The 57,671-nt window shown below is 46.7% G+C and carries 50 protein-coding genes (2 of these 50 cut by a window edge); 29 read left to right on the plus strand and 21 right to left on the minus strand.

Going from position 1 to position 57,671, the window contains the following annotated elements; genetic code table 11:
• Positions 1-813: the 5' portion of a TolC family protein gene (locus C1S73_RS21275; RefSeq protein WP_038865224.1), read on the minus strand. Its footprint begins 576 nt before the window's first position; 813 of the gene's 1,389 nt are visible here — the first part of the coding sequence; the start codon lies at positions 811-813; its stop codon lies beyond the left edge, outside the window.
• A 135-nt stretch (positions 814-948) separates the two neighbouring features.
• Complete coding sequence (locus tag C1S73_RS21280) at positions 949-1,371, minus strand: hypothetical protein (protein WP_038865225.1); 423 nt, start codon at positions 1,369-1,371, stop codon at positions 949-951.
• 315 nt (positions 1,372-1,686) lie between these two features.
• On the opposite strand from C1S73_RS21280, the gene fdhF reads away from it, so the two are divergent.
• From fdhF to C1S73_RS21300, 4 genes are all read left to right on the plus strand, one after another.
• On the plus strand, positions 1,687-5,925 hold the full coding sequence (fdhF, locus tag C1S73_RS21285; protein ID WP_038865226.1) for a formate dehydrogenase subunit alpha: 4,239 nt from the start codon (positions 1,687-1,689) through the stop codon (positions 5,923-5,925).
• 93 nt (positions 5,926-6,018) lie between these two features.
• Positions 6,019-6,954, plus strand: coding sequence for an endonuclease/exonuclease/phosphatase family protein (locus C1S73_RS21290; protein ID WP_038865227.1), 936 nt, complete (start codon positions 6,019-6,021; stop codon positions 6,952-6,954).
• Between the two features lie 147 nt (positions 6,955-7,101).
• Complete coding sequence (locus tag C1S73_RS21295) at positions 7,102-8,916, plus strand: amidohydrolase (protein ID WP_038865229.1); 1,815 nt, start codon at positions 7,102-7,104, stop codon at positions 8,914-8,916.
• Positions 8,917-9,116: 200 nt separating this feature from the next.
• A complete protein-coding gene (locus tag C1S73_RS21300) occupies positions 9,117-9,488 on the plus strand; it encodes a hypothetical protein (RefSeq protein ID WP_171374330.1) in 372 nt (123 codons plus the stop codon).
• Positions 9,489-9,556: 68 nt separating this feature from the next.
• On the opposite strand, the gene C1S73_RS21305 is transcribed toward C1S73_RS21300, so the two are convergent.
• From C1S73_RS21305 to C1S73_RS21330, 6 genes are all read right to left on the minus strand, one after another.
• Positions 9,557-10,654 carry an ABC transporter permease gene (locus tag C1S73_RS21305; protein WP_009706212.1) on the minus strand — a complete coding sequence of 366 codons (1,098 nt, stop codon included), beginning with the start codon at positions 10,652-10,654 and terminating at the stop codon, positions 9,557-9,559.
• Positions 10,654-11,580, minus strand: a complete 927-nt coding sequence (locus C1S73_RS21310) for an ABC transporter ATP-binding protein (protein WP_033906808.1) — start codon at positions 11,578-11,580, stop codon at positions 10,654-10,656. Before C1S73_RS21310 ends, C1S73_RS21305 begins: the two co-directional genes overlap by 1 nt.
• 4 nt (positions 11,581-11,584) lie before the next feature.
• Positions 11,585-12,535 carry an HlyD family secretion protein gene (locus C1S73_RS21315; protein ID WP_005385136.1) on the minus strand — a complete coding sequence of 317 codons (951 nt, stop codon included), beginning with the start codon at positions 12,533-12,535 and terminating at the stop codon, positions 11,585-11,587.
• Between the two features lie 365 nt (positions 12,536-12,900).
• The gene (locus tag C1S73_RS21320; RefSeq protein WP_038865232.1) at positions 12,901-14,532 is read right to left on the minus strand and encodes a methyl-accepting chemotaxis protein; all 1,632 of its coding nucleotides are present in this window, start codon (positions 14,530-14,532) and stop codon (positions 12,901-12,903) included.
• Between the two features lie 421 nt (positions 14,533-14,953).
• The gene (locus C1S73_RS21325; protein WP_005425077.1) at positions 14,954-15,817 is read right to left on the minus strand and encodes a MurR/RpiR family transcriptional regulator; all 864 of its coding nucleotides are present in this window, start codon (positions 15,815-15,817) and stop codon (positions 14,954-14,956) included.
• Positions 15,818-15,906: 89 nt separating this feature from the next.
• Positions 15,907-17,178, minus strand: coding sequence for an amino acid deaminase (locus C1S73_RS21330; RefSeq protein WP_038865233.1), 1,272 nt, complete (start codon positions 17,176-17,178; stop codon positions 15,907-15,909).
• Between the two features lie 179 nt (positions 17,179-17,357).
• On the opposite strand from C1S73_RS21330, the gene C1S73_RS21335 reads away from it, so the two are divergent.
• The 8 genes from C1S73_RS21335 (at position 17,358) to C1S73_RS21375 (ending at position 27,038) form a co-directional block, all read left to right on the plus strand.
• A complete protein-coding gene (locus C1S73_RS21335; protein WP_038865234.1) occupies positions 17,358-18,803 on the plus strand; it encodes an N-acyl-D-amino-acid deacylase family protein in 1,446 nt (481 codons plus the stop codon).
• 51 nt (positions 18,804-18,854) lie between these two features.
• Positions 18,855-19,247 carry a RidA family protein gene (locus tag C1S73_RS21340; protein ID WP_038865235.1) on the plus strand — a complete coding sequence of 131 codons (393 nt, stop codon included), beginning with the start codon at positions 18,855-18,857 and terminating at the stop codon, positions 19,245-19,247.
• Between the two features lie 234 nt (positions 19,248-19,481).
• Positions 19,482-21,005: a sodium:solute symporter family protein gene (locus tag C1S73_RS21345; RefSeq protein ID WP_038865236.1), complete on the plus strand. Its 1,524-nt coding sequence runs from the start codon at positions 19,482-19,484 to the stop codon at positions 21,003-21,005.
• A 102-nt stretch (positions 21,006-21,107) separates the two neighbouring features.
• Positions 21,108-22,052 (plus strand): sugar kinase, encoded by a 945-nt coding sequence (locus C1S73_RS21350; protein WP_038865237.1) that lies wholly within the window; start codon positions 21,108-21,110, stop codon positions 22,050-22,052.
• 16 nt (positions 22,053-22,068) lie between these two features.
• Entirely contained in the window at positions 22,069-22,698 is a 630-nt protein-coding gene (locus C1S73_RS21355; RefSeq protein WP_038865239.1) for a bifunctional 4-hydroxy-2-oxoglutarate aldolase/2-dehydro-3-deoxy-phosphogluconate aldolase, read from the plus strand.
• A gap of 383 nt (positions 22,699-23,081) precedes the next feature.
• Entirely contained in the window at positions 23,082-25,535 is a 2,454-nt protein-coding gene (locus tag C1S73_RS21365; RefSeq protein WP_038865241.1) for a family 20 glycosylhydrolase, read from the plus strand.
• A 79-nt stretch (positions 25,536-25,614) separates the two neighbouring features.
• A complete protein-coding gene (locus C1S73_RS21370; RefSeq protein ID WP_038865243.1) occupies positions 25,615-26,661 on the plus strand; it encodes a lactonase family protein in 1,047 nt (348 codons plus the stop codon).
• 14 nt (positions 26,662-26,675) lie between these two features.
• On the plus strand, positions 26,676-27,038 hold the full coding sequence (locus C1S73_RS21375; RefSeq protein WP_038865245.1) for a RidA family protein: 363 nt from the start codon (positions 26,676-26,678) through the stop codon (positions 27,036-27,038).
• Positions 27,039-27,155: 117 nt separating this feature from the next.
• Here C1S73_RS21375 and C1S73_RS21380 read toward each other — a convergent pair whose 3' ends face one another.
• Positions 27,156-27,947: a PhzF family phenazine biosynthesis protein gene (locus C1S73_RS21380; protein WP_038865247.1), complete on the minus strand. Its 792-nt coding sequence runs from the start codon at positions 27,945-27,947 to the stop codon at positions 27,156-27,158.
• A 468-nt stretch (positions 27,948-28,415) separates the two neighbouring features.
• Between C1S73_RS21380 and C1S73_RS21385 the strand changes: the two genes are divergently transcribed.
• Positions 28,416-28,949: a YbhB/YbcL family Raf kinase inhibitor-like protein gene (locus C1S73_RS21385; RefSeq protein WP_038865251.1), complete on the plus strand. Its 534-nt coding sequence runs from the start codon at positions 28,416-28,418 to the stop codon at positions 28,947-28,949.
• A 37-nt stretch (positions 28,950-28,986) separates the two neighbouring features.
• On the plus strand, positions 28,987-29,769 hold the full coding sequence (locus tag C1S73_RS21390; protein WP_038865252.1) for a helix-turn-helix transcriptional regulator: 783 nt from the start codon (positions 28,987-28,989) through the stop codon (positions 29,767-29,769).
• 16 nt (positions 29,770-29,785) lie between these two features.
• Here C1S73_RS21390 and C1S73_RS21395 read toward each other — a convergent pair whose 3' ends face one another.
• The 3 genes from C1S73_RS21395 to C1S73_RS21405 all read right to left on the minus strand — a co-directional run bounded on the left by C1S73_RS21395 (position 29,786) and on the right by C1S73_RS21405 (position 31,656).
• A complete protein-coding gene (locus tag C1S73_RS21395) occupies positions 29,786-30,004 on the minus strand; it encodes a hypothetical protein (RefSeq protein ID WP_038865254.1) in 219 nt (72 codons plus the stop codon).
• A 168-nt stretch (positions 30,005-30,172) separates the two neighbouring features.
• Positions 30,173-31,228, minus strand: coding sequence for an ACR3 family arsenite efflux transporter (gene arsB, locus C1S73_RS21400; protein WP_038865256.1), 1,056 nt, complete (start codon positions 31,226-31,228; stop codon positions 30,173-30,175).
• A gap of 86 nt (positions 31,229-31,314) precedes the next feature.
• A complete protein-coding gene (locus C1S73_RS21405; RefSeq protein ID WP_038865258.1) occupies positions 31,315-31,656 on the minus strand; it encodes an ArsR/SmtB family transcription factor in 342 nt (113 codons plus the stop codon).
• Between the two features lie 270 nt (positions 31,657-31,926).
• On the opposite strand from C1S73_RS21405, the gene C1S73_RS21410 reads away from it, so the two are divergent.
• Both C1S73_RS21410 and C1S73_RS21415 read left to right on the plus strand, forming a co-directional pair.
• Entirely contained in the window at positions 31,927-32,511 is a 585-nt protein-coding gene (locus C1S73_RS21410; protein WP_038865260.1) for an NAD(P)H-dependent oxidoreductase, read from the plus strand.
• Between the two features lie 154 nt (positions 32,512-32,665).
• A complete protein-coding gene (locus tag C1S73_RS21415) occupies positions 32,666-33,034 on the plus strand; it encodes a winged helix-turn-helix transcriptional regulator (protein ID WP_005435493.1) in 369 nt (122 codons plus the stop codon).
• Positions 33,035-33,148: 114 nt separating this feature from the next.
• Here C1S73_RS21415 and C1S73_RS21420 read toward each other — a convergent pair whose 3' ends face one another.
• Positions 33,149-33,688, minus strand: coding sequence for a redoxin domain-containing protein (locus tag C1S73_RS21420; protein WP_038865262.1), 540 nt, complete (start codon positions 33,686-33,688; stop codon positions 33,149-33,151).
• A 234-nt stretch (positions 33,689-33,922) separates the two neighbouring features.
• Positions 33,923-34,054, minus strand: a complete 132-nt coding sequence (locus C1S73_RS28230; RefSeq protein WP_009706196.1) for a hypothetical protein — start codon at positions 34,052-34,054, stop codon at positions 33,923-33,925.
• 227 nt (positions 34,055-34,281) lie between these two features.
• Between C1S73_RS28230 and C1S73_RS21425 the strand changes: the two genes are divergently transcribed.
• A complete protein-coding gene (locus C1S73_RS21425) occupies positions 34,282-36,054 on the plus strand; it encodes an SgrR family transcriptional regulator (RefSeq protein ID WP_038865265.1) in 1,773 nt (590 codons plus the stop codon).
• A gap of 9 nt (positions 36,055-36,063) precedes the next feature.
• On the opposite strand, the gene C1S73_RS21430 is transcribed toward C1S73_RS21425, so the two are convergent.
• Positions 36,064-36,939, minus strand: a complete 876-nt coding sequence (locus C1S73_RS21430; RefSeq protein ID WP_038865268.1) for a LysR family transcriptional regulator — start codon at positions 36,937-36,939, stop codon at positions 36,064-36,066.
• A 206-nt stretch (positions 36,940-37,145) separates the two neighbouring features.
• On the opposite strand from C1S73_RS21430, the gene C1S73_RS21435 reads away from it, so the two are divergent.
• A complete protein-coding gene (locus C1S73_RS21435; RefSeq protein ID WP_009706193.1) occupies positions 37,146-38,114 on the plus strand; it encodes an aldo/keto reductase in 969 nt (322 codons plus the stop codon).
• A 9-nt stretch (positions 38,115-38,123) separates the two neighbouring features.
• A complete protein-coding gene (locus C1S73_RS21440; protein WP_038865270.1) occupies positions 38,124-38,510 on the plus strand; it encodes a GlcG/HbpS family heme-binding protein in 387 nt (128 codons plus the stop codon).
• Positions 38,511-38,747: 237 nt separating this feature from the next.
• Here the strand turns inward: C1S73_RS21440 and manA are convergent, their stop codons facing one another.
• From manA to mngA, 3 genes are all read right to left on the minus strand, one after another.
• Positions 38,748-39,941 carry a mannose-6-phosphate isomerase, class I gene (gene manA / locus C1S73_RS21445; RefSeq protein ID WP_038865271.1) on the minus strand — a complete coding sequence of 398 codons (1,194 nt, stop codon included), beginning with the start codon at positions 39,939-39,941 and terminating at the stop codon, positions 38,748-38,750.
• Positions 39,942-40,056: 115 nt separating this feature from the next.
• Complete coding sequence (gene mngB, locus C1S73_RS21450; RefSeq protein WP_038865273.1) at positions 40,057-42,696, minus strand: mannosylglycerate hydrolase; 2,640 nt, start codon at positions 42,694-42,696, stop codon at positions 40,057-40,059.
• Between the two features lie 156 nt (positions 42,697-42,852).
• Positions 42,853-44,787 (minus strand): PTS 2-O-a-mannosyl-D-glycerate transporter subunit IIABC, encoded by a 1,935-nt coding sequence (mngA, locus tag C1S73_RS21455; RefSeq protein ID WP_038865367.1) that lies wholly within the window; start codon positions 44,785-44,787, stop codon positions 42,853-42,855.
• A gap of 313 nt (positions 44,788-45,100) precedes the next feature.
• Here mngA and C1S73_RS21460 point away from each other — a divergent pair, with 313 nt between their 5' ends.
• The 7 genes from C1S73_RS21460 (at position 45,101) to C1S73_RS21490 (ending at position 51,587) form a co-directional block, all read left to right on the plus strand.
• Complete coding sequence (locus C1S73_RS21460) at positions 45,101-45,820, plus strand: GntR family transcriptional regulator (RefSeq protein WP_020194774.1); 720 nt, start codon at positions 45,101-45,103, stop codon at positions 45,818-45,820.
• A gap of 475 nt (positions 45,821-46,295) precedes the next feature.
• Complete coding sequence (locus C1S73_RS21465; RefSeq protein WP_005425097.1) at positions 46,296-46,739, plus strand: PTS sugar transporter subunit IIA; 444 nt, start codon at positions 46,296-46,298, stop codon at positions 46,737-46,739.
• A gap of 12 nt (positions 46,740-46,751) precedes the next feature.
• Entirely contained in the window at positions 46,752-48,173 is a 1,422-nt protein-coding gene (locus C1S73_RS21470; protein ID WP_086027683.1) for a PTS mannitol transporter subunit IIBC, read from the plus strand.
• Between the two features lie 47 nt (positions 48,174-48,220).
• Positions 48,221-49,492, plus strand: coding sequence for a zinc-binding dehydrogenase (locus tag C1S73_RS21475; RefSeq protein ID WP_038865275.1), 1,272 nt, complete (start codon positions 48,221-48,223; stop codon positions 49,490-49,492).
• Between the two features lie 59 nt (positions 49,493-49,551).
• The gene (locus tag C1S73_RS21480) at positions 49,552-50,070 is read left to right on the plus strand and encodes an MltR family transcriptional regulator (RefSeq protein WP_005435522.1); all 519 of its coding nucleotides are present in this window, start codon (positions 49,552-49,554) and stop codon (positions 50,068-50,070) included.
• A 9-nt stretch (positions 50,071-50,079) separates the two neighbouring features.
• The gene (locus C1S73_RS21485; protein WP_038865276.1) at positions 50,080-50,814 is read left to right on the plus strand and encodes a nucleoside/nucleotide kinase family protein; all 735 of its coding nucleotides are present in this window, start codon (positions 50,080-50,082) and stop codon (positions 50,812-50,814) included.
• A gap of 26 nt (positions 50,815-50,840) precedes the next feature.
• Complete coding sequence (locus C1S73_RS21490) at positions 50,841-51,587, plus strand: phosphatase (protein ID WP_038865278.1); 747 nt, start codon at positions 50,841-50,843, stop codon at positions 51,585-51,587.
• Between the two features lie 86 nt (positions 51,588-51,673).
• Here C1S73_RS21490 and C1S73_RS21495 read toward each other — a convergent pair whose 3' ends face one another.
• Complete coding sequence (locus C1S73_RS21495) at positions 51,674-52,426, minus strand: hypothetical protein (protein WP_081634738.1); 753 nt, start codon at positions 52,424-52,426, stop codon at positions 51,674-51,676.
• 92 nt (positions 52,427-52,518) lie between these two features.
• On the minus strand, positions 52,519-52,866 hold the full coding sequence (locus C1S73_RS21500) for a helix-turn-helix domain-containing protein (protein WP_009706181.1): 348 nt from the start codon (positions 52,864-52,866) through the stop codon (positions 52,519-52,521).
• Between the two features lie 140 nt (positions 52,867-53,006).
• Here C1S73_RS21500 and C1S73_RS21505 point away from each other — a divergent pair, with 140 nt between their 5' ends.
• The 3 genes from C1S73_RS21505 to C1S73_RS21515 all read left to right on the plus strand — a co-directional run bounded on the left by C1S73_RS21505 (position 53,007) and on the right by C1S73_RS21515 (position 55,754).
• Positions 53,007-53,318: a hypothetical protein gene (locus C1S73_RS21505; RefSeq protein WP_038865280.1), complete on the plus strand. Its 312-nt coding sequence runs from the start codon at positions 53,007-53,009 to the stop codon at positions 53,316-53,318.
• Positions 53,319-54,036: 718 nt separating this feature from the next.
• Positions 54,037-55,194, plus strand: coding sequence for an amino acid permease (locus C1S73_RS21510; protein WP_038865281.1), 1,158 nt, complete (start codon positions 54,037-54,039; stop codon positions 55,192-55,194).
• A gap of 236 nt (positions 55,195-55,430) precedes the next feature.
• Positions 55,431-55,754 (plus strand): VPA0510 family protein, encoded by a 324-nt coding sequence (locus C1S73_RS21515; RefSeq protein ID WP_038865283.1) that lies wholly within the window; start codon positions 55,431-55,433, stop codon positions 55,752-55,754.
• A gap of 80 nt (positions 55,755-55,834) precedes the next feature.
• On the opposite strand, the gene C1S73_RS21520 is transcribed toward C1S73_RS21515, so the two are convergent.
• Positions 55,835-57,671: the 3' portion of a methyl-accepting chemotaxis protein gene (locus C1S73_RS21520; protein WP_038865284.1), read on the minus strand. Its footprint extends 35 nt past the window's final position; only the last 1,837 of its 1,872 coding nucleotides appear in the window; its start codon lies beyond the right edge, outside the window — the gene reads right to left on this strand; it ends in the stop codon at positions 55,835-55,837.

Raw genomic sequence — 57,671 nt, forward strand, 5'->3', positions numbered from 1 at the left:
GTGTTGGCTGAGTTGCTGATAATGCTTGGTGGAACCCTGACTGGCAGCAAGTTTGCTGTTCAGTGTCTCCCAGTTCAATTGATTGCTCGCGTGCAGAGCCTGTTCGTTTGCCAACCAATCTGATCCCAACCATTCGGAGAGTTGAGAGATAAGACGACGTTGCATTTGTGCGTTGGCTTGCAGTTTCTCATCCAACTTGCTGACTTGTAATTGAGCGTTGAGTAGGTCTTGCGCTTCACTCTTACCAATCGAATAGTTGGTTTGAATAAAGCTTTCCATTTCCTTCATCAACTTGCGGTTCTCAAGCATGATTTGCTCCGCGCGTTGCTGGTAACCAAGCTCTAACCAAAGTTGAGTCATGCTGTTGGCTACCTCAAGCTCACGAGCATGAACTTGAAGCCCAAGGCCGTCGGCTTGTTGATTGGCTTTCTTCTGCTGTAAATCAAGCGTCGAGCCACGCTCAAACTGTTGCATTAAACCAACGGAGATGTTGGTCATTGGGTCTTCATCGAATTTGAAGCTGTCGACAGGCAAGCCACCAAAACCCACTTTCAGTTTTGGGTCCATCAAGGTCGCACTCGCGACGCCCGTTTCACGCATGGCAGCAGATTGCGCAGAGTATTGCTTACGATTGCCATCGTTACTCAAAGCGACGTTGATCAGTTGGGCAAGCTTGGTCGTTGAATCTCGCTCACTTGATGCGGAATTTTGCGCTGCGTGCGTCTCTTTACCAGCGGCGTTAACCAAGGTTGGCGCAGCGACCAGAGCCACCATAAAAATAGGTGCAGCTAAGCGGTATGGTTTGATATCCATAATCTAAATCCAGTGTTCGCCGGAACGATGGAGGTGCGGATTTTATTGCGGGAACAGTAAAGCCTTGTTACCTCATCGTTCAGGCGCATTAAAACAACCTGCGATACACGCGCAGGGTCGAATGCTAGGATGGATTTAGGCTATAGGAGGTCGGTATAGGTCGCGGCTGACGTGTACGACTGGGGAAGCAACTTCAGGAGTAATAGTTGCGCGATAGACGACGGGCATTGGGCTATTGGCAGGATTCGGTAGGGGGACGAAAACTATCGTACACGCGGCAGTACAGCAGGTATGAACCATGCCGGAGCCTCCACCACAGTTCATGCTGGTTTCTCTTGCATCGCCATCTTCGGACATAGAGGCGTCAGTCATGGAGACGTCCATCATGCCAGGCATACCGCAGTGTTCGCTGTCACTCATCATAGAAGGATGGTGAGCCATGCCAGTAGACATCATTTGAATATTCATCAACGGCTCACTGTTCGCCACACTAGATACCAATAGCACTAGCGTCGTGAAGAGAGTTAACCAGATTGTATGCAGCGATTTTAAGTGCATACCCTTTCCCATGTGTTTGATGAAAATGATGAAAACCCTTCGATTCTAAAGGTTAACCTAAGGGTAAGGTCAATCATTTATTACTCTTATTATCAAAATAGGCCAACCCTTCAGTTTTCGCACTTTCGAGGGAGTAAAACGTTTGTTAAACACCGAGTGTTGAAAGTTAGCGAAAGAAGCCCTCGCTTTTTATGACACGTGAAAAATGTGGTTTATAAGTTTTACATCACACTAACTTGTCTTACAAATGATTATCCTTATAGAATGCATGGTTTTACTTGTGCAGATTTGGATTTGCTTTGCTGCGGGGGTTGCATGATAGAAATTGTCATCGATGGAAAATATAGAATTGTAGAAGAGGGTCTAACCCTTTTAGAAGCAGCAAAAGTGTGTGGGGTCGAGATCCCATCGCTGTGCGGAATGAACAAAAGTAATGAAAAAGTACCGTGTGACTTGTGTGTAGTTGAAGTCGAAAATGGCGGTACTAAGCGTGCGTGTGAACTCGAAGTTTACCGCGGCCTTAATGTGGTCACGCAATCAGAACAATTAAGCGAGCACCGCAGAAAAGCACTTAACCGCATCATGACGGACCATTACGCCGATTGTGAAGCGCCATGTAAAACCGCGTGTCCTGCGGGCGTGGATATCCAATCGTACCTTTATCACATCGCACAGAACGATCATCAAAAAGCGATTGAAGTGATTAAGCGTACGCTTCCTATGCCGTTATCGATTGGCCGCGTATGCCCTGCATTTTGTGAGAGCGAATGTCGCCGTTCGTTAGTCGATGAGCCTATTGCAATTCGTCAGCTAAAACGTCATGCCGCGGATGCGGATTTGTCTGCGCATGAAACCTACGTGCCAGAAAAGAAACCAAGTAAAGGTTTGAACATTGCCGTCGTCGGCAGTGGTCCTGGTGGTCTAACGGCTGGCTACTACTTATCGAATGAAGGCTACGACGTTACGGTCTTTGAATCCATGCCAAAAGCGGGCGGTTGGTTGCGTTACGGTATTCCTGAATACCGTTTACCAAAAGACATTCTCGATAAAGAAATCGAATTGATGTGCCGCAACGGTATGCAAGTTCACACCAATCAAAAGCTGGGTGTGGATTTCACGCTTTCTCAATTGAGCGAAGAATACGACGCGGTGTGTTTGGCGGTCGGCGCGTCTCAAGCGGTCGAAATGCATTACACAGGCAGTGACCTTGAAGGTTGCTACTTAGGTGTTGATTACCTCAAAGATTACGTGACTGAGCAAAACTATGTAACGGGTCAGAAAGTCGCGGTGATCGGTGGTGGTAACACGGCAATTGACTGTGCTCGTACTGCGCGTCGTGCTGGTGCAGACACCACGTTGATTTACCGTCGTACCCGTGACGAAATGCCGGCAGAAGACTACGAGATTGTTGAAGCGGAACACGAAGGGGTGAAATTCCACTTCTTGACCAATCCTGCAGAAAACCTTGCCGATGAAACCGGACGCGTGAATGCGATTCGTCTAGAGCGCATGGCGTTGGGTGAGCCGGATGCATCTGGTCGTCGCAGCCCTAAACCAACCGGCGAGTTCTTCACCGAAGAGTTCGACACCGTGATTGCAGCAGTATCGCAAAAGCCAGATCTGAGCTTCCTCGAGGGCGAAGATTTGTCGATTCCACTTACGCGCTGGAATACCTCTGATGCAGATGAAAAGACCATGCACACCGGCACGGGCAACATCTTCAGTATTGGTGATTTCCGCCGCGGTCCTGCAACGGCAGTTGAAGCGGTGGGTGATGGTCGCGTTGCGGCAAAAGCCATTGACCTGTTTTTGAATGGCGATATGGCGGATATGCCAAAGGCGGCGTTCAACTCGCGCAAAGAGAAGAAACTCTCTCAAGTCGATCCGCTTCACTTCGAGACCATCCAGAAAGTCGCTCGCTCTATCATGCCAGAGCTGACTCCAGCACAACGCGAGCAAAGCTTCGCTGAAGTGGAGTTGGGTTTTGATAACGAAGAAGCGATGAAGGAAGCCGCGCGCTGTCTTGAATGTGGCTGTCAGGCAAATACCGATTGTGCGCTGCGTGATTACTCCACCGAATATGAAGCTGAGCAAAGCTTTGACTTCTCCTTGCAGATTAAGTCACACCAAGATTGGTTAGATCTTCGTGCGAAAGATTTGCGTCATAAGTACGAAGTTGACCGCAGTTCTGAGTTTATTGAGTTTGATGCCAACCGCTGTATTAGCTGTGGTCAGTGTATCCAAGCGTGTCGCGACAAAGCTGTACACGGCGTACTGAACTTTGTGTGCGATAAACAAGGTCGTCCGGCATTACGTCCTGACGATCGTCCACACTTTGGAAGTAACAAGAATGGTTTAACTCTGATGGGCGATTCGAACTGCGTGCAATGTGGCGCGTGCGTTCAAGTGTGTCCAACGGGCGCAATGGTCGATAGTCGTGACCGTTCGCAAGGCCGTACTGAAGATCTGAAAGCGGTCGACACCATTTGTACATACTGTGGTGTGGGTTGTAAGTTGACTATGTTCGTGGATGAAGCAACCAATACGATTCGTTACGTGAAGGGCGGTGACTCGCCAGTGAACCAAGGCATGCTGTGTGTGAAAGGGCGCTTTGGTTTTGATTTCATTGGCAGTGAAGAGCGTCTTACCACGCCATTGATCCGCAAAGACGGTTGGTTGCAGCCTGCAAGTTGGGAAGAGGCGATTCAACTGATTGCGAGCAAGTTCTCTGGCATCAAGCAAGATTTTGGCAGCAACGCATTGGCGGGTTTCTCTTCAGCGAAAACCACCAACGAAGACAACTATGCGTTCCAAAAATTTGTCCGTCGTGAACTAGGCACTAACAACGTCGACCACTGTGCGCGCTTGTGTCACGCATCGAGTGTAACCGGTCTTGAGGCGTCACTGGGTAGTGGTGCAATGACCAATGACATTCCAAGCATTAAGCACTCGGATGTGATCTTTATTATCGGTTCGGATACTACATCGGCACACCCGATCATCGCTTCACACATCAAACAAGCAATTCGTCACCACGGCGCTCGCTTGATTGTGGCTGATCCGAAACGTGTCGATATGGCAGAGCATGCTGAGCTGTATATGGCGCACCGTCCGGGTACGGATGTGATGCTCCTAAACGGTGTCATGCAGCAGATCATCAAGAATGGTTGGTACGATCAAGAGTACATTGAAGAACGTGTCGACGGTTTTGATACCTTACTGCAAGAAGTGATGTCGCCAGCTTACAATCTCGATAAAGTGGAGTTGGTTACGGGCGTAAAAGCCGAAGACATTCAAGCAATGGCGCGCATGATCGGTACGGCAGATCGTACGGCTGTGTACTACTCGATGGGGATTACTCAGCACACGACAGGTCATGACAACGTGCGTTCTATCGCCAACCTGCAATTGCTGTGTGGCAACATCGGTATTGAAGGTGGTGGTATCAACCCGCTGCGTGGTCAATCAAACGTGCAAGGCGCGTGTGATATGGGCGCTTTGCCAAACAGCTTCCCAGGCTACCAAAAGGTATACAACCCAATTGTGCGTCAGAAGTTTGCGATTGAATGGAACGCGCCAAATCTGCCTTCTGAGCAAGGTTTAACCCTGACAGAAATCATTGACGCGGCTTGCCATCGTGACGTTCGTGGTATGTACATCATGGGTGAGAACCCAGTGTTGAGTGACCCGAACCAAGCGCATGTGATTGAAGGTTTAGAAGCGCTCGATTTCTTGGTAGTTCAAGACATCTTCCTAACGGAAACTGCGCAATACGCGGATGTGGTTCTGCCTTCTTGCTCGTTTGCAGAGAAAGCGGGTCACTTCACCAATACAGAACGTCGTGTACAGCGTGTGAATCCGGTCGTAACGGCACCGGGTGAAGCGAAAGAAGATTGGTGGATTATTCAAGAAATTGCCAATGCCATGGGCAGTGATTGGGATTACCACTGCGTGTCTGATATCACCAATGAAATCGCACGCGTGACACCTCAATACGCGGGTCTTCGTTGGGATGCGATTACGCCAAACGGTGTGCAATGGCCGAGCAACAAGAACAACCCTGCGGGTACTCGCATCATGCACCAAACCCAGTTTACTCGTGGTAAAGGGCAAATGGTGGGTGTACCGTTCCGTTATGCGGCTGAGCTGCCAGATGAAGAGTACCCACTTGTGTTAACGACCGGTCGCGTACTTGAGCAGTTCCATACTGGAACCATGACGCGCAAAACCAAAGGGTTGGATAATCTTGCTGGCCCTCGCGCAATGGTGAGCGTGGAAGACGCAGAAGCACTTGGCATCAGTAATGGTCAGCGTCTGACAGTGTCTACACGTCGCGGCAGCATTGAGATTGATGCCTTTGTGACTAAGCGGATTCAAAAAGGTGTGGTGTTCATTCCTTTCCACTTTGTTGAATCGCCAGTCAACCGCCTAACGACAACGGCAACTGACCCGCATGCGAAGATCCCTGAGTTCAAGGTCGCTGCGGTTAAAGTCGAAGTGAGCGAAAAAGCGCTACTTACAGAGCCTGCAGCGGAAGCGGTTCATTCCATTTAAGCCGATCTGTTTAGATACAGGTCAGCAGTGTACTGGCGAGTTGGGCGATTACATATAAGCTTATGATATGTAATCGCTAAATGAGCCGTGCGTGTGCTGAGAGTCATTAAATGGATTGTGTTGTTTCTACCTGCTTCAATTTGGCTGGTGACAAGGCAATATCATGATATTTGGTGGGCGGAGAATCTAACCTCGATTCCCGCTCTCCTTTTATTCGTCTACCTAGGTTTTGCTTTGGTACTTTTGGTTTGTCGTCACTGGGCGAAAGCCATTGCTGCTACCTTGATTGGTTTGGCTTCTATTGCGTTTCTCTTACCCACTCAAATCACAAACAACCAAACCTGCGAAAATCCGCTGGCGATAGTCCAATTCAACCTGTTCTACGAAAATCCGGACATCAATCAGTTCATCAATTACTTGCTTAAACACCCTGCAGATTTGGTGGTGATGCAAGAGCTCTCGCCTCAAGTGGGGGAGAAACTTCATCTTCTCGACGATATTTATCCTTTCTATTACGGCGGCCAGCGCGGCGTTGGTTATCCGTCAAATCAGATGATTTTGAGCCGTTATCCTTTGGAGCCAGTTTCTATTTATCACACCCCAGATGGTCAAGAGGTGATTCGAGCAACATGGCAAGCGGACAACCCTATTACTTTAATGACGGCGCATCCTCCTTCGCCAAGAACTGAGCCGTTATGGCAACGCCGTAATGCCCTGATTCGAACCATAGAAACCCTTACTGATTTGTACCCAACACCAGAAATGATCGTGATAGGGGATTTCAATCTTTCTGCTGCAAGCCCTAGGTTTAATGGGCTGTTTTCTCGTTTCCAAACTCAACCTGTTGCCAGTTGGCCAACATCAGTGAAAGGCTTGCCTGTAGCTGCTTTTGCCATGATAGGGATTGATCACCTCTGGCTTAAATCGGAAAACGTAGAGAGGACCATTTGTTCTCGCAAGTCGGCAAGTCATCCAAATGGTTCTGATCATCGCTTGGTAACGACGGTGATAGGTAACGTTATGAATTAATTACTGTTTCATTCTCAAGATTGTGAGCGAAATCGGTTCACCCCTGACAAAAGCGGTCTTTACTTTATACACCATGCTCCTCTTTCTTTTTTGGAACGGGATTCCATAACTAAAGCAGTAAATAAACTGGTGATATAAGGGTTAGAAATGAAACCATTCAAACGAACGTTAGTGGCAGGTGTCATCCTAGGGTTAATTGGTACCGTGGCAGGATGCAGCCCAGCAGAAGAAGCGAAACAACCACAACAAAAGCCAAAACCTGAGGCTCAGGTAGAAGAGCAAGCTCAAGCAACTGCGCCTGTGGAAAGCGGTGAAATGATCTATCTGGCTGATACCATCATCACAATGGATGAAGATCAACCTCGTGTAGAGGCAGTTGTAGCGGACGATGACGGCAAGATTGTCTTTGTTGGACAAGAAGCGCAGGCGCTGAAGCAGTTCCCAAATGCGGATAAAGTCGACTTAGAGGACAAGGTGATCATGCCTGGCTTTATTGAGCAGCACCTGCATCCGTTCCTTGGTGCACTTACGCTAAGCATGCCAGTCATTGCTCCTGAAGAGTGGCAGTTACCAAGCCGTACTTGGCCTGCGGTGAATGGACATGAAGAGTATCTGGCCGCGCTGACTGCCGTTGAAAAAGAGATGAAGGATCCAAATGAAGTATTGTGGACGTGGGGCTACAACAACTTCTTCCATGGTGAATTGACGCGCGCTGATCTTGATAAGATCTCGAAAACACGTCCAATCGGTGTATGGCATCGTTCGGCACATGAGTTCTACGTCAACTCTGCCTTTATTGAAAAGTTTGGTCTTAACCAAACAGATATTGATAAGCAAGGTAAAGAGGTAGCCGCTCAGTCAGACCTGGGAAATGGGCATTTCTGGGAAGGTGGTGCACTGATTTACTTGTTACCGCGTATCTACAAAGACCTTGGTAGTGAAGCAAGATTCCGTGCCGGACTAGAGCAAATGGTAGAAATGCTGCACGAGAAAGGGGTAACAGCTTACAACGAACCTGGCGCGTTCATACCAGAGGATATGGTGGGTCTGTATAAAGAGATCTTGGGGGCTGATGAAACGCCAATGTACTCCTTCTTTACACCAGAGAGTAAGTCACCGTACTTCTTGAAGGGCAAAGAGGGTGTGGTTCAAGCGGTTGAAGAAATCACCAAAACCTTCCCTGATGAAGGCAAAGTTCGCTTCTTTAAAAATCAAGTTAAGCTACTGTTTGATGGTGCGATCATCTCTCAGTTAATGATGATGAAAGACGGTTATCTGGATGGCCACCATGGCGAGTGGATTCAAAGTCCTCAAGAAGTCGAAGACATTACCAAGTTGTTCTGGGAGAAAGATTACCAAATCCTCGTTCATGTAAACGGTGATGAAGGCGTTGAAAAGCTGATTGAAATTTTGAAACGTCGTCAAGCTGAATACCCACGTGAGAATCACCGTTTTACGATTGTTCATTTTGCCAATTCGACCGACGAGCAAGTCAAGGAACTGAAAGAACTTGGAGCTATCATCAGTGTGAATCCATATTACGTCACTGGCTTTGGTGACCGTTTTGGTGAAGTCGGCTTAGGTGAAGAGCGTGCTCATGCCATGGTGCGTCTGGCGACCATAGAGAAAGAGCAGATCCCAGTCTCATTGCATTCAGATATGCCAATGGCTCCGGCTGATCCTCTATTACTTGCTTGGAGCGCCGCTACCCGTCAAACCAACAATGGCAATGTATTACGCAAAGACTTGGCCCTATCTCGTGAAGCCGCATTAAAAGGCATCACTATAGAAGCCGCGTACTCTTGGGGAATGGAAGACACCCTCGGCAGTATCGAGGTAGGTAAGGTTGCCAACTTTACGGTACTCGAAGAGGACCCTTATAAAATCGACATCAACAAGCTAAAAGACGTACCAATTTATGCCACTGTCTTTGAGAACAAGCTATTCCCTATTGATAAGTAAAAGTAACTTTTAGCACTAAAGAGCTGCAAGGTGTCTAGTTATTTAGAATTAGGTTAAATCAGGCGACGGCTTGTCATGGAATTGACCGACTCTGACCGTCGCCTGTTATTTGGGTGAATTCTTTAACCTAAACTTCATCCGCTTCCTATACTGAAATTATAGAGAAAAGCAGAAATTCATAACGATAAGAGGCAACTTGCATGACAAGAACTACCTCAGCAGTGTTAATTATTATTTTGATGAGCGCCTATTTTGCCTATAACCGTTTCTACGTTTATCCGCAAAAGCTGGAAACACAGGCGGAATCAATGCTGATCCAAATGGCCAATCGAGAAGAGTGGCTTGATGTTCCACAGATGATGGAACGTGTCGATGCACACAAAGCACACTTAGAGCTGGATGCCGACATCACTTCAACCAGTGGCAAACGTGCTTATGGTGAAGGCTATATTACTTACAGTGACCGCAGTAGGAACGTATGCAAACAAGTGGTTTTTAATTTTAAAATCAACTCGTTGAGAAACTACATTATCTCCGATTTGCACGATTGTTCACTCGGTGAGTACTATTGATGTTCTACTCGCTTTGATCAATAACGCCTCCGAATTTGGAGGCGTTTTTAGTTGTGGAATCTGGTGGGTTAATCGAGTGATTTTTTGAAGCGTAATGACGCAACAACTAAACCTATCACTGTAAAGCCCAGTAGCCAGACAGTATCTCGCCATAGCTCCATTAAATCTGCACCACGCAACACCACACCACGAATAATGCGCATAAAGTGGGTGGCAGGCAGGGCTTCTGATATCCATTGTGCCGCGACGGGCATTCCTTCATACGGGAACATAAATCCGGATAGAAGAATTGACGGCAAAAGAATAAACACCGTCATCTGCATTGCCTGTAGCTGTGTCGTCGCAATGGTGGATATCACCAAACCTAAAGTTAAACTCGCGGCAATAAACAACAGTGTGCCAAACAGTATCTGACTAATGGCGCCGTTTATCGGCACGCCAAATATCCAGTGACCCAAGCCTAAAATGATAAACACCTGTATCAGACCAACAAAGATGTAGGGAATGATCTTCGCCACCATGAGCTCGATGGAGTGGATTGGCGTAGTAATCAGTAACTCTAAATTGCCGCGTTCTCGTTCTCGAACAATGGCTGCACTGGTGAACAAGATCATCGTCATAGTCAGAATCACGCCCAATAAACCGGGGACAATGTTCACCGCCGAACGCCGACTCGGGTTGTAATACAGCGCAACTTCAAAGGTTTTGGTTGGGGCAGGGCGTATCTCAAAATCAAAATCCGTTAACGGCATGGTTTGTAGTGAGAGAATCGCTGAGCTGATCATGGTGTCTGAACCATCCACAATCCACTGTCCAAGCTCTCTGCCTTGCACCATACGTTGGGTTAAGTCGCTAGGTAGAATCAAAGCCGCGCGCACCAAACCGTCTTGAATGGCTTGCTCGGCTTCTGAAGCGGTAGCAAAAGTTTCTACCACATCGACCACTTGCGTGACTTTGACGGACTCGGTAATCACGCGCCCGGCAGTACTGCCACTTTGATCGACGACGCCAACGGGAATGTTGCGAATATCGGTATTAATGGCAAAGCCGAACAGCAAAAGCTGAATCAACGGGATCATCACGACCATGCCAAAGGTAATGCGGTCACGTGAAAGCTGACGGATCTCTTTGATCATTACCGCTTTCATACGGGCAATAGATTTCATCATTGGCGACCTTCTCCCGTCACGCTGACAAACACATCTTCCAAGCTAGGACGAGCAATGTTCATCTCGCAGCCATCAAGCTCAGGAAAGGTTTGAGTTAACCATTCGATCGGTTGTTCGATGTGCTGGTGGATCAAAATGCGTAAGCGAATGCCGAGCTGTGCGGCTGAGCGTACCTCTTCGCGCTGAATGACTTTCTCTTTTAGCTCGCGTAAATTATCCGCTTTGACTTCGACGATGTTAACGCCCATTTGCGCCATGAGTTCTTCTGGCTCACCATCGGCGCGGATTTCGCCCGCTTCCATAATCGCTAGGCGATGACAGCGTTCTGCTTCGTCCATGTAGTGCGTAGTGACCAAAATCGTCGTACCTTGGTCAGAGAGATCAAACAATTGCTCCCAGAAATCGCGTCGGTTTTCTGGGTCAACCGCAGATGTGGGTTCATCGAGAAACAATAGTTCTGGTTTGTGCATGGTGGCTGCGGCGAGAGACAAGCGTTGTTTCTGGCCGCCACTCATTCCGCCGACGCGCTGTTTGCGCAGTTGGTCGAGTCCGTAGGTGGATAGTTGTTCTTCGATGCGAGCTTTTAGGGCCTTGGTTTCCATACCAAAGATTTGTCCAATAAACTCAAGATTCTCTTGAACCGTCAGGTCATCATAGAGGGAGAACTTTTGCGTCATGTAGCCAATCTTGAGGCGCAGAAGCTCAGATTGTTTTGGGATCTCTAGCCCGAGTACATCGACATTGCCCTCACTTGGGCTAAGCAAGCCCGTCAACACACGAATGGTTGTCGATTTACCGCAGCCGTTGGGGCCAAGAAAACCATAAATACTGCCTTTGGGCACATTAAGCGTGATGTTGTTGATGGCGGTGAAGTCACCAAACTTTTTCACTACATTTTCAGCTTGAATCGCGTATTCGGTCATTGGCTTACTCCACCAAATCCACTTGCGCTGGAATACCTGAAGGCAAGGATTGTGCTGAGTCTTGAAGGTCGACTTCTGCTAAGTACATCAAACGCGAGCGTTCTTCCTCGGTGAGCGCGAAATAGGGCGTGAATGAAGGCTCAGTCGCAACCCAACGAACGGTGCCGCTATAAGGTTGCTCAACGCCATCTACATGCACGTTAACCGTTTTGCCCGGCACAAAGTCTACTCGGTAGTTGGCAGGAACATAAACACGAGCATATGGGACGCGGCTGGCTTGAATCACAGCAACCACGCCATTGACAGGGACGCGTTCGCCAAGGTTAAACGGTAGGTTATCTAACAAGCCATCTCGCGTGGCCGTGATGGTGAGTTCTGCCAGTTTCTGTTCTTGTAGTGCCACATCGGCTTTTGCTGCCATGAGTGCGGCTTTCGCTTGTTCAATATCTTCAGGGCGAGAGCCAGCGGTCAGTTTGCTGAACTCTTCTTGTGAGGAGTCTAGCTCTGCACGGGCAGAATCTCTGGCTGCTAAAGCGGTGTCTTTTTCTGATTGGCTGATGAGTTTCTTACGAACTAACTCTGCTTTACGTTGGTAGTTCTTTTGCGCTTCAACCAATTGAGCTTCCGCTCTGGCAACACGTGCTTGCGCTGCAGCAATGTCTTCTGGTCGCTCACCATTGGTCAATTTCAAAAGATAGGCGTCAGCCTTGGCTTGTTCGGCTACGGCGTGAGCTAAAACGGCTTCTTGGTTCTTTGTATCGAGCTGAACCAGCACTTCTCCTTCGGTGACTTGGCTACCTTCCTTGATGGGTAGGGCACGAATTATCTCGCTAGAGGTTGCAGTAAAGGTTACGCGGTCACGTTCTAGTGTGCCAAGGGCTTGCTGTCCGTCATCTTTGGAACAAGCAGTTAAAAGAGTCAGGGCTAGGGTGCCAAGAATGATTCGCTTCATCATGCGACGCTTCCTCTAAGAAGGTGAGCTCGAAATCGTATCAAGCTATAGAAGAGTGTGGGACTGCATTCAGTGTAACGTGAGTCAGTTTTGTCCGGCTAGGAAGTTAATTCCTTCAATATTCATCAATTGATTAATTATTGAAACTGGCCTCACTCTTGAATGCGTCTCTAAGAATATTCTCATTCAAATATAGTGGGTTACCGTGATGTTGTTGGGATTAGGAAAGATAAATTAAAGAATCGAGACAAGGATCAGGTTTACCGTGCACGCGTAAAGAAACGGCTAGAGAAAGCAAAGCCCGATGGTTGAGCATCGGGCTTTACAGAGCGCGCTAGGACAAAGTTAACGCAACCTTTAATGGCTGTTTAAGCCGTTTTAAATTGACTGACGATTTCTTGTAGACCAACTGCCAGTTCACTTAAGTCTCGGCATGCTATCGCGGTTTGACGAGAGCCTGTTGCGACTTCACTAGAGAATTGGTTGATGTGTTCAACATTGCGATGCAGCTCTTCAGTCACAGAACTTTGCTCACTGCATGCACTCGCGATTTGGATGCTCTTTTCAGCGATGTTGTCAGCGCTTTGTTCGATGTGACCAATCGTCGTACCTGCTCGCTGAGCTTGCTCAACACACACTTGAATCAAATCGCTGCTGTTGTTTGTTGCCGATACAGCGGTTTTCGAGCAATTCTGAAGTTTACTGATGATGGCAACGATCTCTTCTGTCGATGCTTGCGTGCGACTCGCTAGCGTACGAACTTCATCAGCTACAACGGCAAATCCACGGCCTTGTTCACCCGCTCGGGCAGCTTCAATTGCGGCATTGAGAGCAAGCAAGTTAGTTTGCTCTGCGATGTCTTGAATTACGTCAACCACCACGCTGATGTTCGATGCGTCTTGCTCTAGCTCACTTACCATGGTGCCAACAGATTGAATCGCGACCGAGGCTTCGTTGATCTGCTCGATACATTCTTGAACCACTTCTAAGCCTTCTTTGGCTTCTTGAGAGGCACTGTTTGCAGTTTCTGAAGCGGCTTCTGTGTTGCTTGCTACATCATGCACTGTTGCTTGCATTTCGTTCATGGCGGTCGCAATCAGGTTAAGCTGTTGCTGCTGCTCATCCATGCCTGAAGAGGTTTGTTCTGAAATAGCGCTCACTTCTTCGGTGGCGGTGCTCACCTGAGCGGTAGTGGAAGAGATGCTGTCGACCAGACTCAATAGCTTGGCTTGCATATCTTCACAGGCGTCTGCCAATAAACCGAGCTCGTCGTTACCAATTTTATTGCGTGGAAGTTTGTAGGTAAGGTCGCCGGAAGCAATCTTAGAGGCCATTTCAACCACGTATTGCAGTGGAGAGCAGATTTGTTTTGTGAGGAATAGGCCGAGTACAAAGCTCAATGCCAATAAAGCAACAATCGCGATAATGCTATAAGTGATGGCGTCTGCTACCACATCGTGAGTGCTGTTGATGTCTTCTTTAATGAAGGTTTGGTTTAACTCAACCAGATCTTTAATCGAGCTAGAAAGTGCTTGGAAGGTTGAAAAACCATCCAGCAGCATAGCGTTGGCTTCATCAATGCGTTTTGTGGTTAATAGCTCTGAATATTTGTCGTTGAAGCTACGGTATTTTGACCATGCACTCGATACTTCATTATAAGCATCACGGTCGCGCTGATCCCAAAGTGATTTACCGTATTGTTCAATATAGTTGTCGATTTTATTTTCTGATTCATCCAAACCTTTAAGCCAAGTGTTAAATTCAGGATGGTTTACATTGGTCAGCAAAGAGAATTCGTCTTTTCTTAAGGTGCCAATTTCGATTTCAATGTTTTTCACCAATAAAATACTTGGCACTGTGGTGTCAGAAAATTCTGTCATCTTGCCATCAATAAGTTTTATTTGAGAGGTAAAGAAGAAAGATAACGCAATGACGGCAGCGGAGATAACAAGTATCAACGCACTGATTTTACTTTTAATACTTAGGTTAGAAAGTTTCATAGACTCACTGCAAATTGGGGGGGCTTGAAAGGCTCGGAGTCTATTCCTGAGATTTGAAATTTAGTGTGATGAAAGTCTCAAATAGTTTTATCGGAAACCAAAATAAAATGGAAACTTAATGTTCATATTTCGTTTGAAAATAAGTTAATAGTTAATCAATATTGATGGGGAAAATAATTAATTAACTTATAAATTATTTCGAGTACGAATTGGTATTAATCTTGATAACCTTACATTCAATCAGAATTTTCTTATTGATGAATTTCGTTATTTATGTGTTAGCAAGTTTTCCTAAATATTAAAACAAGACATCGTACCGAATTGAAGTGTTATCTCGGTAAAATAAAAGCCCGATGCTGAACATCGGGCTTCATTGTTTGAGTTTTATGAGCGAGTTTTTAGTTATCTAGACTACGTTGGCTTAGTCACCAAGAGGCTGTCTTTCCAAACCGCCACGATAAGAGTCGAGGGCAACTTTGAGTCGGCGAAGTTTATCGCGCGAGCGTCGCTTATGATTAACGGCTAATGCCATCGAAAGTACATCAACCAAAGCCAACATCGCGTAGCGAGAAGCGGATGGCTTGTAGATGAAGTCCGTCTCTTGGTGCTCAATAGGCAGAACCAAATCGGCTTGCTCAGTCAAAGGCGTGTCTTTCGGAGTAATCACAATGACTTTCACGCCGTACTGCTTGGCTAATTGTGCGGTTTCTATAATGGCAGGGGTGTAGCCTGTGGCTGAGATCATCACCAACACATCATTCGCGTCTGCCGTCGCCGCAATCATGCGCGATAACAAGCCATCGTTGTACGCCACAACAGGGTAGCCCAGACGGAACAAACGATGCTGCATCTCCTGTGCTGCAATGGTTGAGCCACCACCCATACCAATACAGATCACTTGTCTTGCGTTGTGCAGCCAGTTCACAGCAGTGTCGATATCTTCTTCAACAATCAAACTGCGGTTTACATCAAGGGATTGCTTGATCGACTCATAAATGCCTTGGTAGCCACTTTGGTCAGGCGGCTCAAGGATGAATCGTTGTCCAACCGTTAAGGTTTGTGCCAGTTTGATCTTCATATCACGCACGTTTTTGCAGCCAACAGCTTTAGCAAAACGGGTGATGGTGGCTTCACTCACTTCTGCGCTTTCTGCCAGTTCAGTAATGCTGGCGTTGGCGGCAGTTTGAATGTCGTCCATGATCAACTTCGCGACCTTCTTTTCGGCATCGCGCAGCGCACTGAAACGTTCAGTGATTTGAGAGATAATATCGACTTCTAAACTCAAGCTGTGTTCCTATCTATTGCATGGAGACGATTGTGCCGCCTCCACTGGTTTGGCATGAAGTATAACGAAAAGCCTCACTAAGCTCATCATCAGAAACGGGTTTTCACCCAATGAGTGACTTGATACTCATCATCACAAACCGCCACGGCACGCCACTTATCAAACGTTAGACATGGATGAGAGGTTGAGAAGGCAATCATATCACCCACTTGAAGGTCGCTGTTTGCGTCTACTTCGATGAACGCGTGCTGATCCATCACCGCGGTCGTTACCGCACTTTCAATAGAGATTGACTCACCATCGCGGTAAGCACGCTCGGGGATTGGTAATCCGGCATCAAACGCCACGTCGCGTTTACCGAAGCCGGCGACTAGCTTGGTTGGCTCAGGGCGAGAAATCACATAAGCCCAAAGCTCTAGTGCTGATTCCAGATCACCACCTAAGTCACACGCGGCACCTTGGTTGTTTTCAGCGCGCTGCATGACTTTGTTTTGTGCGTCTAGGTAAATGCCTGTGTCATGAATTGCGTAGCAACCTGGGCGAATGATGGCGTCAAAATCTTCTAGGTTGGCAAAGCATTCAGAAACTACGTCATACCAAGCAGAGCCGGCGCCTGTGACCAGAGGTTTAGACTCAATCAACTTGTCGTTTTGTAGTTGGGCTGCGATTTCTAATGTGGTGTTGAGGAAGTCACGGATGTCCTGCTCAGCATTGTCACCATGAATGACACCTTCGTAAACCTCGATACCTTTGAGCGTAAGGTGAGGTTGCTGGTGGATGAGTGTGGCTAGCTCAACCACATCTTGTTGGTTTCGGCATCCACAGCGACCGCCTTCGACACCAAACTCAATCAGTACATTGAGCGGCAACTGATATTCAGCGAAGGCACGCTCAAGCGCTTTGACGTTTCGGATTGAATCCACACAGCAATAGAAGTTGACCCCGTGGGTTTCAATCAAGTTGGCGATGATGGTCATATTCGCGCGCCCGACTAGTTGGTTCGCCATGATGATGTTTTTCGCTCCGCCTAGCGCCGCAATCTCTGCCTGAGCCGGCGTGGCGACGGTAATTCCCCAAGCGCCGTTTTCTAATTGCTGCTGAAAGAAAGCGGGAGTCATGGTGGTTTTACCGTGCGGTGACAACTTCACTTTGTGCTGATTGGCAAAACGCTGCATCCAATCAAGGTTGTTCTTCAATGATGAAGATTTGATCACCGCAACGGGCAGGGTGATCTCTTCATGGATCAAGCTATGTAACCCATCGGAATTGCACGCAACAGGTTGAGCCTTCTCTCCGTAACCTGGCGTGGTAACACACTCATTATGATAGTTTTTATCACACTTTTGGCGATTGTCTTTCATGGCGTACCTACTTCTAACATGGTCTAAGTGATTGATATTAAGTGTTTGTTGCTAACTACCATAAATAATATGTTAGAAAGTATCAAACAAATCTGAGTTTTTTGTGTGTTTCTTCACTGTTTAAATTTCAAGAATTATTAAGATGGAATCATGTTAACGACGGACGAAGAGAGTGAAGTATGTTGTTCGATACCATTATCAAAAGCGTAGAGGTATTTGACGGTGCGGGTGCAGCACCATTCATTGCTGATGTTGCGATTCGTCAAGATCGTATTGAGCAAGTAGGGCAGCTAGACGAGCTTTCTGCAAAGAAGGTTATCAACGGTCAGGGTCTTGCGTTGGCTCCGGGATTTATTGATGTGCACACGCACGATGACACCAATGTGATTCGTTACCCTGACTGCTTGCCAAAGATCAGCCAAGGTGTGACGACAGTAATCGTAGGCAATTGCGGAATTAGCGCGAGCCCTGCGGTACTCAGTGATACTCCGCCAGACCCAATGAACCTATTGGGCAAGCAGGAAGACTTCAAATACCCAACTTTTGCGGAGTATGCGAAGGCGGTACAAGCGGCGAACCCTGCGGTCAACGTTGCTGCGTTAGTCGGTCACACAACTTTACGTAACAACGTGATGGACGACTTACTGCGCACGGCTACCGATGAAGAAATCGAGCAAATGCGCCAAACACTGGCACAAGCGATGGAAGAGGGCGCATTGGGTTTGAGCTCGGGTCTTGCTTATGCGAGTGCCAAGCAAGCGAACGCGGATGAAGTCATGCGCCTAGCGGAAATTCTTGGCCATCACGGTGGTATCTACACCACACACATGCGTACCGAGTTTGAAGAAATCATCAGCGCAATGGAAGAAGCCTTTGAAACTGGGCAGTACGCCAAAGTGCCAGTGGTGATTTCTCATCTGAAATGTGCTGGCGCAGGCAACTGGGGACGCACAGTAGAAGTGCTGGATTTGATGGACAAGGTTTCTGAGCATCAAGACGTGTCTTGCGATTGCTACCCATATTCTGCCAGTTCTTCGACGCTGGATTTAAAACAGGTGACGGATGAAATCGACATCTTCATCACTTGGTCTGAAAGCAAACCTGAACACGCTGGCAAGATGCTGAAAGACATTGCTGACGAGATGCAGCTGCCTCTTATGGAAGCAGCAAAAGCGTTGCAACCTGCGGGCGCGGTTTATCACTGCATGGATGAAAACGACGTCAAACGTGTACTTAAGTATAAGTTGACCATGGTGGGCTCGGATGGATTACCAAACGACCCGCACCCACATCCACGTTTGTGGGGCACATTCCCGAAAGTCTTGGGGCATTACTGCCGTGAAGAACAGCTTTTCCCATTAGCAGAAGCGATTCACAAGATGACGGGTATGTCGGCAACACGCTACCAATTGAAAGATCGTGGGGAAATAAAAACAGGCGCTTACGCAGACTTGGTTTTATTTAACCCAAATACAATTAAAGATACTGCAACGTTCGAAAATCCAATTTCCGTCGCGCAAGGTATTGAATCTGTATTTGTAAATGGCGAACTATCTTATTTAAAAGGTAAAGTCACCGAAAATAGAAATGGCGTATTTATTTATAGAAATAATACCCATCAATAACTTATTAAATGAATTAATTTTATAGATTAAGCATTATCACTGGAGAATATTATGTCAATTAAACGTTATGGTGTAGAAGGCGGCGTAGGTACTGGCGGTCAACATTTACCATTTGCACGTGCAACAGAAGCGGGTGGCTTCTTATACGTATCGGGTCAAACACCAATGACTGACGGCGAAGTGGTAGAAGGCGGTATCGTTGACCAGTCTCGCCTAGCGATTCAAAACTGTGTCGACATCATGGAAGAAGCAGGCTACACGCTAGCTGACGTGGTACACGTAAAAGTGGTACTAACGGATTCGCGTTACTTCCAATCGTTCAATAAAGTGTTCAGAGAATTCTTTGGTGCTCACCCACCTGCACGTATTTGCATGGTATGTGATCTCGTGGTGGACGTGAAAGTCGAAGTCGATGTGACTTGCTACCGCGAAGATCGCAGATAGAAATCACACTTTACCTAATTAAATAAAATAGAGTGCCGGAAATAATTACTTTCCTGTTATTATCTTTTGGGCACTCTCACTCCCTACATAAATATAATTTCATAAAGCAGTAGTGCCTAATATATTTAGCAAATGCTATAAAAATAAAATTAGATAATTTCTGGAATAAAATCTAATACTTGCTGCTGGAATTATATCAATCTGAAAGATGGATTTTGATATGAGAGGTGTTCAATGAACAGTACACTTTTTCTTACCGGCTTCGGTGTGTATGTCTTATTTTTAATTTGGTTGGGATGGTTTGTCTCTCGCAATCAAAAATCAGGTGAAGACTTTCTACTCGGTGGTCGAGGCTTACCTCTGTTCCTCGTATTAGGTACCACGGTAGCAACTATGGTTGGCACGGGCTCTAGTATGGGCGCGGTGGGCTTTGGTTATTCAAACGGTTGGGCTGGTGCGCTTTACGGCATTGGCGGCGCAATTGGTATCTTGTTATTGGCACTGTGGTTTGCGCCAGTTCGTAAACTCAACTTTATGACCATGAGTGAAGAGCTCGCATACTACGTAGGTGCAAACCGCATCGTGAAGAACGTGGTTGGTCTGCTTATCTTTATCGCTTCTATCGGCTGGTTGGGCGCACACATCCTTGGTGGTGGTATGTACCTAGCGTGGATTGCCGATATTGAGCTGAGCACTGCGAAGATGATCATCGCAGCAGCGTTTACCATTTACGTGGTTATTGGCGGCTACACTGCGGTGGTTTGGACGGACACCATTCAAGCTATCATCTTGTTTGTTGGCTTCATCCTAATGGCGGTACTGTCAGTGCAGCACATTGGCGGCTTGGATAACCTGTACTCTGCCATGGACCCAGAAGCGGTGAGTTTCCTTGCGATTGATAAGCTTGGTTTAATCCCAGCGGTTTCTCTTGCTGTTGTGATTGGTGTGGGTGTACTTGCAACGCCTTCATTCCGCCAACGTATCTATTCAGGCAAGGATGTATCAACCATCCGCCGTTCATTCGTAGCGTCTGGTGTGTTGTACTTGTTCTTCTCCATCATTCCAGCAGTCATTGGTATGGCGGCGCATGCGATTGACCCTGAACTGAACAACGCAAACTTTGCTTTCCCATACATCGCGGCAACGGTATTGCCAGTAGGCGTTGGTCTTATCGTTCTTATTGCAGGTCTATCTGCAACTATGTCGAGTGCGAGTTCGGATGCGATTGCGGGCGTGTCTATCTTACTGCGTGATGTGTACGTTATGTTCACCGGTCGCGTGCCAAACAAAGAATCCATGTTGAATTACTCTCGCTTGGCTTTGGTTGTGGTGATCGGTTGTGCATTGCTGTTCGCTCTAACTTCGAACGACATCATCGGCTACATCACTAAGATGATCTCGACGGTTATGTCTGGCATGTTCGTGTGCGGTATGTTGGGTCGCTTCTGGAAGCGTTACAACTGGCAAGGTGCATTGGCAACATTGGCAGGTGCGTCCATTGCTTCATTTGCAGTCATGATGAGCCCTGACCTGACTGCTTTCTGGGGTAACCCAGTGATTCCATCTTGCTTATTTGCCCTAACTGCTGGTGTGGCAGTGAGCCTAGTGACTCCAGCTAACCAAGTTTCACCAGAAATGGCACGAGCAATCCTCGATGACGAGCGTGCACTGATGGAAATGGAACTGTCTGACGATGGTGTTCTGGAAGAAGACGCTTCTCTGCAAAACCGCGCAACGGCGGCAAATCAAAACGCTTAACAGCAAAGAGTTTCGGCTCGAACAGAGACTCGCTCATAAGCTCCTGACAAACTGGTGGCTCCCCCGAGCCACCATTCTAAATTTATCCAAAGTAGGTGAACGATGACCGATTCATCCCAGACTAAAATTGCTTTCTTTGGCGAATGCATGATTGAACTAAGCGGCGACCCAATTCGCAAAGGCTTTGGTGGCGACACGCTCAATACCGCACTTTACCTCTCTCGACTAACGGCTCAACAACCTGTCCAAGTGTCTTACGCGACCGGTCTTGGGGAGGACGTACTTTCTCAAGAGCTTCTGGAAAACTGGCAACAAGAGGGCATTGCGACTGATCTTGTCGAGATCTTCCCAGCTCAACTACCGGGTTTGTACGTGGTGCAGACCGACCAAGAAGGCGAACGCAGCTTTCTATACTGGCGTGACAGCGCAGCCGTTAAAAGTTACTTCTCTACTTCTTCGCTCAACAAATTAGAAGCCGCGATTGCGAACCGAGCGCTGGATTATCTTTATCTGAGTGGCATCAGTATTGCGATTCTAAATGACGACAGCAAAGTAAGGCTTAAAAAGGCATTAAGTCAGTTCTCACAAGATGGAGGCAAGGTTGTCTTCGATAATAACTTTCGTCCTCAACTTTGGTCTGTACAAGAGGCGAAACATTGGTACAGCCAAATTCTGCCTTTAGTCGACATTGCGCTTATCACTGAAGACGATGATGTCTTGGTGTGGGGTGAAGAGGAAAGTGCCGAGCAGCGCTGCCTTCGCTTTGGTTGCCAAGAAATCGTGATTAAACGTGGTTGCGAGCCTTGCAAACTGGTTTGGTCGCATGGTGATGACAAGCAAAGCGCTTACGTAGGCGCCGAGAATGTCGTCAAAGTGATCGACACCTGTGCTGCTGGCGATTCATTCGCTGCAGGTTACCTTGCAGGACGATTGACCGGACAAAGCTGCGAGCAGTCTGCCCAACTCGGTCACGCACTAGCGGCAACCGTTATTCAATATCCTGGCGCAGTCATTCCAAACGACGCCATGACTCATCTAATTCGATAATTTCCGAGAACGTATTATGTCCCAAGCAATGATTGAGCAACTTCAGCAATTCAAAGTTATTCCTGTTATTCAAATCAATAAGGTTGAGCACGCGATTCCATTGGCAAAAGTGCTAGTAGAAAACGGTCTGCCAGTTGCGGAAGTGACCTTTCGAACAGAAGCCGCTGCCGATGCGATTAAAGCCATGCGCGATGCCTACCCGCAAATGTGCATCGGTGCTGGCACGGTACTGACGCCAGAGCAGATTACCCAAGCGAAAGACGCGGGGGCAGAGTTTATTGTCGCGCCGGGTTTGAACCCCAATACCGTGCGTCGCTGTCAAGAAATCAACATGCCAATCGTACCGGGTGTGAATAACCCAAGTCAGGTTGAACAAGCACTTGAGCTGGGTTTGAACTTCCTCAAATTCTTCCCGGCAGAAGCGAGCGGTGGTATCGCGATGGTGAAGTCACTACTTGCACCTTATGTTGATGTGAGTCTGATGCCGACAGGCGGTATCGGTAAAAGCAACGTCAATGATTACCTAGCTATCGACCGTGTGGTTTGTTGCGGTGGTACTTGGATGGTGGCACCGAGCTTAATTGAAAACGAACAGTGGGACGAAATTGGCAAGCTGGTTCGTGAAGCAGTAGAGCTGGTTGCGTAACTCAAATAGAGCTCTTTTACCCAAGTCACCAGACCCCATTAAATAGCGTGACTTGGGTTGAATAATTATAGGGTCTGTTGAACTTCCGAGCTGATTTTTGCAGCGAATTGTTGGATATTTATACAGGGCAGAGACTTTGCTATGTAGCTAGCCTACATGAGAAGTCGATAACGCAGTAGAAATGACCAACAAACGCTGCCCAAAGGGTTCGGCTAGGCGCCCCCGACTAAAATCGTTTTATGCTTTGTTAAGGAGTATTTGCTTAGAATGACTAGGCGGCACACTCCTTGCCGCGCCTAAAACGATTTTGACTAGGCGTCCCCATCCGAACAAAATTTAACCGCGAAAGATCAACAGACCCTAGTAACAATAGGATGGCGCGGATGAACAAAGGTACATTAGCACTACTCATTTCAGGCTTAATCACAATTCCAACGGCAGCGATGGCGATGACTCCCAACACCGATCTTAACCTAATGCCTTACCCACAAAATGTAGAGTTGGGGCAGGGTAAAATCACACTGGATAAATCCTTCAGCATTTACATCAAAGGCTACGATTCCCCGCGCGTGCAGTTCAATGCTAAGCGCACCATGGATCGTCTATATCGCCAAACCGGCTTACCAATGTTGAACTGGCATGCTGAGTCGGAAAAAGACGCGACCTTGGTGATTGATATTCGTAATGCGCCCAAGTCCGAGGTGCAAGACATTAACAGTGATGAATCATACCAACTTGAATCGCGTAATAGTCAGATCATCATTCGCTCCGAACGCCCTTACGGTGCTTTCCATGGTTTAGAAACATTCTTGCAGTTGGTGACTACGGACGCGACTGGCTACTTTGTGCCTGCGGTGTCGATTCAAGATGAGCCACGTTTTCCTTGGCGCGGTGTTTCTTACGATACATCCCGTCATTTTATCGAACTCGATGTGATTCTTCGTCAACTCGATGCGATGGCATCAGCAAAAATGAACGTCTTCCATTGGCATATTTGGGATGACCAAGCGATTCGTATCCAGCTCGATAACTACCAAAAGCTTTGGCAAGACACCGCAGATGGTGATTACTACACCAAAGATGAAATCCGCCATGTGGTGAATTACGCGCGCAACCTTGGCATTCGAGTTATCCCTGAAATTTCTTTGCCGGGACATGCTTCGGCAGTGGCGCACGCTTACCCTGAATTAATGTCTGGTATGGGTGAGCAATCTTATCCGCACCAACGTGGCTGGGGTGTGTTTGAGCCGTTAATGGACCCGACCAATCCTGAACTCTACAAGATGCTGGCGAGCGTGTTTGACGAAGTGGTTGAGCTCTTCCCAGATGAGTACTTCCATATCGGCGGGGATGAACCAAATTACCAACAGTGGAAAGACAACCCGAAGATTCAGCAATTCATCAAAGACAACAATCTGGATGGAGAGCGTGGTCTGCAATCGTATCTGAACACCAAGGTTGAACAGATGCTGGAAGCACGTGGCAAGAAGATGACAGGTTGGGATGAAATCTGGCACAAAGACCTTCCAACCTCGATTGTGATTCAAAGTTGGCAAGGGCACGACAGTATCGGTAGAGCAGCAAAAGAGGGCTACCAAGGTATTCTCTCAACAGGCTATTACCTAGACCAGCCACAACCAACCAGTTACCACTACCGCAATGATCCAATGCCGAAAGGAATCACGGTTGATGATCAACTTCATCAAGGTGAGAAATTCGCGACTTATGACTGGGTGAAACCACGCAACAAAGGTGGTCCACGTACAGGTAATCTAACCATTATAGAAGCGACAGACGGTAGCTACCGTGCGTTTACCGATTACAACGGTAAGTCTCGCGAAGAGGTGTTCATCATCGAGTACGTGCCGGGTGTGAAGTTTAAAGGGCACTTCGATAACTTTATGTCTTACACCGAATTCAACTATGACTTCGCGGATGGCAAGTTGAAAGACACCAGTTACCAATTGATTGGCAATGTTCGTTGGCCTGCGACTGGAGAATTGGTCGCGAGCAGCGACATGGCAGGGAGTGTCATTCCTAAGCCGAATGGCGGCTATCCGGCTGAACTGACCGAGAAAGAACAACAGTTAATTTTAGGTGGAGAAATCACCATCTGGGGTGAGAACCTCGATTCAATGACCATCGAGCAACGCTTATGGCCTAGAAGCTACGCGATTGCTGAGCGTCTATGGTCGAGTCAGGAGCTGACCGATGAGCACAGCATGTACAAACGCATGAAGGTGATGGATACATGGTCTGAGATTTCGCTTGGTCTACGCCATCACGCCGATGCCCATATGATGCTAAAACGTCTTGCTAATGGTGCGGACGAAACTCCGCTACAAACATTTGCGCAGTACATCGAACCAGCTCAATACTACGCTCGTCATTGGGAGAAATGGATCTCTACGCCAATTGAAGGTGATTTATACAATCAGTATGAGCGATTAAACCGCTTTGCGGATGCACTGCCAGTAGAAAGCCTAGCAGTGTATGAGATGCAAGATTTGGTCGCGGCTTATGCTCAAGGTGATACAGCAGCATTGGATGCGTTGGCGATGCATTATCAAAGCGTTAAGTTAGCGGCGCAGCAAGCCAAACCTATTTTCGCGGCCAACGTGGCGTCAGTAGAAACGGTGCCAGTTGCAGAATCCGCAATCAAAGTTGCCGATTTAGGTTTAACCTTGATTGAGCTCGCCAAGCAGGGCAGTGACATTAGCCAATCTGACGCTGAAGCGCATCAACGCATCATCAATGAAAATGCGATTATTTTTGATGAAACGATTGTCGCCATCGTAGTACCAACCGAGCAGTTGCTTCACACTTTAACCGATTGATAACTAAAAGGGATTGCCGTCTGGTAACGCAGGCGGCATCTTATCGGTTAAGCACTCTTTTATCTCCTAAAGGTTTCCCATGATAGTAAATGGTCACTTACATTTTTATGTAGGCACCTATACCGATTCACCAAGCCAAAGTCAGGGCATTGCGTGTGTTTCTCTCGATACCGCTACTGGTGCATTAACGCTCACCAATGAACTTGTTCCAGACGCGGTGAAAACGGTTCGTAACCCTTCTTACCTTGCGCTCAGAGGAGAGGGTTTATATACCTTTAATGAAGTCGATCGCTTGGCAGGTGCAGAGCTGATATTTGCTGAAAAAACAGACAGCTATGGATTGCCAATTGAAGGTGACTACCCTTGCCATATCGACATTAAAGAACAGTTACTCGCTGTTGCAAACTACGGTTCCGGCAATGTAAGTGTTTACCAACTTGATGAGCAAGGTAAACCTTTGAAATCCATTGCAGAATTGTATGTAGAAGGCAATGGACCCAATATTGACCGTCAAACTTCCCCTCATGCCCATCAAGTCACTTTTCTAAAACACTCCGCTCAATTGGCAGTGGTCGATTTAGGCACAGACTGCGTTCATTTCTATGACTACGACAATGATGGTGAGGCAGTTAAGTTTTCACTTTCTCAAAGTATCGCTATGCCTGTTGGTTCTGGGCCTCGTCATTTGGTCTTCACTCGTGATGAATCTGTCGCGTACGTTGTTTGCGAATTGTCTGAAACGCTCGTGGTACTTCGCAAGCAAAGCGGGCAGTGGAATCTGACTCAGCAAGTGAAGCTGCTAGCCGATGAAGAGAACAAAGAAGCGGCGTCTGCGATTCGTCTCTCTGCGGATGAGCGCTTTGTCTATGTCTCATGCCGTGCGCAAAATCTGATCAGTACATTTGATGTAACGAGCAATACTCCGGTTCAAATTGCCGCGTCCGATTGTGGTGGCGCGTTCCCAAGAGATTTTGTTTTATCCCGTGACGGGCAGTGGATGCTCGTTGCTAATCAACATTCACATAATGTCGCTAGCTTTCACAGGAATCCGGAAACTGGCGCTATCACTCCAACCGGATATTCGTGCGACATCGGTGCGCCTGTGTGTTTGGTTGAGAAGTCGTAATTAAGAGAAATAACATGACAATTCATCGTATTAATCCATGCAAACGTTGGTCTGATGTAACGGTATTCAACGGTATTGCCAACTTTGTTGAGGTGGCAGAAGCTGACACCACTGCGGATATGAAAGGGCAAGTGCGGCAGATCTTCGACCAAGCCGAGCAAATGCTAGCAAGTGTCGATAGCGATAAATCGCGTATTCTATCTGTGACGATTTACGTGACGGATTTTGCTAACTTCGATGCGCTTAACGAAGTGTGGGATGCGTGGTTCCCTGAGGGCTGCGCACCAAGCCGTGCTTGCGTCAAAGTTGAATTGGAAAATCCTGAACTGTTGGTAGAAATGGCGTTCGTTGCTGCTGCGGGTGAGAAGTTCCAGTAGTTCGACATCACTCTACTCAAACCATCAAGTCCAGCGTTATCCTCAAGCCCTGCGTTATATAGTTCAATAACGCTGGGCTTTGTTATATTGGGCTAATGCTAAAGACAAGCTAAAGGTCTACACAAAAATCTTACCTTTCATGTAAAGCACGCCGTCGCCCGACACTCTTACTTGTTCGCCAATAACTTCGCAATGAAGAATACCTCCGCGCTGAGAAGCTTGGTAAGCGACCAGTGATGTTTTGCCTAATTCTTCTGCCCAGAACGGTGCTAATCCAGCGTGAATCGAGCCTGTTACGGGGTCTTCATCGCCACCATTTGCAGGCCAAAAGTAACGCGATACAAAGTCTTGTTGATCGCCTTTCGCAGTAACGACCACATCGTAAGGAGCGAGAGTCTTGAGATGTTCTGAACGGTATTGAACCTCAAGTACCTCCTGTTGGCTGTCGACTACCACGAAGTACGCTTGGGGGCTAAGCAGTACGCGTTCCACATCGCAACTTAAGCCTTCAATTAATGCCGAGGGAATATCAGAAACGGCTTTTGGAGGACGAGCAGGGAACGTCATTTCAATCTTACCTTGCGCATTCTTTTCTACGGTGAGCGTTCCTACTTCCAGAGTATGAAATTCAATCGTGCCACTAATGCCAAGCTCATCAAACAGCACTAACGACGAGGCTAGCGTTGCGTGCCCACAAAAGTCGATTTCAGTAATCGGAGAGAACCAACGAATCTCATATTGGTTTGCGCCAATGGATTTTAGAAAGGCCGTTTCCGATAAGTTGTTTTCTGTCGCGATACTTTGCATCAACTCTGGAGCAAGCCATTCCTCTAACGGCACCACCGCTGCAGAGTTGCCTTTGAATTGCGTATCGGTGAAGGCGTCCACCACGTAGATATCCAGTTCCATTTACGCTTCCTTGTTTGCTTTGGGCTAATGAGCATATATCCAAGTAACCTCGAGATGCTAGGTTCAGCGAGAATGAATTGGTTTGTAGACGCGGCGGCGATTTAAAGGTCTAGTGGATCTAAATCAAGAATCGACAACAAAGTATACAAGCCAAGTCCCTTACTATTTGCAAAGAGGGCCCTTTGGGAGCGTGTCATTGCCCCGATTGCTGCGTCAAACAACTTGGAAAGAGCTGGCTATTACGCTGCGTTGTTTTCCTTGAACTCGAGTCAATGACAGCGCTCTGAATCCTGCATCTTGAAGTCACTTGGGTAGACACCAAATAGGTCGCCAGTAAGCACGAATTTGAAAATATTACGAAAAGTATCACTGATTAGCTTAAAATGAATGCTATTGATACTTAATGGTGGGTTGCTGTTTCTTTTTGGGCATACACTTATGCCGAACTTAAGAAATAGGAGCATCATCATGAAAGCAATCACTACATCGGTTTTGGCATTAAGCTTATTGGCGGTTGGTTCAGCGCAAGCATTTGAATTAACCAGTAAAGACATTCAAGAAGGTCATCCTATGGCGAAGACCTTCGAATACAACAGCTGGGGCTGTAATGGTGGTAACCAATCCCCACAATTGATGTGGAAGGATGCGCCAGCAGGAACAAAGAGCTTTGCAATCACGGCTTATGACCCTGATGCACCTACTGGCAGTGGTTTCTGGCACTGGGTTGCGTTTAACATTCCAGTTTCAGTAAGCGAACTGCCACGCGCAGTGAACATTGAAAAATTGGGCGGTAAAGAGTCGCGTATTGACTACGGAACAGTTGGTTTTGGTGGCGTTTGCCCACCAGAAGCAGACGGCATGCACCGCTACCAATTTACGGTTTGGGCATTGCCAACAGAGAAACTAAACCTAGATGAAAACACACCAGCTGCTGTGGTTGGTTTTACGCTTAACAGCATGGCACTAGACAAAGCAAAACTGACGGCGACGTACACACGTTAAGCCGTAATAGATAGATGATAAAAAACGAGGGGAATAGATGATCCATCAATATCGAGTCACGTTGTTTCGTGCCGAGCAGTTACAGAAGTTGCGTAATGTGAAGATCCATTCCCCAAGTATTATTCAGATCATCACAGGCAGTAAGCGTCTTTTCTGGAAAGAATCGGCGCTGGATCTTTCCAATTCTGAGCTGCTGCTTTGTGAGGCTTCTGCATCGCTGAGTTTTGAGAACTTACCGCAAAAAGGTAAGTTTCTCTCTAGAATGTTTAGCTTCCATTGTTTGCCGTCAGAATCAATGCTTGAACTTAGCGCGAGCATTGATAGTGGTGAGGAAAAGCCAACATTAGAATCCGATAAAGCCTTAGAAGATACGCTCAATGCTCTGTTCTCGTTTGACCAACAAACCCTTAGTAAAGAGACCCAAACCTTCTGGGTAATGGGGTTGTATCAGCAACTTGCTGAGCGTGGTGTGTTGCATCGTTTGTTTGCGAGTGCGAATACAACATTCAGCCAGAAGCTGAGCCGTTATTTGTCGCATTCTCCGGGAGAGGAACACACTTTAGAGCTGGTGGCTGAGCGTTTTGCCATGAGCCGTGCGACCATGATTCGTAAGCTCAAGCAAGAGGGTACTCAGTATCGGGAAGTGCTTGCAGAAGTTCGCTTAAATCATGCGTTGCACTTAATGCAAAACGGTCACTACAGCGTTGCGATGCTGGCGCAATTATGTGGATATCAATCTGAAGGGCGTTTTAGCCAGCGTTTTAAAGGTAAATTCGGCCTAACACCGAGTGATTACATCAAAACGGTGGTCGTCAATTAATGTCTCCTGAATACAGCTAAGCGCGTTTTACTGAGCTCAATGTGCTCGAAGACTTAGAATCCGCAATCGCAAGATCGGACAAGAGTTGTTGCAGTAGTTCTGCTGCATGAACGTTCGCGCGTACTTTGTCGACATCAGTAAAAGTTGTGCTGTTTTCCTCTTCTAGACATTTAATCGTCTGTTGTGAAAGCTTGAGAACAGCATGCCACTTCAGTTTTTTATATTCTAAATTCATTACTCAAACTCCTATATGAATTCCTAATTTAAAACATTGTTCAAAACTTTGAGTTAGCAAATTGGATTTTGTAAAGGTCTGTATGCCTAGCACCAAAATGAAAAAGTGCCCATCGCGTTAACGATAGGCGCTCTTAGAGATTATACTTTTAAGGATTATAACCTTTGGTTATTTATAGTATTTCTGCTTCATTTTGAGTGCTACGTTCACTAAAGCAATCAATACAGGCACTTCGATCAGTGGGCCAATGACACCAGCAAAAGCTTGGTCTGAGTTTAGGCCAAACACCGCGATAGAAACCGCAATTGCCAATTCAAAGTTGTTGCCTGTTGCAGTGAAAGCAATCGACGCATTTTTGTCGTAGTCGATGCCCATTTTCTTACCGACGAAGAAGCTGACAAAGAACATCAACACAAAGTAGATAGCCAGTGGAATTGCTACACGGAATACATCCATTGGCAGTTCAAGAATCATTTCACCTTTCAAGCTGAACATCAGTACGATGGTCGCAAGCAGGGCGATAAGCGTAATTGGTGAAATGCGTGGGATGAACACGTCGTTGTACCACTGCTCACCTTTCGCAGCGACCAGCCATTTACGGCTTAGGAAGCCCGCTAGGAATGGGATACCAAGGTAAATCAAAACGCTTTCCGCGATGTCCATCATTGAGATATCAACCACGAAACCTTCGTAACCAAAGACTGGTGGTAATACAGTGATGAACAACCATGCCATCACACTGTAAGTCACGATTTGGAAAGCGCTGTTTAGTGCAACTAGGGCTGCGCCGTATTCTTTGTTACCGCCACCGATATCGTTCCATACCAATACCATCGCAATACAACGAGCAAGACCGATCAGAATGATACCAACCATGTAACCCGGATGATCACCTAGGAAAGTCAATGCAAGGATGAACATCAAAATAGGGCCGACAATCCAGTTCATGACCAAAGACAGCGTGATCGCTTTTCTGTCTTTAGTGACGGTACCTAATAGGTTGTAATTTACTTTTGCCAGAGGCGGGTACATCATTAAAATCAAACCAATCGCTAGTGGGATGTTTGTGCTGCCCACTGACATTGATTCATTCCATTCAGCAACCTGCGGAAAAGCAGCGCCAATACCTACACCGATTGCCATTGCCACAAAAATCCAAACCGTTAAATAACGATCGAGGAAGCTCATTTTGTTGCTGGCACTATTTAAAACTTGAGTAGTCATAGTGGTCTCTTTATTCGTTTATCGTCGAAAGGCGATAGTTAAAGGTATAGTTTATCTCTGCACACCTGACCAGTGTGCAAAGTCAATTAATCAAATAACTTGGAAAATCCTAGATTGAACTTATCAAATGCGTCGCGTTGAATGCGGTAACAAACCTTAGGTGGGTTTGGCTCCGCGCTGATAAAGCCTGCTTGCTTGAGAATACGCAAGTGCTCGGAAACAGTAGATTGTGCAAGACCCAGTTCAGAAACCAAATCACTGTTCAAACAACCGCCCATGGTATCGAGAGTGTGCAGGATATGCAGAATGCGCAAACGTGCTGGATGTGACAAAGCTTTTGCTTGTGCTGCTAGAGTTTGTTCTTTCTCGAGCTGTTGTTGTGTTGTCTGAAAAACAACTTCGCACGTGTCGTTGCACTTATCACTCATTCGCTGGCCTTAATAGTTAATCGTCGAATTGCGATAAAGTGTACGCCTGCTCTGTGGAAGATGCAACAAATCGATGAAAAAATTAATCGGAAAATAACGATGAATAAAAAGTTGAAAAAATATATCTTTTAAAAACAGTGATATAATCAAAAATTACGTAGGTTACTAAAAGTTAACTAATTGCACTATATTTCTAGGTTACCATAATAAACCACATCCGACGCACAATGGTTATTGCGTCATCTTGTGAACTTATTTAAAGGTAATCCCATGAGCAACGTACTGATCATCAATGCACACGAACCATCACCATACTCAGAAGGTCGTTTAAACGCTTCTCTTGTCGACAAGGCACAGACGCTTCTGCAAGCAAAAGGCCATGAGGTTCGCGTTGTGACAATGCAAGATGAGATCAACGTAGATGAGCAACTCGCACACTTTGAATGGGCTGATCGCGTGATCATCCAAAGCCCAATCAACTGGATGTCTGTGCCTTGGTCATTCAAAAAATACATGGATGACGTGTTTACTGCTGGCATGGGGGGCGCGCTATGTGCTTTCGATGGACGTAGTGCAGAAGACCCAAAGAAAAACTACGGTACGGGTGGCACTCAAACAAACAGCAAATACATGCTGTCATTGACATTCAATGCGCCAAAAGAGTCGTTTGATGATGAGAACGAATACCTATTCCAAGGTAAAAGTGTGGACGATTTAATGCTTCATATGCACGCTAACTTCCGCTTCTTTGGTATGGCTGCACTACCGACTTTTGCTTGCTATGACGTAATGAAGAATGGCGACATTGAAAATGATTTTGCTCGTTTCGAAGCGCATATAAACGAAAACTTCTAATTATCCTAGAGTAATCGATGAATTAAGGTGGACTGCTGCATGCGGTCCATTTTTATTTGTTTGCGGCGAGGTGACGTTTTTATTACTCTAAAGCACTAAATGTATCTAGCTTACTTTTCGTTACCTAGATTAGGTGCGTATCTTGAGGTGTATTGTGGAAAGCAGAATCAGTGTAGATAGCAAAGGTCGTAAGTCAGTGGCGAACGTATGTGCGGAGCCATGTGCTATCGAGAAAGGGATGCGCCTAATTGGTGGTAAATGGAAAGGCTCTTTGATTTTTCATTTGAAAGATGGCCCAGTTCGTTTCAATGACCTAGCACGCATGTTAGGCGGCGCAAGCAAAAAGATGATCGACCAACGCCTTAAAGAGCTAGAAGCGGAAGGTATGGTGGTGCGCAAAGTGATCAGCGATCGCCCAATTGCAGTAAGCTATGAGCTAACAGAGTTCGGCCGTACCGCACTTAAGATTCTTGATGATTTGCGAATTTGGTCTGAGACTCACCAGATTGAGTTGCGTAAATAACGCGGCCTTTTGTATCTCATCATCGCTTAACGGTTTAAGCCAATAAAAATGCCAGCATATCGCTGGCATTTTTTATGTTTGATTGTTGTTTGGGGCTGATTGGGCGTAATTCGCTTAGTAGTCCAACGTACCACGAATAGGGTAGTTGTTGTCTGGATTACGAATCCAAGCCAAACCACGTGATAGCGCGCCAAGCTCAGGGCGAACAAACGGGTTGTTTGAAATATCCACCACGTGCAAATTACCGTGTTCATTCACTACAAACAGGCCTGGTTCTGCGAAGTTATGGTCAGTCTCTTGCTCTGAACGAGGCAGTGAAATGTACAAACCTAATGTTTTCATTTGTTCTTCGGTTAGGCCGTAAGCAATCGGGAAGCTGATTTCGAGTTTCTCTAGATGTCCCTCAAGCTGCTCTTGTGAATCGCCTGAAACCGCAAGAATATCAACGCCAGCTTCTGCGAAAGCTTGCTTGTAGCCCTCTAACTCATTGAGGTATTTGGTACAAAGAGGACAGTGTTTACCACGATAAACGAATACGGCTTGCCAAGTCGCATCACCTTGCGGCTGACCTAACGTCACGCTTGAACCATCTAGCAAGGTTGCTTGAAGAGAAGGGAAGCTGTCGCCCGCTTTAAGTTTCACTGAAGTTGCCATAATGACTCCCGAATTGGTGGTATATATCCATGGATTCCCCGTCTCAATAAAAGCGATTGTGTAGGGGTGAGACTTCAATGTAGACCCAGTTTTGCGGCATTTCAACTAGTTAACTTTTGGTAACCTAGATAATGAATGGCAAGAAAAAGAAACAGTTAGAAGAGGAAAGCAGAACTTAAAGATACAACGAAGTGGGGGTGTAGTATCAGGAGCTAAGTTCTGCTTAAGGTTCGTTTACCAGTTGAAGAAATCGTTCATTGTTACCAGAGCCATTACTTCAAGCTTGTTGTCCGAATGCGCAACGCGCTCTCGGAAATAGGTTGCCATTGTAGGCATGTCTTTTGCTGATCGAATTTGGAATCGCATAGTGTTTCCTCCTTGTTGCTGACAGGGTCAGTATGCGAAGAAAAGAGGAGCTGAAAAAGAGAGTAGATTTCTGTGGTTTATTCCTAGTTAGCCCCAGAAGGTGCGCTAACTCACCGATTTTTGCGTTCGTGAGGGTAAAAAGGGGAACAAAGTGTTTGGAAGTTTTCTTATTTTCTCTCGGATAAGTTGAGTAAAATAAACCTATATCCACTTTTTGAGGGCGCGCGGTGTCTGATCTCAACTTGTTCCGCTACTACCAACGACTCACTCCCTTTGGCGTGGGGAGTGAAGCCAAAACCACATTGCAGGAAGTCGCTGACTTGTTGTTCACTTCTCCTCGCCATGCACGCAGCTTACTGTCGCAAATGCAGGAGCAAGCATGGTTGAGTTGGCTGCCAAAAGCGGGACGAAATCAGCGTTCAACGTTATTGCTGAACATCGAGTTGAGTGCGTTAAAAGAAAGCCTCGCACTGGAGCGAATCAAACTGGGTAAATACGAAAAAGCGTTGGTGATTCTCGATGAAGATGAAGCGGCGTTTGGACGTTTGCTCAAAACGACTTCAGGAGCGTCTGTTCAAGAAGGTCGACTCAACATTCAGCTCACCTACAAACGTATGTTTGAGCGTATTGTTCCTCATCAACTGCATCGAAGCAGTGAGCGCTTCTTCTTGCGTCAAATCTACTGTTGTTTGGTATCCAGTGACTACAACGGAGTGGTGAAGCCAGAACTTGCTCATCATTGGCGTTATGACGAGAAAAGTTTCGAATGGACCTTTTACCTGCGCCCAGGCTTAACTTTTCACAATGGCGCACCCATTGATGCTGATACAGTTGTTAGTCTGTTTGCCAAACTGAGTTCGTTGGAGTATTACCAGAAAGAGCTGGCTCACGTTACCGATATCACCGCACCAAACCCTCTTAAAGTAGTGTTTACCCTGAGTAAGCCAGATTTGGGTTTTGCCGGGCTTATCTCTGGCGTGAAGTACGGCATCCAACCCGTTAGCCAAGTGAACGATGCCAATAACAATTTGGTCGTTGGCAGTGGCCCTTTCTCTGTGATTGAACACAGTGCTCATCGATTAAAACTGCAAGCGTTTGACGGCTATTACGCCTGTCGAGTACTGACCGACATGGTGACGATCTGGATCGTCAATGATGAGAAAATGGAGAACCCATCCCTAGCCGCAAATACACCGCCGAAACAGGTGGAGAAAGCGGACGACGAGCTTGCCGACAGCATGTGCGGGCATTACATGTCGACACAAGATGCGGAAGTGGCTCCGGCGAGTCAGCGCAGTCGCACCGAGGATGGTTGTTTATTTGCCTTGTTTAATCAACATGCCAAGTATCCTCTGTCTCAAGCGCAGCGTCGTTATATCGCAGAGTTGATTCAACCGGAGCGACTTGCTGATGTGATGCGCAAAGAAAAGATTGTGTTTGGCAGCGTATCTGCATACAACATGTTGCCAACGTGGAAGCCTGTGCTAAGACCGTTTGGTGAAGAGAGCAAACTGCCTAAACATATCACCATCGCAGGGTACAACTACACGGCATTGAGACGATGTGCGCGTGCAATTGCTAACCTACTTGAAGGGACGGGAAGCAAAGTCGGCATTGTGATGTATTCCTACCGAGAGCTAAGCGAAAAAGCAAAGAACGGCACATTGGATGAAACCTTGGTGGTGACGAACATCAACTTGGATGACAACCGTCATGCATCGGCGTTTACCAACTTCTTTAGCAATACCGTGTTGCACCACACCTTGGGTGAAGAAAATGCGACTTGGTTGGATGAGCAATTAGAGAAAGTGCGCGCGTATACATCGCTAGAAGGTTACCTCAAAGCGCTCGAACCTATTGCTTCCACACTCGTCAGCGAATACTGGATTGCACCTATGTTCCACCATACGCAAACTTTGCGCTTCCAAGGTGTGTTAGAAGACGTTGCCCTAACTAACTGGGGTTGGCCAGATATTCGTTCGGTGTGGTCAGCGGATTAACTGCCTTAGTTATTTAGCAAAGTGCTGCTTCACGAATTCAATGAAGGCCTTGGTTTTCGCTGATTGATAGATAAGTTGCGGATACACTAAGTAAACCGCGTTGTGCTGGTGGTCCGTTTCTTCCGATAGAACCTGCACTAGTCGGCCATTATCAACGTCTTGCTCGACAAAGTAACTTGCTAATCGAGCGATGCCATTGCCGGACAGGGCCGATTCTTTGAGTAGGCGGTTTTCATTGCTTGAAAGCCAACCTTGGGTTTGAACCGTTCCCGTTTTTAAAGGCCATTCTTTTTGATGCAGTGTGGTTAAGCATTGATGCTGTTTTAAATCCACTAACGTCTCCGGTGAGCCTTTTTCTTGCAGATACTGAGGAGAAGCAACCAGCCAGTGATAGTAGTCCAAAAGGTGATGCGCAATCATATTCTCGGGTGGCGTTCTTGTCGCTCGAAACGCAAAGTCGACGCTGGTTTCCGTCAGATTAAACGCTTGATAGCTAGAAAGGATCTCGAACTCTATGTTTGGATGAAGAGCGCGAAACGCCACGCACAAATCATGCAGTACCGCTTCAGCAAACATCTTGGGAGCGGTAAGCCGAATCAGACCGTCTATTTGCTCAGATTGCTGACTTAAACTCTTTTCCATTTCCATTACGCGTCGTTTGAGATCTTCCGCTTGCGCAAAGATCGATTCACCTTCTGCCGTCAATCTCACGCTGCGTGTAGTTCGAACAATCAAAGGCGTAGCGAGTTCCGATTCCAATCGCTTGATTTGTTCTGACAGGTAACTTTTAGAAATGCCAAGTTGCTCCGCTGCCCTAGAAAAGTTGAGTGTTTGAGCCACTTCGGCAAACAGCATCAGTTTTTCAATTCTTTTGTAATCTGCCATCTCGATTGTTCGTCTTTATTGTTCGCTTTAATTGTTCGCTTTAATTGTTCGCTTTAATTGTTCGCTTTAATTGTTCGCTTTAATTGTTCGGTAGTGAGGATAATGAATTCGATTTTACGGTATTAAACTAATTTTTACGAACGGTAAGATGGTTCGAGTTAACTTAAGAAATTGAAAATGCAGAAATCGGAAAAGTGAGAACAACGATGAACAATCCAACACTACCGCTCGCCAAAACCTTACCTAACGTTAGCCGCTTGGTCTTCGGCTGCATGGGGCTTGGAGGGGAGTGGAATCGCAACCCATTAACTGCCCAAGATGAAAACCAAGCTTATGCCGCTGTAGAGGCAGCATTAGAGGTAGGCATTAATCTCTTTGATCATGCGGATATCTACAAATTCGGTAAGGCAGAAGAAGTATTTGGGCGCATCTTAGCCAATGACTCAACGTTACGAGAACGAATTTATCTGCAATCCAAGTGCGGCATCCGTTTAGGAGATGAGCAAGGTGTTAAGCAGTATGACTTCTCTGCTAAATGGGTGACGGCTTCTGTTGAGGGCATTCTTGAGCGCCTTGGCGTGGAGAATCTTGATGTTTTGATGCTGCATCGTCCTGATCCTTTGGTTGAGTTTGAAGAACTTGGCACAGCGTTACAAGCCCTGAAACAAGCTGGCAAAGTTAACCACTTCGGTGTCTCTAATATGAACAGTGCTCAAATTGATCTTCTCCAACAAGCAACGGGCGAAGTTATTGTGGCGAACCAGTTAGAAATGAGTCTGGCTAAGTCTGACTTCATCAAGCAGGGCATGGGGCTTCCTTCGTCTGCATCTGATTACGTTGCAGGAACACTGGAACATGCCCGTAAGCACAATATCCAACTGCAAGCGTGGGGCAGTATGGCGCAGGGCAGATTCTCAGAGCGTGGCTTACATTCTGATGATCACAATATTAGACAGACGGCGGAGATGGTGATGGCGCTAGCAGCTGAATATGGCGTGTCGTCCGAGGCGATTGTTTTAGCCTTCTTGACGCGTCATCCAAATCAAATACAGCCTGTTATTGGTACCGCAAACCCACAGCGTATTCGCGCTTGTGCTCAAGTAGAGAACGTCACGCTGTCGCGCAGCCATTGGTATGGATTGTTCGAGAAAACCCTTGGTCATGAGATCCCGTAGGAGAGAAAAATGAAATACGTACAAGTTCAAACTCTGATTCAAACGGCATTGGAAATTGCGACTGCTCGCAAGCAAAACATTGCGGTTGCCGTGGTTGATACGCATGGTGAGTTGCTCGGTTTTGCCCGAATGGATGATGTGAGCGTGCAAGCAGGTTTGTTGGCACAAAACAAAGCCTACACCTCGGCTAGAGACCGTCAGCCTAGTGGCAATTTGGGCGCTTGGGCTCGTGAAACAGGTAAGCAGTTGAGTTATTGGACTGACCCAAAGATCACTGGCTTTATGGGTGGTGTACCTGTAGAACAAGAGGGGAAAGTCGTCGGTGCAATTGGTATCAGTGGTTTGGCTGAGCAAGACGATGAAGCGCTTGCTACGGAAGTATTAAAAGCGCTGTGAACAAAAAATCCCACCAATGCTCTTCGCTAGACATTGGTGGGGATGGTCAAAATGATGGAGTTGACCATGAATATCAACGGTAAATGCCTGCTCGTCTTCGAAAAGCGTGATCGAAGTGGAGCGTGACAAGGTGGTTATTGCTGACCACTGACAAAATCAGCGCAAACCTAGGTTAGGAGCGTGCTTACTGGAGAACAGGAAGCCGCTATCCAATAAGCTGTCAGTTCATTTCGCCAATCAGTTAAAGGCGCGAGCTAAGGTGCCGTGACCTTGGCAAACGTACTTCACTGAGTTGCTGCAGACGAAAACCGATTCACCCGCTTTCAATGTGATGTGATCGTCTTGGCTAGAAACCGAGATTTCCCCTTCGATACAAAACAAAATCTCTGCGCTACGCACGAATTGAGTCGTTGCAGTGCCTTCAACAGCCATCACTTCAAAGCCGAAATCATCCACCGGAATTGGGTAACTAAGCTTGCCTTGCTTATGTACTGGTGCGAGCTTGATTTGTTCTGGGTCAATCGCTTTGAAGATGGTGTTGTCGATAAGCTCAGGAACGTCCATGTACTTAGGAGTTAAGCCAGCGCGCAGCACGTTGTCTGAGTTCGCCATGATCTCCAAACCAGTCCCTTGAACATAGGCGTGCGGCGTTTCTGCATGGAGGAACATCGCTTCGCCCGGAGCGAGTTCAATCGTGTTTAACATCAATGGTGAAAACAGACCAATATCATCCGCATAATGCTGACGGAAGTCTTGAATATAACCGTAAGCTTCTCGTGCCATAGCGGTTTTCGCAGGGCGCTCTAGGCTTGCGTAAAGCTCATTCAAAGCCTGCTGTTTGCGTTCGCCTCCTAACGACATAATTGCTGAGAAGAACACTTTGAGACCTTCACTGTTTGGTGTGGTTTTCAGCGCGTTGATTTCTGTCTCTAGAGCAGAGATGTTCGCTTGCTCAAACAGAGATAAGATCTGCTCAATTGGACGGAAGCCGTTCATCGCTTTGTAAAACGTCAGCGCATAAACCAACTCCGGCTTATGGTTTGGATCTTTGTAGTTACGGTTGGCAGCATTAAGTGGAATGCCTTGTTCGTTTTCACGAGCAAAGCCAATTTCCGCTTTATGCTTACTAGGGTGCACTTGGATAGACAGCGGTGTTTCAGCGGCAAGCACTTTAAATAGGAATGGCAGTTCACCAAAACGCGCCGCAGTGTAATCACCCAGCGATTGCGTTTTGTTTTGGTTGATGACTTCTGACAACAGTTGTTTGGTGTCGGCAAGTTTTGAACAACCATTTGGATGAGCACCCATCCAGATTTCTGCTTGTGGTTCGTTCGCTGGATTGTCGATGCCGAATAAATCATGAATCGAGGTGTGGCTACCCCAAGCGTAGTTTTGAATCACATTGTCCAGTTTGAATAGAGCGTGTTGCATGGCGATATTCTCTTGATTGGAACGAAAGAAGAGGAGAGGCTTGCTCCACGATGAGAGCAAGCCTGAGTCGGTTTGGACGGGCTATCTAGTCGATGGCCTTATCCCGAGAACCGGATTAGAACTTCACTTGGAAAGACTTAACCTGACACGGCTTCAGCGTGCCGAACGATGCTGTGTCTACTTCGTTTGATAGCACTTTCTCGTCTAGCTGTGTTTCTTTCCATGACGTTACTTCTGAAGTAAATGCCACTGTGTCGTTAATCACTTCGCTCTCTGATGGGTTGTAGACGCGCAGGATGAGTGCATCCTCGTCTTCTGCCTTCTTCAGTACGCTCAGTACCGCGCCTTCAAGCGATTTGTTTAGCAAGCTGTGCGTTAGCGGTAGGTTTTGCTCGCCTACGTTCAGCTTCATCGCGTTGTAAGGGATCTTGTTGTAGCATTGGATTGGAGTCACGTTGTCACGCGCCGCCGCCATAACGTTTGCTTCGATGTGGTTGCCCGCAAAACCAAACAGTGCGAACTCACAAACGATCTTGCCGCGTACTTGTGAATCTGGCGTCGGGATCTTGATACCAGATGGACGACCCGGACGAAGCAACAACTCTTCTTTACCCAACACGCCGATACCACGCAGAAGGGTTAGGGCGAATGTGTCACGCTCTTCATTGCCTTGGCTTGAAATCACTTCAAACTCACGCAGACCGTTGCTCATTAGCGCCATACCACCTTGCGCGTTTTCAACCGCGGCAAAGTTCATTAGCTGGTAAACCGGCACTGGTGCTTCTTTCCAGCCGTCTGCTTCCCAGTTCGCCATTTCTGGATCGTTCGTTGGGCGAGTGATCAAACCGAACTGGTTGTCTGCTACTACGGTTTCAGACACAAACGGTGTTGGTACTAATACGCGAACGCGGTGGTCGTCAGCTTGGTTATCCAACTCCATGCGAACTTCAATACGGCGTGTACCTTGTTTTAGAACCACTTGGCAGTTCACGTCTAGGTAACCGTTTTGACCTGTGCGCTCTTCACGTTGTTGTAGGTTCTCTGGCAAGTTCATGCGCAGCTTGATGGTTACCACAGATTGGAAACCTTCGTGCTTCACATTCACTTCTGCGTCGAATTCGTCTGAGTACAGTAGCCACTCTTTACGCGAAGGCGAGTAGTCGTATTCGTCGCCATCGTCAGAGCCGTCTTCAATGCGCAGCGCTTGTTCGTAAAGGTGCTCTGTCTCTTTGTCGAAGATGTTCAGAGTGCCGTTTGGGTTGACGTTGATGCGGTAGAATTCGTTCTCAAGAAGGAACTCTTTCTGCTCAGCCACTTTTTGCGTGCCTTTCTCATTCGCTTGAATGTGTAGGGTAGTGAAGCCCATCGCTGGCACAGTGTGTTTGATTTGAATGTCGTATTCGATGAACGGGTCGTAGTTACCGTAGTGAACGATTTGACGGTCAATCTTACCTGGGTCGATCACGCGTTGATCTTGGATGAAGTACTCAACTGGCGTGCCGTTTTCATCAAACAGGTTGAACTGTTCCGCACGGATAGTGATGGTGGTGTTCACCACTTCTTCACGAGCGTATGGCGATAGGTTGAATAGTGCTAGCTTGTCGCAACCTTCGCGCGCTGGCATGTGGTCAACAATCTTACGTTTGTAGAAGTTGATCAGGTTGGTCGCCATGTCGTCCGCAAGGATGTAACGGTTCAAGATCTCTGCGTGTACTTTGTCTGAGCAGCAGCAGCCAATCGAGTCGTGAGCGTGGTTCTTCATGCTCTCTTTCCACATCTTCTCGATTAGACCGTGGTGGTATTCAAAGCCCAGTGTCCATGCGATAGACGCCAATGGCTCAAGAATGTTGACGATCTTGTTTTCTACTTCTGCGTGGATCAGTTTGATGTCCATACGCGTTGAAGAAATAGTACGGTGAACACGCATGTATTTACCGTCGTTGAACTCGCCTTTGATGGTATCAAGCTGATCGCGCTCGGCTTCAATACGCTCGAACACTTCTTCAAAGCGGCTCATTTTGAATTCTTTGTCTGGGTAGATTTCACGTAGCTTATCCATCACCTCGAAGATGTCTTTTTGGATAGGCATTTGGTCGTGACCGTTTGGTAGTAAGATGTCTTTGGTTACCGACGACTTTTCTAGCACTGGGAAGTATTTATCTAAACGCGCGCGCAGACCTTCTTCGTCTTGCGGTAGGTATTTACCAATCGCGTAGCCCAGTGGCAGTACTTGCGCAGAGACTTCACTGCCATCGTTTGATTGCCACAAAAACTCGGTTTTATCGGTGCCGTGACGCTCTGAACAACCACGCCAGAACATCGCGCGATTGATGCCAAAACCGTTGTAGATAGCTGGTAGCTGAGAGCTCATAGAGAATGAATCTGGCAGGTAACCAATCTTCATTGGCTCGCCTAGCGCTAGACAGTCGCGCAATCCGTAAAGCATGTTACGTACGATAGATTCGCCAGATACTTGCATCGTATCTGTTTGAGAGTACCAAGGACCAACAATCAGCTTGCCTGCTTGTACTAGCTCACGTAGGCGCTCTTTGTTTTCTGGCTTGATTGCGAAGTAATCTTCCAGAACTGCGGTTTGACCGTCTAGAACGTAGTATTTGTAGTCTGGATCGTTTTCCAGACGAGTCATGATTTCTTCCATGTTGTTCACTAGCAGAATGCGAGACTCTTCTGTAGTGAAGTACCATTCACGATCCCAGTGCATGTGAGGAGTAATATGAACGCGAGATGTAGTCATAACTTTTACCGTCTTAGGCAATAATTGCCGTTAATTTGTTTTAAATTTGATTGTTTTCTATTCGTTTTTACGGCGTTTATGCTTGCCGACGAATATTTAGGGCGCAGAAATCCCACGCCCAAAGTTTGTGTTGAGCGAATCTATAAATAATTCGAATTAATGTTGAGCGGCAGCCTCAGTGGCAAATTTGCCCTTTTTTACTGCGTGTGCTCGCCACATGATGAGAGTGATGGTCGAGATAGTTGCACCAATCAGCGCCGCTCCAAACCAGATTGCTGCAGCTGTGAAGGCGCCTAGACCTGCATCGTGTAGTAGGAAGATTGAGAAGATACCTGCACCTGGAGTCGATAGACCTACGCCGGCAGCACCTACCATTGCGCCTGTTACGACAGAGCCAAGTAGGAATGAGCCAATAACGCGGATTGGGTCTTCGATAGCCATCGGAATCGCACCTTCAGTGATACCCGCAAGACCAAGCAACCAGGTTGACTTACCCGTCTCGATTTCGAAGTCTTTAAACAGGCGAGGTGCAAGCATGGTTGAAGCCGTTACCGTGAAAGCTGAGACCATTTTCACCGAACCGAAGATAGCGTATGGACCGTATACACCGTTTGCCATTGCGCCCAGACAGAATGCGTAAGCGGCTTTGTTAACTGGACCACCAAGGTCGAACGATACGAATAAACCAATTACTGCACCTAGAAGTAGGGCATTGGTGCCAGACATGCCGTTTAGCCAGTCCGTCAAACCTTGGTTTAGCCAAGCAACAGGTTTACCGATAACGAACAGCATCAACGAGCCAGCAACCAAAGTACCGATAACCGGGTATAGGTAGAAGGTTAGGAAGCCGTTGAACGCAGGGTTTAGACGTACGTTTTCTTTTACCCAACGCATCACGTAACCAGCAATCAAACCACCGACAACACCGCCAAGGAAGCCAGAGCCGATAAGGTTCGCTGCAATACCTGCGGCAAAGCCTGGACCAAGCGCTGGTTTATCTGCCAATGAGTAAGCGGTGTATGCCGCCAGTACAGGAACCATCAATGTACCCAGTAGACCACCACCTAGCTTGCGGTACATCCACAACCAAGAGCCTTCTTCTGCATACAAATCTTGTAGGTTGAACATTTGTGCTAATAGCACGGCAACAGCAAGTACAGTACCGCCTGCAACGATAAGTGGAACCGCGTAAGAGATACCTGATAGCAGTGCCTGTTTCAGTTCAGTTTTAAGCGGTAGCTTCTTCGGTTTGTCGTTGGTTGCAACTGCAGCGCCTGCACTTCGACCTGCTTTGCCTGCTTCAACTGCTTCGTTAAGAATGCGCTCAGAGTGTTTGATCGGCTCAGCAACTGGCACTTCTACACGAGGAATACCGTCAAAACGCTCTAACTCTTTGATTGCCACTTCAGCCGCGAAAACGACTGCCGTTGCACTGTTGAGCTGTTCAGCAGTCAGGCGATCTTCAATACCGTTTGCGCCTTGCTTTTCAACATGCACGTTGTACCCCAGCTTCTTACCTGTCTTCTCTAGGTATTCTGCTGCCATGTAAGTGTGCGCAATACCCGCAGGGCAAGCCGTCACACAAACGATGGTTGGTGCATTTGTATCTAATTGGTCTTGTTTTTCTTCTTGCTCTGCTTGACCATCAAGCAAAGCGAAAATTTGTTCTACATTTGTAGCATTGAGCACTGCTTCACGAACATCGTCATCCACTAACGTTGTGGTCAGTTCGGTCAACAGGTGCATGTGTGTTGAACCTGCTTCCGCATTTGGAATTGCGATTAGGAAGATCAGGTTTACGTCTTCGTCTTCATCCAGACCTTGCCACTTTAAGTCTTGTTTTAGTGTGGCTACGGCAAACGCCGCCTCTTTTACTGCATCTGTCTTACCGTGCGGTACTGCTAAGCCTTCGCCTAGCGCCGTCGGGCCTTGCTCTTCACGAGCAAACACTGCTTGTAGGTATTCTTCCTTGTTATGCAGTTTGCCTTGCTGGTCTAGCTGGTCGGCAAGTGCACGAATCGCTGCGTCACGACTTTCGAACGTCGTTTGTAGGTTTATCAGCGATGGGTTTGTAAGAGAGGTTAATTTCATAACTTTTGTCCCATTGTCACATTCGACATTGTTGTGCATTCAACAATGATGTGAATAATACCTTTTAAATACAAATGATCCGTGATCAGGATCGCAGTTGAATTAAAATATGTATTATTGTTGTATTGCTTTGGCTTGTTTTTGTATGCCGATATGCGAACAAGTGCTTGTCATGTTGACCTGAATTCGTATTATAGAGCTCATAAACCAAGTCTTTCTTGCAATGATAGTTCACTCCAGTGTGCTCGGTTCTTGAGTTGTCTCAAACAAGTTCACTTGAATGGTCATTTGTATTGTTTTTATAGAGGTAAACATGGCAAGACTGCCAATGTATCGCCAGATTGCGGATGCGATTCGCGAGAAGATCAGCGATGGCGAATACAAAGTAGGAACCGCTCTTCCTACCGAAGCTCAGTTACGCGAAGAATTTTCTTGTAGCCGAGTCACGGTTCGCCAAGCGTTAAAATTGCTGATTGAAAATGGTGAACTGGAGAGTGTGCAGGGTAGTGGTACCTATGTGAAAGAGAACAAGGTTAACTACGATATTTACCAACAGACCAGCTTTGCAGAGAAGTGGGCGCACCTAAATGCGGTGACACACAGTGATGTGGTCGCGTTCGAGATTACTAAAGCATCGCTCACGATGGCGGATGCGCTGAACATTAATGAAGATGACAAAGTCTTTTACGTGAAACGTGTCCGTTACCTTGATGACAACCCAATCACAGTAGAAGAAACTTGGTTGCCGACAGACATGTTCCCTGATCTCACCTACCAAGTGATGCAAGGTTCTAAGTACCACTTTATCGAGAAAGAGAAGGGCATGGTGATTGATCGCAGTGAGCAAGAAATCATCCCGGTATTGCCACCGCAAGACATTGCAGAGTTGCTAGATATTGATCCGGCCGAGCCGATCATCGAAAAGCGCACGCGTGGTTTCTTGCAAGGGGATGTGGTGTTTGAATACAGCCGCAACTACTTCAAATCGACTGACTACAAGTTTACGCTGGTGGCAAAACGTCATAAGTCGTAAGCACGATATTACGCATTTCATTTTAAACCCGCCACTCGGCGGGTTTTTTGTGTCTTTTCTCTTCCGACCTTCCGCTCACTATCTGTTGAAACTTAGCAACGTTTCGATTTCTTTTAGCAAACAAGTGTGATGATTATCCCTGTTTGAAACTCACTAGCGCCGAATTAGTGGAAAATGAAGTTTGAATTTAATCACGATAAATAGCGAGTCAAGAGTCGTAATGTGATCGAGATAAATTATTGCTAATTTCTAGAAATGTTTGGATAGGTGCGGAGGTTCAAATTATGCCTATTGACATGTTGCTTAAAGAAAATTTGTTGCTAACTTTCTTTGTCTATTTTTGAGCTACGTCCATTAAAACAAATTGACAGCCATTTAATTGTGATTTGTTGCACAAAAGAAGCGTGCTTGCGCGGTTCTACTACTCTTATTGATAATTAACCCATCGATACCGAACTGTTGATAGGGTTTAAAAATGCTGTATGAATTAATCGACCACGAACTAGTAGATGTTATTAATGACCGCGCTTACCAATGGCAAGATGCAGTTAAAAAGACAACGCAATACCTAGAAGACAAAGGTTACGTTTCTCAGCAATACGCGGATGCCATCATCCAATCGACCGAAGAAAATGGTCCTTACTATGTGTTGTGCCCTGGACTGGCGATGCCACATGCTCGCCCAGAAACCGGTGTCCTAAAAACGGGCTTGGGCATTCATATTTTCCCTTCACCAGTTGATTTTGGTTCGGACCTTGGTCCTGCCAACATTCTAATTACCCTAGCTGCAAAAGATTCTGATACCCACATTGAGGTGATTCAAGCGCTGAGCGAGATGTTTGTGGACGAAGAGAACATTGCAAAACTGGCACAAGCTTCATCTAAGGAACAAGTGTTAGACATAATAAAAGCATACTAAAAGGAACATAACGTGAAAGCAAACATGCGAGCCAATGTGCAAGCCTTCGGGGGTCATTTGACCGCCATGGTGCTGCCAAATATCGGAGCCTTCATCGCTTGGGGCTTTATTACTGCACTCTTTATCCCAACAGGTTGGATGCCAAACGAAGCGTTTGGGGAACTCGTTGGTCCAATGATTACTTACTTATTACCACTGTTGATTGGTTATACCGGCGGTCAAATTGTTGGTGATAAACGCGGCGCGGTAGCCGGCGCCATCGGTACCATGGGTGTTATCGTTGGTGCGGACATCCCAATGTTCGTTGGCGCGATGATCATGGGCCCACTCAGTGCTTGGGTTGTGGTACAAATGGATAAGCGAATCCAACACCGTATTCCTTCTGGCTTTGAGATGGTGGTGAACAACTTCTCACTAGGTATTGTGGGCATGATCCTGTGTCTGTTTGCCTACGAGATTGTTGGCCCAGCAGTAACAGCGGCAAACTTGTTTGTGAAATCAGGCATCGAAGCCTTGGTGGCAACGGGATTCCTTCCTTTGCTTGCTATTATCAACGAGCCTGCGAAAGTGCTGTTCCTCAACAACGCTATCGACCAAGGTATTTATTACCCACTAGGTCTGCAGGCGGCAGCTGAAACAGGTAAATCTATCTTCTTTATGGTGGCATCTAACCCAGGTCCAGGTCTTGGTATGCTTCTGGCTTACGCGAAGTTTGGTCAAGGTCTGTCTAAACGTTCTGCGCCAAGTGCCATCATCATTCACTTCTTCGGTGGTATTCATGAGCTGTACTTCCCGTACGTGTTAATGAAGCCAATCATGATCTTGGCGATGATTGCGGGTGCAGCGACAGGTATCGCAACCTTCAACCTACTTGATGCAGGTTTGGTAGCAGGTCCAAGTCCAGGCTCAATCTTCTCTTACCTCGCACTCACACCGAAAGGCAGCTTCCTAGCGACCATCGCAGGTGTCACAACAGCAACGATTGTTTCCTTCCTTGTCGCAAGTGCGATTCTGAAGATGAGCAAAGCAGAAGACAAAGAAGACGAGTTTGAACAGTCTGTCTCTGATATGAAAGACATGAAAGCAGAAGGCACAATCAAACCAGTTGCTGCTGCGACACAAGAAGTAAACAAACCTATTTCATTTGTCGCATTCGCTTGTGATGCGGGGATGGGCTCAAGCGCGATGGGGGCTTCAACCTTCAAACGCAAGTTAGTTCAAGCTGGGATTGATATTGAAGTGAAGAACTTCGCCATCGAAAAAGTTCCAAGTGAAGCGGACATTGTCGTGACGCACGAAAGCTTAGAAAGTCGAGCCATCAAAGCAACAGGCTTGCCAGTGGTAACGATTAAGAACTTCCTCAATGACCCAGCGCTCAATGAGCTGATGGATACGATTAAGCAACAAGCGGTCGCCACTGAGCAACCAGCCTAACAATGCAGTATGGGGCGGAACCTACCGCCCCATTTAGGAGAGAAATCATGGTACAAACAACGGCAGCGGTTATCTGTGGCGAGAAAGACGTTCAACTAAGAACCTTTGATTTGCCAAGCATTTCAGCCGATGAACTTCTGGTTAAAAACATTTCAAACAGCATTTGCTTGTCCACTTACAAAGCGGCATTGTTGGGTAGCAAACACAAACGCGTACCTGAGAACATCGATGAAGTGCCGGTGATGACGGGTCATGAATACGCAGGTGTGATTGTTGAAGTCGGTGAGAACCTAAAAGACCAATACAAAGCAGGCGATTACTTTGTTCTACAACCAGCAATGGGTTTGCCTACTGGTTACTCTGCGGGTTACAGCTATGAAACCTTTGGCGGCAACGCAACGTATTCCATCATCCCTAAAATCGCTATCGACTTAGGCTGTGTGCTGCCTTACCACGGTGACTACTTTGCAGATGCGTCTTTAGCTGAGCCAATGTCATGCATCATCGGTGCTTACCATGCGAGTTACCACACTACGCAATACGTGTACGAGCACGATATGGGTATCAAAGAGGGCGGAGCGTTAGCGCTACTTGCATGTGCTGGCCCAATGGGCATTGGCGCGATTGACTACGCGATTAACGGACCTGTGAAGCCAAAACTGATTGTGGTAACAGACATCGACGCTGCACGCTTAGACCGAGCTGAGTGCTTAATTCCGGTTGGGAAAGCAAAAGAGCAGGGCGTTGAACTGCATTACGTGAACACAGCTCAAGTCGATGACCCTGTGACTTATCTGAAAGCGCTGAACGATGGCAAAGGCTACGACGACGTGATGGTGTATGCAGCGGTATCGCAGGTGCTAGAACAAGCCGATGAGCTGTTGGGCAACGATGGCTGCTTGAACTTCTTCGCAGGCCCTACCGATAAAAAATTCAAAGTACCGTTTAACTTCTACAACGTGCATTACGAATCAACGCACATTGTTGGCACATCTGGTGGCTCGACCGGTGATATGGTGGAATCTATCGACTTGTCTTCACAAGGTAAGATCAATCCATCGTTCATGATCACCCATGTTGGTGGTCTGCAAGCTGCGCCACATACGATCTTGAATCAGCTGGATATTCCGGGCGGTAAGAAGTTGATTTACCCACACATCGACCTGCCATTGACCGCGATTGATGATTTCTTATCGTTGGCAGACCAAGACCCGTTCTTCGCCGAATTAGACGCAATTTTGAACGCGAATAACTATGTGTGGAACGCACATGCAGAAAAAGCGTTACTTGAGTTTTATGACGTGAGCTTAACGGTTTAGTTGCAACGAATTTGTGTGGTAGCCTTTGCGCTGCCACATAATGGAGAGGTCATAATACGTTGTCACGTGAAGACGAATTACTGGAGAAACTGGACGAGTGCGAAAATGCCACGGCGTTTCTTCAGGTTTCTAACAAAATAATTAACCTCAAGTTAAAAGCATTACTTCCGAGCGTGTTCGTCCAAGACGATCTCGTGAAGGAGTATGCTGTGGATCCTTTATTGAAAGAAGACGGTCCGTTGGTGACGACCGATGTGGTATCGAAGCTGATGTTTGCGATGGGCAAAATCTCTTTGGAAACTTACGCCGATATCGGATTGTACGATCAGGTCTTGGAGTACGTGGTTAGCCAACCGGAGAAAGTCGAATTCGCGGATGACGTGATTTACGATTTCATCAAAAACCAAGCGGTACTCTCTTCTCAGCAAGACAGCTTTTATCTTGAGTCGATCAATCAGCTTAAGTTCTCTTCGTTTGAGTCCTTTTCGCAAATGAGATACGAATCTCTCATCAAAACAGTGTTAAAGCTGTCATGTGAAATGTTGATAGAAAGAATCGAAGGGGAGATCAATCAATAAGGGTTCACCATGAAAGTGAATTTAAACGTCAGTGGTTTTGAAACCGAAGCTACCTTTCCCGATGCCGACGTAAGGCGAATCCATCAACCTCTTATAGAAAAATTTACCCGTCTATATCATGAGAAGCAGGAACGCATTGTTGTGTTCTTGTGTGCCCCTCCGGGCAGCGGTAAGTCGACCCTAGCTGCGTTCTGGGAACACCTCTCTGAACAAGATGAAAATCAAGAGCCACTTCAGGTTCTGCCTTTTGATGGTTTTCACTACCCGAACGAAATCCTCGACAGCAACACCATTGAGCGTAATGGTGAAATTGTTCCTCTGCGCAGCATTAAAGGCTCTTACGAGACGTTCAATCTCACCGAGCTTATCGACAAGCTGAAACAGCTTAAAGTCAAAGACAGTAAATGGCCTTACTATGACCGCAACCTGCATGATCCGGTTGATGATGCCATTCAGGTTAACCGCAATATTGTCGTCGTCGAGGGCAACTGGTTGTTGCTAGATGAACCAGTATGGAAAGAGCTGCATCGCTTGGCCGATTTTACGGTGTTTATTGATACTCAAGCGGAGTTTCTACAAGAGCGTTTAGTCAATCGTAAGATTCGTGGTGGCACAGACCCAGAAGCCGCCTTGGAGTTCTACTTACGCTCCGATGCGGTCAACGTTGATAAAGTATTGAATCATTCGATTCCTGCAGATTTATCGTTGTTCCTCAATCAAAACGGTTCGTTCGAAATTCGATAGTTCGTCCACAATCTCAGGAGGTCACCATGGATATCGTGATTGATAGCCACACCCATACTATTGCCAGTGGACACGCTTACAGCACCATTTTAGAGAACGCATTGTCTGCTAAGAATAAGGGGCTAAAACTTCTTTGTACCACCGATCATGCTCCCGAGATGCCAGGAGCCCCTCACTACTGGTATTTCAACAATCAAAGAATTTTGCCCCGCTTTTTACACGATGTAGGTATTCTCCGTGGCGTAGAAGCCAACACGCTGAATGTGAAAGGGGAGATAGACTTACCACCTTCCTCTGACCAACATCTTGACTGGGTGATTGCGAGTTTCCATGAGCCCGTTTTCAAGCCCGCGACCGAAGCTGAACATACCGCAGCCCTGATAAATGCGATTAAAAGCGGCAGAGTGGATATTCTTGGTCACTTAGGTAACCCTAATTACCCATTCGATATGGAAAAGGTTTTGCGCTGTGCCAAAGAACACAATGTCGCAATTGAAGTGAACAATACATCGTTGACAGGCAAAAGCCGCAAGGGCAGTGATTCCCGTTGTGATCGCATTGTCGAACTGGGCAAAGAGATTGGCGTTTACTTCAGCACAGGGTCGGATGCTCACTTCTGTGAAGAGATCTCTAAGTTAGACTTGGCGATTGCTTTGCTGGAAAAACATGGTGTGGAAGAAGAGAAGATACTCACTACATCGACGAGCCTATTTCTGAACTTCTTATTACTGAGAGGTAAAGCGAGGATTCCAGAGTTCGAAGCGCTCTATTGAAAAGCGAGCGACTCAAACGGCTATCTACAAACAAACATAAACCCGCAGCGTGCGGGTTTAGTTCGTTTAGGGTGACGCATAAAGCACTACAGCGGGGATTCCACCACAACAAACTTACGCTCGGCTCTGAGTGGCGCAAACCACGTATTTTTGTATTTGAAATAGCTCTGTCCGTCGACGACGACCGTTTCTTTCGTGTGAGGCAATGAATCTACGATCTCTCCAAGCTTGTAAGGGCTAGGTTCAGGTTTTGTAGCCGGAACCACATGAGTGACTCGCGGCGTGTTCGAACTTGGCGAAGAAGACACAATTTGCCCTGACGATGACGCATAGTTTGACGACGTTGAAGAAGACGTCGTGATGGTGTTTCCATTCACAATCGTGTAGTTACCACTTGGCGGGTAACGGACGTAATCATAGCGGTCTCCATTCCTGCGGTAATACGAGTCTTGAACGATGGCATAGGTGATGCCTGCAAAAATGGCGAAAGTCGCTATGCCAACGAGATCGCTATGATAATAGTAATAACGTCCGCGATAGGGTGGATACCAATAACCCGGCCTCACATAGATAAACGACGAATGGTAACGCGGTGGCCTAACGACGTAAGGTGGTCGGTGGTAATAGGGTGGTCTGTAGTAGGGCGGACGGTAATAAGGTGGCCGATTATAGTGGGGCGGCTTGATTGGCCTATGAGGACGATTCACAGGGCGCAAATCGTGTTTGTTACCCGGTTGCGTGATCGGTTTTACCGCGGGTTTCACTTGCGGCTGCGCAGACAGACTTGTTGCCCCTAGCAAGCAGAGAATGGCGGTGATCATGACCCAGATGCTTCTCATAACGCTTTCCCCCATGGTTGGAGTACCGAAGCTCTAATCTTAAAGTTTAGCTCACCATAGCTTTGTTTGACTGAGGAGTCTAGGGCACGACTTTATGTTCTCGTTGAGCTTTTGCTTTCGTTGGCTTTCTGTTCTAACACCAAGAAGATCAGCTTAGTCAGCATGGATTGTGCCTCTGGTGACAGTAATCTCGCTGCTGAGGCAACATCGCTTGCAGAGATGTTACCGACCCCTCTAGCATCGAGGGCGACATCTAAATCTGTTAGGTTTAGAGCCCGCAGAATGGAGCGATATTGGGAGAGTTTTAAATCCGATTCGCCTCTCTCAATTCTTTGGTAGGTCTTTTCGCTCATCCCTGCGACTTTTGCCATTTGCTCACGCGACATACCTCTCTCTTTGCGTCGAGCGATCAGTACTTCAATCAGTGGGTCTACATGCATAGGCGCTCCTTAAAGGACAGTTTTGTCCTGAAGCACGCAATATCCGGACCAGTTTAACCACCTCGTATTTACCCAAGTTGATATAGCGATAAGAATGACGTTCCACAAAAAAATTACTAAATTTCAGTCAGTTTCAGAAAATGGAAAAATATCAGCTTTATAAATCAATTTCTGGTGAAGTAAGCATTCGCAAAATGCAATGCGTTTTAGAACAACTGCTTGCTGAGATTCGTAATCGCAGCTGCGATATTCGATTGGACGTAACCTGGCTCACACGTGAATCGCAGAAACGACTAATGAAGTACAAAGAGCTCTTCTTGCATCGAGGTTATATTGAGCAAGCAGAATTGGAGCAAACCTATGAGAACCTGAGTCCGATGGAGCGTTCAGTGGCGGATATGGGCATTGCAGCCATGACATACATTATTGATGCGTTGGATAACGAACTCTGATTCTTAGGCGACATAGTAGGTAAGCGGATATGTGCGCAAAATCATCAATTGTGCTTAGGGAACATAAAGGAATCTAATAGAAAGGATATAAATGCTGGGGAACCACTCCCAGCATTCAGAACACTCATTTACCAAAAGCTTCGAACCGTAAATCAGTGTTTAGAGGTATGTGAACCGAATCGTGTCGGTACGTAGCGAATAATAACGATATTGCTGAATCTAGGCTATGTTCTGCGATTCTAATGCCTTCCAACAAAGTGTACATTTTCATGTACACCTCAAAAATGAGCTTGAACGCTCAAGTTTCATTCGCCAATACAACAAAAGGCTAAATAACAAGCTACTTTGCAACATATCCGTTGCAATTGCCGATAGTTGTTAAAATATATGGCTATAAGATGGAGCTTTTACTTTTCAATCGTCCTATTTATGCCTTACAATCCTCCCGAACCAAATCCATTTAGCAGAGAATGGGATTGACGAAAAAGGATGTGCTGATTTTGCTTCGAACCCAAAATAAGACGTTCCGTGAATCAAAACTCTGCTCGGAAATGATTCCCCTTACACACAAATGCGCTTGCAGAGTCGAACCTGCGTGTGTTGTTTTTTGTGATCTGAATTTCAGTGACGTAAGGCGGGGACATTTCTGTTGATCGCGTTTCTAACCAAAACCGCGATAAGTGATAACTAAAACGGATTAAATTTAGAGGTATTAACCGTGAACCTAAAACTTGTCGGCAGCTCCCTGATCGTTGCAGGTACTGCTCTTGGCGCTGGTATGCTTGCTATACCAATGGTGCTTGCTCAATTCGGCCTCCTTTGGGGCACTCTTCTTATGCTGTTCATCTGGGCGGGGACAACTTACGCTGCACTTCTTCTGTTGGAAGCAAGCTGTAAAGTAGGTGGTGGCGTTAGCATGAACGCGATTGCTCGTGAAACCCTTGGTAAAGGCGGTCAGTTTGTAACGAATGGTCTTCTTTACGCCTTACTTGTGTGTTTGTTAATGGCTTACATCATTGGTGCTGGCGATCTTGTACAGAAAGTCACTGCATCAATGGGCATTCCTGTTTCTACTATTTCGAGCCAAGTTGGCTTTACTGTTCTTGTCGGTCTTATTGTATCAGCGGGTACAGGTGTCGTTGATAAACTCAACCGTGGCTTGTTTATCGGTATGATTGTCGCTCTGATTCTGACGCTTTTCTCCCTTGCTCCAAACGTATCGTTTGAAGGTCTAAGTGAAGTAGTGAACGCCGACAAAATGGCACTGATCAAGCAAAGCTCAGTTCTTTTCACAAGCTTTGGCTTCATGGTAGTTATTCCTTCTTTGGTAACCTACAACAAAGAAGCGAGTAAAAACCAACTGCGCAACATGATCATTGTGGGCTCGACGATTCCACTTGTGTGTTACCTACTATGGTTGTTTGCAGTCGTGGGTAACTTGCCACCACACGAACTTATCCAGTTCTCAAACGTGTCTGAGTTGATCTCTGTTCTCGGTCAACAGTACACCGGTCTTGAGTTCATTCTGTCTATGTTTACTGGCTTGGCCCTGCTGACGTCTTTCTTGGGTGTAGCAATGGCGCTTTACGACCAAAATGCGGACCTTCTGAAAGCAAGTAAGCCAGTAGTATTCGTGACGACGTTTATTCTGCCGTTGCTTGGCGCGGTATTTGCTCCAGAGCACTTCTTAGCGATCCTTAGCTACGCAGGCATCATCCTTGTATTCCTAGCGGTGTTTGTTCCATTATCGATGACGATGAAAGTGCGTCGTGTCCCAGTAGAAGACAACAATGTGTACGAAGCAGGTGGTGGTACGGTGGGCATGAGCGTGATCTTCCTATTCGGTTGTTTCTTGCTGTTTGCTCAAGCGGTATAAATAGACTCGCAAGCGTACAACAATCCATTTTTAAAAACCGCTTGTCCTATTTTGGGCAAGCGGTTTTTTTGTGCAGAATTGTTAGCGTTGAATCAACTATGTGTATGCTCTAACCACGACTTGATAAATCGTAATGATATTTTACTCAGAGGTGAAACTGTCTCGTCAGTGGCTGACATGGATTGTTGATGGGCTCTTTAAAATAGGCAGCAAGTTATAGAGCAAAGGGGAAAAGAGTGTCGAAGCGACTTTCTTTCACAATCGTTGGAATGATGTTTTCTTTGGGGATGTTCAGTGCTGAAGCGAGCGCGCACCCTAAACATCACCACAAGCACGGACATCATCATGGGCATCACCACCATCATCATAAGCACAGACATAAGCATAAACACAAAAAGGTTGTGGTGGTGAAGCACAAGCGACCAAAGCATCACTATTACCATTACAAACACATTCCACCACGCAGCACCTACATTCAGATTGGCAATTTTACCTACCTGAAAGTGGATGATTTTTATTACAAGCGTTCGAAAGATCGCTATATACATGTGGCCTTGTAAGAAAACAAAAAAACAGCGAGCAGTTTGGCTCGCTGTTTTGCTATTGCTTGGTGAAGATTGTGGTTCGTTAAGAGGAGAGGCTATACCGTGAATCGGTTTAAAATCTCATCTTGCTTACGAACGTCGTCATGCTGTGCTTGCATGGCTTCATTAGTGCGGTTTGCTGAGTCAGCAACTTGAGTCGATAAATCTTTTATGTTGACTGTGTTGTTGTTGATTTCTTCGGCAACCAAGCTTTGTTCTTCGGCAGCGGAGGCGATTTGCAGGTTCATGTCTGAGATGCGTTGGATTGCATCACGAATACGTTGTAATGCGCCATTCGCAAATTCAGCTTTCTCGACGGCCTCTACGGCACTAGATTTGCTTTGATGCATTGCGCTTGCAACAGAAGATGCACCCGATTGAAGCTGTTCAATCATGCTGCGAATTTCTGTAGTAGATTCTTGCGTGCGCTGTGCCAGTGTTCGAACTTCATCCGCAACAACGGCAAAGCCACGACCAGACTCTCCCGCACGTGCAGCTTCAATCGCTGCGTTTAGTGCCAGTAGGTTAGTTTGGTCTGCGATGTCGTTAATCACTTTAAGAATCGTCTCGATGTTTGCTGTCGCCGACTCAAGACCTTGCACCTCTTCGACCGCTTGGTCGATGCTATCTGAAAGCAGGTTGATCGTTTCAGTCGATTCATTTACGACGGAAGATCCTTGCACGGTCGCATCGTCCGCTTCTTTAGCCGCACTTGCTGCACCCTGCGCATTGTTAGCGACTTCTGTTGCCGTCACTGACATCTCGTGCATTGCTGTTGCGAGTTGCTCAAGTTCTTGCAGCTGAGTCTGAATCGCTACGGCGGAATCTTTCGCTCCTTCTGCGGTAATTTGAGTACCACTTAAGATCTGATCAGAAATGCTTTTCGATTCGATGATTTGATGCTGCAAGTTCTCCATAAAGGTATTGAAGCCTTTCGCGAGCTCAGAGAATTCTTGGTCAGTATTGGTGTCCAAACGTTGCGTCAAATCGCCTTTGCCTGAGGCAACCGCTTGGATGGCACTGTTCAGCTCATCAAGAGGGCGCATTAAGGTGCGGATAAGAAGAGTAAGCGCGATAATTGATGCAATTACGGCAATCAACGAGTAAATAATGGCGCTGTTACGTAGAGTATCGATTGCTGAGTAAGCAATGCTTTCATCAACAACCGCGCCCACATACCAGTTCTCACTCGGAATGTGAGTTAGGCTGACCATATACTTGTCGCCGTTCATCTCGATATGTTGAGCACCTGACGTTAGCTCGACTTGTGGGAGGTAGCTAGATAGCTTTTCACCGTTGTACTTTGCTTCTGGGTGGGCAATTGTTGTGCCATCAGCGGTCACAAGGAATAAGTAACCCGCATCGAATAGGTTTACTTGGTTGACTAAGTCAGAAAGGGTTGTTAGCTCCAAATCATAGAACATAGCTGCTAAAAACTGGCCAGCTTCGCGAACTGGGGTACCGATAGAGATGATCACTTTCTTAGAAGAAACATCCACGTAGGGATCGGTGACGACAAGCTTACCTTGTGCTTTTGCTGAGACAAACCAAGGACGAACTCGAGGATCGTAATCAGGTGTCGCTTCCCAGTTGTCATCGTTCTCAATCACGAAACCGTTATTGTCGTACGCGTAACCGATTGCCAAGAAGCTTGATTTTGGCATTTGTTTTTCAAGCACTTCTTTCACGTAGTCGTGATCCGTTGGATTAATTTCTAGAATCTCGGTCATGGATTGAGCGAGTTCTTTCTTTGCACTTATTTCAGATTCTACCGTGTTCCCCACACTAGATAGGATCTCACTCACGCTCGTGTCGATGTTTTCTTCGATCTGCGAACGAATGGTCATAACTTGTTGTGTCGACAGCAATGCCACAGTCACAAGCAATAAAATT

Source organism: Vibrio jasicida 090810c (assembly GCF_002887615.1).
GTDB classification, from domain to species: Bacteria; Pseudomonadota; Gammaproteobacteria; order Enterobacterales; family Vibrionaceae; genus Vibrio; species Vibrio jasicida.

Coding starts and splice junctions, on each gene's coding strand:
- C1S73_RS21280 (WP_038865225.1), bottom strand. CDS start 1,371: ATGCACTTAAAATCGCTGCATACAATCTGGTTAACTCTCTTCACGACG.
- fdhF (WP_038865226.1), top strand. CDS start 1,687: ATGATAGAAATTGTCATCGATGGAAAATATAGAATTGTAGAAGAGGGT.
- C1S73_RS21295 (WP_038865229.1), top strand. CDS start 7,102: ATGAAACCATTCAAACGAACGTTAGTGGCAGGTGTCATCCTAGGGTTA.
- C1S73_RS21300 (WP_171374330.1), top strand. CDS start 9,117: ATGACAAGAACTACCTCAGCAGTGTTAATTATTATTTTGATGAGCGCC.
- C1S73_RS21305 (WP_009706212.1), bottom strand. CDS start 10,654: ATGAAATCTATTGCCCGTATGAAAGCGGTAATGATCAAAGAGATCCGT.
- C1S73_RS21310 (WP_033906808.1), bottom strand. CDS start 11,580: ATGACCGAATACGCGATTCAAGCTGAAAATGTAGTGAAAAAGTTTGGT.
- C1S73_RS21315 (WP_005385136.1), bottom strand. CDS start 12,535: ATGATGAAGCGAATCATTCTTGGCACCCTAGCCCTGACTCTTTTAACT.
- C1S73_RS21320 (WP_038865232.1), bottom strand. CDS start 14,532: ATGAAACTTTCTAACCTAAGTATTAAAAGTAAAATCAGTGCGTTGATA.
- C1S73_RS21330 (WP_038865233.1), bottom strand. CDS start 17,178: ATGAAAGACAATCGCCAAAAGTGTGATAAAAACTATCATAATGAGTGT.
- C1S73_RS21335 (WP_038865234.1), top strand. CDS start 17,358: ATGTTGTTCGATACCATTATCAAAAGCGTAGAGGTATTTGACGGTGCG.
- C1S73_RS21340 (WP_038865235.1), top strand. CDS start 18,855: ATGTCAATTAAACGTTATGGTGTAGAAGGCGGCGTAGGTACTGGCGGT.
- C1S73_RS21345 (WP_038865236.1), top strand. CDS start 19,482: ATGAACAGTACACTTTTTCTTACCGGCTTCGGTGTGTATGTCTTATTT.
- C1S73_RS21350 (WP_038865237.1), top strand. CDS start 21,108: ATGACCGATTCATCCCAGACTAAAATTGCTTTCTTTGGCGAATGCATG.
- C1S73_RS21355 (WP_038865239.1), top strand. CDS start 22,069: ATGTCCCAAGCAATGATTGAGCAACTTCAGCAATTCAAAGTTATTCCT.
- C1S73_RS21365 (WP_038865241.1), top strand. CDS start 23,082: ATGAACAAAGGTACATTAGCACTACTCATTTCAGGCTTAATCACAATT.
- C1S73_RS21370 (WP_038865243.1), top strand. CDS start 25,615: ATGATAGTAAATGGTCACTTACATTTTTATGTAGGCACCTATACCGAT.
- C1S73_RS21375 (WP_038865245.1), top strand. CDS start 26,676: ATGACAATTCATCGTATTAATCCATGCAAACGTTGGTCTGATGTAACG.
- C1S73_RS21380 (WP_038865247.1), bottom strand. CDS start 27,947: ATGGAACTGGATATCTACGTGGTGGACGCCTTCACCGATACGCAATTC.
- C1S73_RS21385 (WP_038865251.1), top strand. CDS start 28,416: ATGAAAGCAATCACTACATCGGTTTTGGCATTAAGCTTATTGGCGGTT.
- C1S73_RS21390 (WP_038865252.1), top strand. CDS start 28,987: ATGATCCATCAATATCGAGTCACGTTGTTTCGTGCCGAGCAGTTACAG.
- C1S73_RS21395 (WP_038865254.1), bottom strand. CDS start 30,004: ATGAATTTAGAATATAAAAAACTGAAGTGGCATGCTGTTCTCAAGCTT.
- arsB (WP_038865256.1), bottom strand. CDS start 31,228: ATGACTACTCAAGTTTTAAATAGTGCCAGCAACAAAATGAGCTTCCTC.
- C1S73_RS21405 (WP_038865258.1), bottom strand. CDS start 31,656: ATGAGTGATAAGTGCAACGACACGTGCGAAGTTGTTTTTCAGACAACA.
- C1S73_RS21410 (WP_038865260.1), top strand. CDS start 31,927: ATGAGCAACGTACTGATCATCAATGCACACGAACCATCACCATACTCA.
- C1S73_RS21420 (WP_038865262.1), bottom strand. CDS start 33,688: ATGGCAACTTCAGTGAAACTTAAAGCGGGCGACAGCTTCCCTTCTCTT.
- C1S73_RS28230 (WP_009706196.1), bottom strand. CDS start 34,054: ATGCGATTCCAAATTCGATCAGCAAAAGACATGCCTACAATGGCAACC.
- C1S73_RS21430 (WP_038865268.1), bottom strand. CDS start 36,939: ATGGCAGATTACAAAAGAATTGAAAAACTGATGCTGTTTGCCGAAGTG.
- C1S73_RS21435 (WP_009706193.1), top strand. CDS start 37,146: ATGAACAATCCAACACTACCGCTCGCCAAAACCTTACCTAACGTTAGC.
- C1S73_RS21440 (WP_038865270.1), top strand. CDS start 38,124: ATGAAATACGTACAAGTTCAAACTCTGATTCAAACGGCATTGGAAATT.
- manA (WP_038865271.1), bottom strand. CDS start 39,941: ATGCAACACGCTCTATTCAAACTGGACAATGTGATTCAAAACTACGCT.
- mngB (WP_038865273.1), bottom strand. CDS start 42,696: ATGACTACATCTCGCGTTCATATTACTCCTCACATGCACTGGGATCGT.
- mngA (WP_038865367.1), bottom strand. CDS start 44,787: ATGAAATTAACCTCTCTTACAAACCCATCGCTGATAAACCTACAAACG.
- C1S73_RS21460 (WP_020194774.1), top strand. CDS start 45,101: ATGGCAAGACTGCCAATGTATCGCCAGATTGCGGATGCGATTCGCGAG.
- C1S73_RS21465 (WP_005425097.1), top strand. CDS start 46,296: ATGCTGTATGAATTAATCGACCACGAACTAGTAGATGTTATTAATGAC.
- C1S73_RS21475 (WP_038865275.1), top strand. CDS start 48,221: ATGGTACAAACAACGGCAGCGGTTATCTGTGGCGAGAAAGACGTTCAA.
- C1S73_RS21485 (WP_038865276.1), top strand. CDS start 50,080: ATGAAAGTGAATTTAAACGTCAGTGGTTTTGAAACCGAAGCTACCTTT.
- C1S73_RS21490 (WP_038865278.1), top strand. CDS start 50,841: ATGGATATCGTGATTGATAGCCACACCCATACTATTGCCAGTGGACAC.
- C1S73_RS21495 (WP_081634738.1), bottom strand. CDS start 52,426: ATGAGAAGCATCTGGGTCATGATCACCGCCATTCTCTGCTTGCTAGGG.
- C1S73_RS21500 (WP_009706181.1), bottom strand. CDS start 52,866: ATGCATGTAGACCCACTGATTGAAGTACTGATCGCTCGACGCAAAGAG.
- C1S73_RS21505 (WP_038865280.1), top strand. CDS start 53,007: ATGGAAAAATATCAGCTTTATAAATCAATTTCTGGTGAAGTAAGCATT.